This is a genomic window from Streptosporangium nanhuense, from assembly GCF_059358815.1.
The window spans coordinates 1-57,671 of the sequence record NZ_JCADBG010000040.1 but is presented as its reverse complement, the minus strand read 5'-3'; the positions used below and the strand labels follow the sequence as shown (position 1 = coordinate 57,671).

The window sequence follows — 57,671 nt, the reverse complement described above, 5'->3', positions numbered from 1 at the left end:
GCATGATCCGATCGCGAACGTCCTCGACGCGCATGATGACGTCGGCGGTCAGCGACTCCTCGTCCTGCGCCACGACCGGACGCCGCAGCAGGTGGCGCAGCTGCAAGACGGTGATGGCCGTCACGCCGAACAGGCCGATCAACGAGACGACGGCCAGCTGCCGCACGGTGGGATCGGGAACGGCCAGGGCGCTCCCGGCCAGCACCATCGCACCGGCGAACGTGCCGGCCGCGAAGACGGCGTACGGCCGGCCGAGCAGGACCTGCCAGCCGGGCTGGACGAGATGGGCGGCCCGGCGCGACAGCGTCGCGCCCGCCCGCCGGTCGACGCGTCGCACCCACCGGTCGAGCAGCGACTGTGCCAGCAGCAGCCCGACCACCAGCGCGGCCAGGATCAGCTGCGACAGCGGGCGATCCGGCGGCAGGCCGCCGAAGGCGGACCTGACGGCGAGCGCGCTCGCGATGATCAGCACGCCCGGGACGACCAGAGTGGCGAGGCGGGCGCGTCTGCGGACCGCCAGCCGGCTGGCCAGCAGAGGGGTCGGGCGGGCACCGGCCAGATCGTGCCAGGCCAGCCACTCGCCCGCCCGTCGCAGATCGGCCTCACGCACCGGCGGACCGGCGTCCGGCAACGGTTCGCGGGTCATGACACCTCCTTTGTCGCAAGCTTTGTAGCAACATAATGCGTCAAGCATTGCGACAAAGTCAACGGCACATGAGCTCTCGCCGTCTCGACAGCACGAGCCCCGGCGCGATTCCGGACCGTCTGCGACCGGTGACACGAGTCCCACCCCGGCCCCGGAGAAACGAAGCGCCCCGAGCACAGGCGCGTGCCGACCGCCGAGCACGGACAGAGGTGCGCCGCTGCTCCGGCATGAGGTGGTGCTCGCCGATGTGCGGGGACGCACGGCCCTGTTGCCGTGCTTCGCCGCCGGGCGGCTGAGCATGCGCCCCTCCCACCATCTGAGTACGGGAACGGATGGCTCACGGAGCCCCCGTCGCCCACCGTCAAGGCATGGAGACGAACGCATCGAAGGCAGCGGGCCTCACCCCGTTGCGTCCGCACCACACAGGGATGGCCGCCGTCGCGGGCGCGGTCGCCGGAGCCGTAGTCGGGCCCGAGACATCAGCGATCTTCGGCCTGGGGATCGGCGGACTGTCCACCATCGGCGCCCCCTTCGGCGCCGCCGCCGGTGTCCTGGTCGGCATCGCCGCGCGAGATCTGCTCACGCGGGGCACGCCCCGCTCCGAACACGCGGAGCGTCGGGCGTCCTGGGCGACCACCGTGGCGGCGGCCCTCCTGGTAGGCGGCGCGGTGTTGTCAGCGGTCTTCTGGGACGTGGCCCGCCGCGAAGCCCCGGGGTTGGACGGGATCCTCGTCATGCTCTCACTCCCACCGACCGCGATCCTCATCGTCAGCCTGACAGCGCTCGCCGTGGGCGTCCTGCGTCGGCGGGCCACCGCCCGCTGGGCCGCGGTCGTCGTGTCGATCTGCGCCTGCGCCGCCTTCTTCTCACAACTGCTGGCCGAACTGTCCCTCCTGGTACGAGGCCCAGGCTGGGCAGCCCGCACCCAGACCCCCGTGTGGGGGGTGTCCGTCTTTCAGGCGGTGTTCCTCGTGGCGATCCCCATCGTGGTCACGGCTCTCCTGCTGTCCTCAACGGCACGCCGCGACTTCAAGTAACCGAACGGGGACCACAACCTATGGCCCGAGTCGTCAAACCATGTCCGAACATCCGGGTCAACTCCACTCTCCGAGCACGTCGCAAGTTCGGTGCCGATGACGCTCTCTTCACCACTGGCCGGGGCAACCTGATTAACCGATCCCACTTCAACGACAAGATCTGGAAGCCGGCGCTCTTGAAGGCTGGGCTTCCCGAAGACGCGACGTTCCATAATCTACGCCACTCCTTTGCCAGCACGGCACTGGCACAGGGCGTGCCCGTCTCGGATGTGAGCAAGTGGCCGGGGCACGCGTCGATCACAGAGACCGTGGACACGTACGGGCACCTCGTGCCCGAAGCTGACACGACCGTACGAACCGCGATGGATGCGGCGTACGACGCCGTACCGGAAGAGCCTCGTGCTGACCTGGTGCTGACTTCTGGATCATGAATGACCGAAAGGACCAGATCAGAAGCGGTAAGGGCGGACGAGTCGGCCTGTAGGCCGGGTTTTGTCCTTCACTTGCGTGAAGGGGCGACCATCCATCTAGGGCCGACGTTGCCGACGGCCTCAAGCGGTCTACCCGCGCGGCTCGGGCGAGCAGCCCTCAAGCGTCGCGCGCGGGACGCTCCGGAGAGCGCCCCTTCTTGACCTTGCTCCGGGTGGGGTTTACCGAGCCGCCCACGTCACCGTGGGCGCTGGTGGTCTCTTACACCACCGTTTCACCCTTACCTCGTCTCGCGACGAGGCGGTCTGTTCTCTGTGGCACTTTCCCGCGGGTCACCCCGGGTCGGCGTTACCGACCACCCTGCTCTGTGGAGCCCGGACCTTCCTCGGCGGGTCTCAGAAGAGACCCGACGCGGCCGCCCGGCCGGCTCGTCCGCCGTGTTCCAAGCCTAACGGTTCCCAAGTGGACTCCAACCGAGCGGCAAGTCGTCCGCGCTGGAATACGGATCAAGCACGACACGACGGACGAGCACCGGGAGAACCGATGAGAGCACCGACGACCGCTCCCGCACGCCACGAGGACGCCGGCGCCGGCCACGGTGAAGGACACGGTGGCGTACGGGTGTTCCACAGCCTCGGCGGCCGAGGTCTGTCGTGGACGTGAGACCGCCGGTTCAGCGCAGGTGCGAGGTGTCGTTGAACGCCTTCACCACCGCGGGACCGTCGGCGTAGTACTCGATCAGGGACAGGGCTGACAGGTCGAGATGCATGCGGTACAGCGCGCCGAGGGGAGCGAGCAGCGCGAACCGCAGCAGCATCTTGATCGGCGTGACGTGGGAGACGGCGAGGACCGTCTTGCCCTCGTAACGCTCGACCAGCATGTCCCCGGTCGCCTGGACCCGCCGCGCCGCCTCCCCGAAACTCTCCCCACCCGGCGGCGCGGCGGACGGGTCCGCCAGCCACGCGGCGAGCTCGTCGGGCCAGCGACGCTGGATCTCCGTGAACGTGTGGCCTTCCCAGTCTCCGAAGTCGGTCTCCCGCAGCCCCTCCTCGACGAGGACCTCGAGCCCGGCCCTGGCCGCGATGATCTCCGCGGTGGCGCGGGCGCGCCTGAGCGGCGAGCTGACGATCACCTGGATGCCGTACGGTTTCGCGGCCAGTTTGGCCGCCGCGGCCTCGGCCTGGGCGATGCCGTTGGGCGTGAGCTCGGGGTCGCCGAGCCCGGAGAACCTGCGCTCGACGGACAGGGGCGTCTCACCGTGCCGGAGCAGGTAGAGCGAGGTCGCGACGGAGGTGGGCGGGCGCCAGCCGGTGCCCGGACTCGTGGGGGTGGCCGTCCGGGCCGCTCGCTCACGCGTGGTGGCTCCGCCGCCCCCGTTTCCTTCGGAGTCACCGGCCCCCAGGGCGTTGGTCCCAAGGCCGCCGCTGCCGGAGTCGTCGGCGTCAGGGACGCCGTCGCCGAGGTCGCCGGTGTCGAAGAGAAGGAGGTCCTCGGCGGGAGCCGTGCGCGTGGCGGGGGGATTGTTTTTAGAGGCGCCTCTGCCTGAGGTGCCGCTTCGGGGAGCGCCGCTGTCAGAGGCTCGGCTTCCGGAGGCGCCACCGCCGGAGGCTCGGCTGCCGGAAGCACCGCTTTCCGAGACTCGGCTGCCGGTGGCGCCGCTTTCGGGGGCTCGGGTTCCGGAGGCGCGGCCACCGAGGGGGCCGCTTCCCGGGGCGCCGCCTCCGGACGCCCGTCCGCCGCTCGCCTCCGTGGCGGAGGAGCCCGAGGCGGAGGAGCCCGAGGGGGTCCAGGCGCGCCCCTTGGCGGCGGCGTCCATGGCCTCGTTGGCCAGGCGGTCGGCGTCCTTGTTCTTCTCGCGGGGGATCCAGCGCCAGGTCACCTTCAGGCGCCTGGCGAGGGCCGCGGCCTCCAGGGCGAGCGGGCGCAGGCCCTCGTTCTTGACCTTCCAGCGCCCGGCCATCTGCTCGACGACCAGCTTGGAGTCCATCCGGACCTCGACCTTCGCGCCGTCGCCGGCGAGGTCGAGGAGGGAGGTCAGGCCCGCGATGAGCCCGCGGTACTCGGCGACGTTGTTGGTCTGGGTGCCGATCGACGCGGCGCTCTCGACCAGCACCTGGCCGTCGGCGGCGTCCTTGACCACGGCGCCGTAGCCGGCCGGACCCGGGTTGCCGCGCGAGCCGCCGTCGGCCTCGACGACATAGGAGGGCACAGGGCTCACAGACCGGACTCGGCGGTACGGACGAGGATCCGGCGGCACTCCTCGCAGCGGATGACCTCGTCGTGGGAGGCGGCCTTGATGCGGTTGATCTCGGCGATGGACAGGCTCGTACGGCAGCCGAGGCAGCGGGCTCCCTGGAGCATCGCGGCGCCCACCCCGGACTGCTCCTTGAGCTTTCCGTAGAGGGTGAGCAGGTCAGCCGGGATGTCCCCGGCGACCCCGGCGCGCTTCCCCTGGAGCTCGTCCTTCTCCTTGTCGATCTCGGCGAAGGCCGCGTCCCTGCGGTCCTCGGCGGTGCCGCGGGTGCCCGCGAGCTCGTCGCGCTCGGACACGAGCTTGGTGACCTGCGCGTCGGCCGCCTCGCGGCGCTCCATGATCTCCAGCACGACCTCCTCCAGATCGCCCTGCCTGCGCTTCAGGGAGACGATCTCGGACTGGAGGCTGGCCAGGTCCTTGGGGGAGGACACCTGTCCGGAGTCGAGGCGCTTCTGGTCGCGCTCGGCGCGGGTGCGGACCGAGTCGACGTCGGCCTCGGCCTTGGTCTGCTCGCGGGCGAGGTCGCCGGACTCGGTCTCGGCGGCGATCACCTGGGTGGCGATGCGGGCGATGCGCCCGGAGAGCTCGTCGATCTGGGCCAGCTCGGGCAGGGTGCGTCGGCGATGGGCCAGCCGGTCGATGGCGGAGTCGAGTTCGGCCAGGTCAAGCAGACGCTTCTGGGCCGCAGGGGCTGCTTTCACGTGAAATCCTCGCACTTTGCTGTTGTGTTCCAGGCGTCCGTGACCGTCTCGGATACGCGCGTCTCAACAGTAATCCCCCTGGCGGCCGACGCGGACGCGAGATGACGCGCCGCGTCGGCGAGCCAGGGCCATTCGGTGGCCCAGTGGGCCGCGTCGATCAGCGCGGGGCCGTCCGAGGCCTCCATGAACTCGCTGGCCGGGTGGTGGCGCAGGTCGGCGGTGAGGAAGACGTCCACCCCGGCGGCGCGGGCCGTTGCGAGGAGGGAGTCTCCCGATCCCCCGCTGACCGCGATCCGCTGGACGGGGCGGCCGGGGTCTCCGGCGACCCGCAGGCCGCCCGCCGTGGCGGGGAGCCCTCCGGCGGCCCGCCGGGCGAACTCGGCGAGGGAGACGGGGGCCGGCAGCGAGCCGACCCGGCCCAGGCCGCGCCGGGGGTCGTCGGCGGCGGGGCTGAGCGGGACGAGCGGGCCGGTCAGGCCGACGGCGCGGGCGAGCGCGTCGGAGACGCCGGGGTCGGCGACGTCGGCGTTGGTGTGGGCGGTGAAGAGCCCGATGTCGTTCTTGATCAGCGTGTGGACCAGGCGGCCCTTGAAGGTGGTGGCCGCGACACTCGTGGTGCCGCGCAGGTAGAGCGGGTGGTGGGTGACGACGAGGTCGGCGCCCCAGTCGAGGGCCTCCTCGGCGACGACGGCCACCGGGTCGACCGCGAACAGGATCCGGCGCACCTCGGCGGAGGGATCCCCGCAGACGAGCCCGACGGCGTCCCACGACTCCGCCCATCGCGGGTCGTAACGGGACTCCAGCTCGGTGACGATGTCGGCAAGCGTAGGCACGTGCGCAGACTATCGGCCCATCCCGGACGGCTCGTCACAGCGGCTTTCCGGGGATTTCCCCAGTGATTGTTCCCGTGGCTTCCCCGGCGCGGGCGGATCGCCTAGCGTAAGTGGACACTGACTCCCGGAGGGCGTGCCCATGAGGCCGAATGTCGCGATCATCGGTGCCGGATTCGGCGGACTGTGCATGGCCATCCGGCTGGAGAAGGCCGGCATCCGCTCGTACACGATCTTCGAGAAGGGTGCCAACGTCGGGGGAACCTGGCGCGACAACACCTATCCGGGGGCGGGCTGCGACACTCCCTCGCATCTCTACTCCTTCTCCTTCGAGCGATACTCCAGCTGGACGCGCCGCTACGCCGGGCAGCCGGAGATCCTGAGCTACCTGGAGGGGTGCGCCGACAAGTACGGCCTGCGTCCCCACATCCGGCTGAACACCGCGGTCACCTCCGCCACCTTCGACGAGTCGCTGGGCAGGTGGCGGGTCCGCACGGCGGACGAGGAGGAGTTGTTCGACGTGGTGGTGTCGGCCGTGGGACAGCTCAACCGGCCCCAGCTGCCCGACATTCCGGGAATGTCGGCGTTCAACGGCGCGTCCTTCCACTCCGCGCGCTGGGATCATTCCGTCGACCTGGCGGGCAGGCGGGTGGCCGTGATCGGCAACGGGTCGTCGGCGGCGCAGTTCATCCCGAAGGTGGCCGAGGTCGCCGGGCACCTGGACGTCTTCCAGCGGACCCCCAACTGGGTGATCCCCAAGCCGGACGCCGTCTTCGGCCCCCGCATGCGGACGGCCTTCCGCCGCGTGCCGCTCCTGCAGCGCGCCTACCGCGAGTGGATCTACCGGTACGCGGAGAACACCCTCTACCCGGCCCTGGCCGGGGGCTGGACCACGGACCTGCTGCGCAAGCACGCCCTCGGGCACCTGCGCGACCAGGTCCCCGACCCGCTGCTGCGGGCCAAGCTCACCCCCGGCTACCCGCTCGGCTGCAAGCGGGTCGTCGTCGACAGCGGCTTCTATCCCGCGCTCACCCGCCCCAACGTGGACGTCGTCACCGACCGGATCGTCCAGATCCTCCCCGAGGGCGTGGAGACCGCCACCGGTCTCCACGAGACGGATGTGATCATCTACGCGACCGGTTTCGAGACCTCGGGCTTCCTGGCCTCCATCCAGGTCACCGGGCGCGAGGGACGGCATCTGGCCGAGGAGTGGAAGGACGGCGCGGAGGCGTACCTGGGCATCGCCGTGCCGCGCTTCCCCAACCTGTTCCTGCTCTACGGCCCCAACACCAACCTCGGCCACAACTCGATCGTCTTCATGCTCGAATGCCAGGTCCGCTACATCATGGGCTGCCTCGCGCACCTGACCTCGCGCGGGCCGATGGAGGTCCGGCCGGAGGCGATGGCCACCTGGCGGCAGAGCGTCGACCGTGCCATGGAGGGCATGGTCTGGCAGGCGGGCTGCACGAGCTGGTACAAGAACGAGGCGGGCCGGGTGACCGGCAACTGGCCGGGCAGCGCGAGCGCCTACCGCCGCATCACCAGGGCCCCGCGCCCGGAGGCCTTCCACTTCGCGCGCTGACCCGCCCTCGCCGCTCGTTCCTCGCCGGGGACGCGCGCCGGCCCACGTCCTCGTACGAGGGCACGAGGGCACGAGGGCACGGAAGCGCGAGCCGGGCCGGGGTGCCGGTAGCGTCGTGGCGAACGAGAGCCGTCCGCGCAGAAGGGCCAGCCGTGTCCGCCGACCTCCACAGCGACTCCGTGGTCGCCGATACCCACAACGACCTGCTGATGGCCGTCACCGCCAGGCCCCCGCACCGGTGGGCGTCCTTCTTCCGGGACCGCTGGCTGCCCCAGCTGCGCGAGGGAGGGGTGAACCTCCAGGTCCTGCCGGTCTTCATCGACGACCAGTACCGTCCCGAGGGCGCGCTCCGGCAGACCCTGCGCATGATCGAGTGCGCGCACGTGCTGGCCGAGGGCAACGCCGACGCCGTACGCCTCTGCCTGGACGGGGCACAGGTCGACGAGGCGCTCGCCGAGGGCAAAATCGCCCTGGTCCTGGCGATGGAGAGCATGCCGGGCCTGGACTCCGCCGTCGAGCTGGTGCCGACGCTGTACCGGCTCGGGGTGCGGATCGCCTCCGTCGCGCACTGGGGCCGTACGGCGCTGGCCGACGGCAGCGGCGAGGACGCCACCGGCAGCAGGCTCACCGCGGCGGGGGTTGAGACGGTCCGGGAGATGGAACGGCTCGGCATGATCTTCGACATCTCCCACCTGGGCGCCTCCGGGGTGGAGCACGTGCTGGAGCTGGCGAACCGGCCGGTGATGGCCACCCACTCCTCGGCCCGCGCGCTGCGCGACCACCACCGCAACCTCACCGACGACCAGATCCGCGCGGTCACCGCGACCGGCGGCGTGGTGTGCGTCAACTTCCTGGCGGCCTTCCTCTCGGACGACCCGGCCGAGTACACCGTGGACCGGCTGGTGGACCACATCGCGCACATCGCGAGCGTGGGCGGCATCGACCACGTGGGGCTCGGCCCCGACTTCGTCCGCGAGGTCATGCACGACGTGACTCCCCCGTGCTGCGAGATGGACTACGGCGTCGACCCCTTCGCGGCCCTGCCGGGGCTGTCGGGCCCGAGCGGGCTGCCCCTGGTCACCGACGCCCTGCTCAAGCACGGCTTCGCCGACGAGGAGATCGTGAAGATCATCGGAGGGAACGTGCACCGGCTGTTCCGCGCCCAGCTGGGCAGGCCCGCTTGAACGAGCCCGGGGAGGGGCACCACCGGAGGGAGACCCCATGACGATCCCGGCCGGTACGGGCGGTTCGGCCACCGGACGGCGCATCCCCGAAGGAAACGGAACGACGACCGGCACACCGTGGAAAGAGACCGGACGACGGGCGGCTCGGGCATCGGGCGGGACACGTCCCGGAGAGAAACGGAACGGCGGATGACAGACGGTCGGGGCGTCGGGCGAGGCCTCACGAGGTGGGCGTCACGAGGAGCAGAGGGCGGATGACGGGTGATTCCCGCGACCGCGGGCTGCTCGTCGTGGAACTGGCCGAGATCGGCGAGTTCGAGGACGTCAAGCGGTTGTTCGACGGGATCTGGAATCCCGACCCCGCCGACCCGCCGGTCACGGTGGAGATGATGCGGGCGCTGTCGCACGCGGGCAACTACGTGGCGGGGGCGTACGAGGACGGGAGGCTGGTGGGGGCGTCGGTCGGCTTCCTGGGCGCTCCGGCCGGGCAGGTGCTGCACTCGCACGTCACCGGCGCCCTGGCCGGACGCGGGATCGGGTTCGCGCTGAAGCTGCACCAGCGGGCCTGGGCCCTGGAGCGCGGGCTGGAGCGGATCACCTGGACCTACGATCCGCTGGTGCGGCGCAACGCGCACTTCAACCTGGCCAAGCTGGGGGCCCGCCCGGAGGAGTACCTGCCGTCCTTCTACGGTGCGATGAGCGACGCGATCAACGCCGGGGACGAGTCGGACCGGGTGCTGGCCGTCTGGCACCTGGCCGAGCCGCACGTCCTGGCCGCCGTCCGGGGCGAGCCGCGCCGGCCGGCGATCCCGGCCGGCGCGGTGGCCTGGCTGGGCGAGCGGGACGGCGGGCCGGTGCGGGGACCGGCCGAAGCGGCCGGGGCCGCCAGGGCCGCCGGGGCCTCGACGGTGCTGGTCGCCGTACCCCGGGATGTCGAGGCGCTGCGGCGCGCCGACCCCCGGGCGGCCGGGGCGTGGCGGGTGGCCGTACGCGAGGTGCTGGGCGGCCTGCTGGAGGAGGGGGGCCGGGTGACCGGGTTCGACCGCGAGGCGGGCTACGTCGTGGAGCGGCGCCCCCGGGACGGGTCCCACCCCGCGAAGGCCCCCGGCCGGCACGAAACCGGCACCGGCACCGGCACCGGGCACGACGGCGGTACCGGGCAAGACGGCGAAACCCCGAACGACACCGGAACCGCAGGCGGCGACGCCCGGCAGGACACAGGAAATCCGCACGACGGCGACAGCCGATACAACAGCGAAACGCCACACAACGGCGACACCCAGCACAACAGCGAAACGCCACACGACGGCGACACCCGGCACGACGGCGAAATCCACGGCGCCCCCGGCGACCACGGCGCCCGCCGTGACGGGGCTCAGCGTGACGGGATCTCGTACGGCGAAGGAAAGAGAGACGCGTGAGGATCACCGGTATCGAGTTGCGGCGGGTGGCCATGCCGCTCGTCACCCCGTTTCGCACCTCCTTCGGCACCGAGACCGAACGCGACGTGCTGCTGGTGCGCGTGGTCACCCCCGACGCCGAGGGCTGGGGCGAGTGCGTGGCCATGTCCGACCCGCTCTACTCCCCCGAGTACGTCGACGCGGCCGCCGACGTGCTGCGCCGCTTCCTCGTCCCCGCCCTGCCCGCCCACGCCGACGTCCACGACGTGGGCCGCGTCCTGCACCCTTTCAAGGGCCACCGCATGGCCAAGGCCGCCCTGGAAACCGCCGTCCTGGACGCCCAGCTGCGCACGTCCGGCCAGTCCATGGCCACCTACCTCGGCGCCGCCACCGACCGCGTCCCCGCCGGCGTCTCGGTCGGCATCATGGACTCCATTCCCGAGCTCCTCGAAGCCGTCACCGGCTACCTGGACGAGGGCTACCGGCGCGTCAAACTCAAGATCGCTCCCGGCTGGGACCTGGCCCCCACCCGCGCCGTGCGCGAGCACTTCGGCCCCGACCTGCTCCTGCAGGTCGACGCCAACGCCGCCTACACCCTCACCGACGCCCCCCACCTGGCCAAACTCGACCCCCTGGACCTGCTGCTCATCGAACAGCCCCTCGCCCACGACGACCTCCTGCAGCACGCCCTGCTCGCCAAGAAGATCACCACCCCCATCTGCCTGGACGAATCCATCGAGTCCGCCCAGGACGCCGCCGCCGCCATCACCCTGGGCGCCTGCTCCATCGTCAACATCAAGCCCGGCCGCGTGGGCGGCTATCTGGAGGCCCGGCGCATCCACGACCTCGCCCGCGCCCACGGGCTGGCCGTCTGGTGCGGCGGCATGCTGGAGACCGGCATCGGCCGGGCCGCCAACGTCGCCCTGGCCGCCCTGCCCGGCTTCACCCTGCCCGGCGACACCTCCGCCTCCCGCCGCTACTACACCACCGACCTCACCCCGCCCTTCGAACTCCACGACGGCCACCTGAACGTCCCCGCCACCCCCGGCATCGGCGTCGACCCCATCCCCGCCGTCCTCGACGAGGTCACCACCTCCACCGAATGGATCCCCTTCTAGATCCGGACGGCGGTGACGGCGGTGACGGCGCGGCGGGCGCCACGACCGGCTTCGGCTTCCAGGTCAGCCGCCCCGGCGGCGACACCGCCGTCCCGGGCGCCCACACCTGCTCCGCCTCCTGAGCACGGCTCCCCCGGCGGGCCCGGACCCGGACGATCCGGCCCGCCGCGGGAGTACGTCTCGCGCGGCCCGGCCAGGCGAGGCGCACGGCAGGACCCGCGTGCCGGCAGGCCGTACGGGAGCCGGGTGGCCGTACGGGAGCCGGGTGGCCGTACGGGAGCCGGGTGGCCGGCGAGCGGCCCGCCACCGGGCCGTCACGGCGTCACCGGGCCCTGGGGGCGGCCGCCGACCTCCGCCCCCTGCCCCTGACCGAAGACCGTGCCCGCTAGTGTTCCCTTGTGGCAAGGGGATTTGGGCGATTACGTCGTGAAGATCTGCTCCGGACCGCCTGTGATGTCATCGCGACCCAGGGGTTCGGTCACACGCGGACCGCGGACATCGCCCAGGCGGCCGGTGTCAGCCAGGCGCTGCTCTTCTACCATTTCGAGACCAAGGAGAAGCTGTTCGCGCAGGCCTTCTCCTACGCCGCCCAGCTCGACCTGGACGCGCTCGTCAAGGTAGAGGAGTCGGGCGGCTCTCCCCTCGACCGGCTGCGGGCCCTGCTCAAGTTCTATCCGCCCAGCGGGAGGTCCAAGTCGTGGGCCCTGTGGATCGACGCCTGGGCGGAGTCGATGCGCAACGCCGAGCTCGAGGAGATGTCCCGCAGGATCGACATGCGCTGGAAGGACACGCTCCGCGCGATCATCGACGACGGCGTGGCGTCGGGGATCTTCACCTGCGCCGACCCCGAGGGGGCGACCTGGCGGGTCATGTCCCTCATCGACGGCCTGTCCACGCAGGTGACGGTCCACCGGCGGGTCCTCTCGCGAGCGCGGATGATCGAGTTCATCCGGACGGCCGCGGCGGCGGAACTGGGGCTCTCCCCCGCCGAACTGAGCTGAACAGTCCTTTGGGCAGCACGACCAGGAGCATGGCCAGCGCGATCAGCCCCCCGCCGAGATACACGCCCGCGGTGAGCGGCTCCCCGTACATCCCCACGGCGAGGGCGGTCACCCAGAGCGGCTGGGCCGACAGGATCACCGCGGCGGGCACCGGCGGGACGTGGACCTGGCCCCAGGAGCGGGCCAGGAAACCCAGGGCGCAGGCCACGATCGACAGGTGGCCGAGGATCACCCAGTCACCCGGCGCGGAGGGCAGGGTCAGGCCGTCCGGCGCGGCGAGGACCCCCGTCATGACGGCGATGGTGCCGAGCTGGATCACCGTGACCGCGTAGGCGTTCTGCCGCGCCTCGGAGGAGTTGCCGAGCACCAGCGTGTGGGCCGCGTACAGGACCGCCGACAACAGGGTGGCGCCCAGCGCGGGCAGGGCGATGTCCCCTTCCGAACCTCTCATCAGGGTGAACGCGGTCATCGCGGCCATGGCCAGCGCCACGGCCGCCCAGACGCGGGCCGGGGTCCTGGCCCCGAGCAGGAACAGCCCGAGGACCGGGGTGATCACCACGTACGAGCCGACCGTGAACCCCGAGACCGACGAGGGCAGATCGTGCAGCGAGACCGCCTGGGCCGTCTGGCCCACGCCGAACAGCAGGCCGAGCAGGATGCCGGTGAGCCAGGTGCTCTCCGACAGCCCCCGCAGGCTTCCCGGGCGCAGGGCGAGCAGCACGAGGGTGGCGATGCCGTACCGCTCGGTGAGAAGGTCCGCCACGGGCATGCGGACGATGAGGTCCTTCATCAGCGGGAAAGCCGATCCCCACGCGGCGCTGACGAAGATCAGAAGCACGATTCCCAGGGCGGGCCGGGGAGCTACCACTGCCATACCCGAAGCGTTCCATCACCCGTAGCGACCGGAGCGTCACCGATCGGATCGGGAGTGGCATGGATACAACCCTGAGTGAAGGACGCCACACCGGTACGAGGGACCTCATACCTTCATCGGCCTTTCCGCCGGACGAACGCCGTTGTGAGCACCGGAAACTTGAAATTTTGCAGATTCAGGGAACCGAGCGGATCTTCCAGACGAGGGCGGCGCCCAGGACGACGAGGACGGCCGAGGTCATGTAGAGGACGGGGTAGCCGCCGAGCCCCGCCACGATGGGACCGGCGATGGCGGGGCCGAGCACCTGGGGGCCGGAGTTGGCGATGTTGATGACGCCGAGGTCCTTGGCGCGCCCCTCGGCGGCGGGCAGGACCTGGGTGACGAGGGCGTTGTCGACCGAGAGGTAGATGCCGAAGCCGACCCCCATGATCGCGGCCCCGGCCGTCGCCACCGGCCACTGGGGCCAGAACGCGAGCATCACCGCGGGGATCACGCTGACCAGGCCGGAGACCGTGACGAGCGCCTTGCGGCGGCCGAGCCTGTCGGAGACGACACCCGCGACGACGGTGGTGAGCACGACGGTCGCGGTGTAGATCAGGATCAGCGTGAGCAGGCCGTCCTCGGCCTTCTGCCCGGGGAAGAGCCGCTCGTAGCCGACCGCGTCGGTGAGGAAGTAGAGCAGGTAGAGCGTGGCGACGGCGTTGCCCAGCTGCATCAGGAAGCGCGTCAGCCAGGCCCAGAAGAAGTCGGGGTGGCTGCGGGGGCTGATCCAGAACCCCCTCAGGAAGGCCCGGAGCTCGAAGGGCGGCCTGGCCGTCAGGCGGGGGTCGTGGGTGGTGAGGACGAAGGGGAGCACGCCGAGCGGGACCAGCGCCGCTATCAGGAAATATCCGGATTCGGTGGTAGTGGCGACCATGGTGACCAGCACCACGGCGAACACCACCCCCAGCGACTGGGGGATCCCGATCCAGCCCGAGACCTCACCCCGCTGGCCGACCGGGACGTGGTCGGGCACCCCCGCGCCGAGCGCGGCCTGCATCGCGTTGAGCCCGACCTGCGCGAGACACCATCCGGCCGTCACGCCGAGGATCGAGCCCTGCCCGGCCAGCAGGACCAATGCCCCGGCACCGAGCAGCGCCCCGCCCAGCGACCACGGGTGCCTGCGCCCGAACCGTCCGGCCGTACGGTCGGACAGCGCTCCGGCGACGGGGTTGAACAGCATCGCGACGGCGGCCCCCACCCCGGTCACCAGCGCCAGCGACTCCTCCTTGCCCGCCGGGTCGATCGACGCCACCTGCGAGGGCAACAGCACCTGCAGCGGCCCGAAATAGGCCATCCAGAGCACCAGGTTGGCCAGCGAGATGCCGATCACCCACCGGGGCCCCACCCTGCGGGTCGGCTCGGCGAGCGCCGCCCGCGGATCGGGAACGGGCTGGACGACGCTCATGGGACCTCACATCTCCACGGTTCCGCATCTTCACGACTCGACATCTCCGCGGCCCGGCGTCCTCGCGACCCGGCATCTCCGCGGTCCGGCGTCCGCACGACCCGGTGTCCTTACGACCCGGTGCCCTCACGACCCGGCGGCTCCACGACCCGGCGGCTCCTCGGCCCGCGATCGCGGGCGGGCGCCCGGCCGCGTGAGGTGTGCCCGGATGCTACGCCGTTCCCCGTCCCGCCAACAGCCCAGGCCCGTCGGAGGAGTCGTCCCGGGTGGCGGGGCGCTCGACCGGGACGACGCCGCACAGTGCGGCGACCCCGTCGAGCGGGACGTCCCCGGCCACGGAGGCGACCAGCAGGGTCTCCAGCCCGCGCAGCAGCGCGTAGGCCGTGGGGCGCGGCAGGTAGGCGGTGTCGGCCATCAGGTACAGCTCGCAGGTGTCGGTGGCCGTGCCGGTGGCGAACAGGGCCGTGGCGTCCACCTCGGGCCAGGATCCGACGTGGAAGGTCCTGGTCCGCTCGGTGAGGGCGGCGATCGCCGCGGGGTCGCCCGGCGGCTCCACCGCGGGCAGGTGGGGCCAGTGGCCGACGGCCCGCGTGTCGTTGAAGTAGGCCGACAGGTCGACGGGCCGCCCGCGCTCGCGGCCGACCTCCTCGCGCAACGCCATCATCCGGTACGGGTCGTAGTGCGCGTTCCGGTAGGCGGTCAGCGCCTGCCGGTGCCCGGCGCGCGCGGCGTCGGCGAACGTCCCCTCCGGCAGGGCGAGGACGAAGATCCCGTCCTGCACGGCGCTGCCCGCCATGGCGGCGACCCGGGGGTCGTGCCGGTTGGCCACGATGAGCTGCATGACCACCTCGCGGTGCCCGGTGAGCGCGCCGAGCAGCACCGCGCTCGCCGCGGTCAGCACGCTTGCCGTGCTGACCGACCAGCGCGCCGCCAGCACCTCGGCCGCCGCCGCGGTGGCGGCCGACTCCATGCCGACCTTGACGAACCTCGGCTCCTCCGGCTCCGTACGGGGGAAGTCGAACATGGTCAGGGGCACCCGCTCCAGGAGCGCGCGCCAGTGGCGCAGCGTCCGCTCGCCGCGTGCGGCGCCCGGTCCCTCGCGCTCGGCGGCGGCCTGGTCCATCGGCTGCCAGGCGGGGGCGGCCATCTCGCCACCGGCGAGCAGGTCCCGCCAGTCGCGCGCCAGCACCTCCAGGGCCCCGCCGTCCACGGCCAGGTGGGACAGGGTGAGGGCGACCGTCCTGGGACGGCCGTCGACGGTCACGACGGCGCAGCGAAACGGCAGGTCGGCCGCGTAGTCGAACGCGGTGGCGGCCAGCCTCACGGAGAGCTCCCTGGCGGCGGCGAGCGGCCTGGCCTCCCCCGCGTCGTACACCTCGACGGTGAACCGGCCCCGGCGCGCCACGCGCTGGACCAGACCGCCGGGCGTCTCCTCGTACGTCGTCCGCAGTGTCTCGTGCCGCTCGACGAGCAGGCGCAGCGCCCCGAGGACGGTGTCGAGGTCGCGTTTGCCGTAGACGGGCAGCACCCAGGGCATGTTGAAGTACGGGTCGTCGTCGTCCAGCCAGCGGGTGAGCCGCCAGATGGCCAGCTGGCCCCAGCTGAGCGGCGACTCGCCGCCCCGCGCGCCGGCGAACTCCACGGACGTCGCGCTCAGCGGCGCGGAACCGGCCGTCATCGGGTCCGGCCGATCTCTTCGCCGCTCTTTTCGGCGACGCCCTCGCGGGACGCCCCTTCCCATCCGTGTACCAGTCCGTGTACCAGCGACATCGACATCTCAGGCGCCTTCCGTCCGGCCTGTCGCGGCGGCCCCGAACGGGCCCCGCGGCTCCCTTTTGCTGATCATTACCTCGGCCGGTGAGAGGTCGATTCGCGTCACGACGCCTCCGTACTGACGGGACCGACGGGACCGACGGGCCTCGCACACACGTCCGCCGTCACGCCGCGCGGAGGCACGGCGGTCTCCCCGCCGCGCGTGGGCACACGAATTCGGTAACGCCGCTGGAAGCGAGGCTAAGGATCACGCGCCGAATTCGTCAAGGTTTCACCGTTGTTTTCCAGCCCGATAAAAACAAACAAACTATCCCTTGAGGCCTTTTACCAGATAAATCGTTATATTCTTCATTTTTTGAATGTTTGTCATCTTCATAGTCATCGGCTCCACCCCGCCGGGACGAGGCCCGAGCGGAGGCGCGGGCGGCCCGGGGCCCGGATGATCAGCCGATCCGCGCGAGCGCGATTCCCGGGCGGGAGGCCGGGGTGGGAGCATGTCATCCGTCATGACGATCCCAAAGGAAGGCCACGACCGGTGAGGCGGCTACTCACGGTCCTGCTGCTCGCGTCCGCCTCGCTGCTCGGCGCGGTCGCCCCGGCGCAGGCCCACAACGTGCTGATCAGCAGCGACCCCAAGGACGGTACGGAGCTGGCCACCGGCCCCGAGAAGATCACACTCACCTTCGACCAGCCCGTCCGGCAGGGCTTCGCGCGGATCAGCGTGATCGGCCCGGACGGCACGCGATGGGAGGACGGGAAGACCGTCGTCGACAGGGCGAAGGTCAGCGTCGCGGTGAAGCCCCTCGGCCCCGCCGGGGTGTACGCGGTGGGCTACCGGATCCTCTCCTCCGACGGCCACCCGGTCTCCAGCAAGATCACCTTTACCCTGACCGCCCCCGGCCAGGGCGCCTCCGCCCAAGCGCCCGCCACCTCCGCCGCCCCCGCCCCCGTGGTCTCCGCCGCCGCTCCCCAGGAGCCCGATCTGGGCGCCCAGGCCGCCGAGGCCGCGCAGAACGGCGGGGCCGGGATGGCCGTGCTGTGGATCGCGGGCTCCATCGTCCTGCTGGGCGGGGCCACGGTCGTGGCGATGCGCCGTACGAGAGAGCAGGAGGGCACGGGATGACCGTGACCGCCGAGCGGGCCGCCGAGGCCGGCACCGCCAGGAGGCTGGTGATCGGCGGGCTCGTGTCCGCGGCCGTGCTGGCCGTGCTGGTCGCGACGGCGCTCGCCCCCCAGGAGGAGGTGCCGGGGATCGCCATCCCCGGGCCGCTGGTCGAGTACGGGCTGCCGGTGCTGCGGGTGCTGCTGGACCTGGCGGCGGTGGCGGTGGTCGGGCTCAGCCTGCTGCCGAAGCTGCTCGGGTTCGACGACCCCGACCGCACCGAGCCGGTGATGCGCCGGGCGCGGCCCGCGGCCGTGACCTTCGCCTGGGCGTGGGCGCTGCTGGCGCTGGTCGTCATCGTGTTCCAGACGGCCGAGCTGAATCCCGGGCTGATCCCCACCCCGGGCATGATCGCCGAGTACGTCGACAGCGTCGGCGCCGGGCAGGGCATGCTCTTCAGCGCCGCCTGCGCGCTGTCCTACGCCGGGATCGGGCTGCTGGCCGTGCGGTACGGCGAGAAGGTCCCGGCCGAGCTGCGGATCGTGATCGCCCTCTTCGGGCTGCTGCCGATCCCGGTCACCGGCCACGCGGTCGACTCGGTCTGGCACGACCCCATCATGATCTCGATGGAGCTGCACGTGATGGGCGCGGCGGCGTGGACCGGCGGCCTGCTCACGATCGTCCTGCTGGTCGCCGGGGACCGGGAGCTGCTGGCCCGGGTGCTTCCGGCGTTCTCCAGGCTGGCGACCCTGGCACTGATCGTGGTCGGCCTCTCCGGCCTGGTGAACGGCCTGGCCACGATGGCCCTCACCCCGGGCGTGGAACTGCCCGGGGCCCTGCTGACGAACGAGTACGGGCTGCTGGTCGTGGCCAAGGCCGCGTGCGTGGCGCTGCTGATCCCGTTCGCCGCCCACATCCGCTACCGCCTGATGCCGCACATCGCCGAGCGGCGGGCGACGGCGGTCGTCGCGTGGGCGGCGGCCGAGATCACCGTGATGGGGCTGGCCTACGGGGTGGCGGTCGCGCTGACCAGCGCCTCCCTTTCCTGAGCCCGCAGTGTGTGACGGCTGAACGACCATTCGGCGGCCAGCCACAGGACCGCGAGCCCGGCCCCCCCGATCAGCATGGTCGTGGGGGGCACCAGCGGCGGCGCCATGAACGCCGAGTGCTGGAAGCGCAGCGCCTGGTCGACGACGAGCGTGGCGCCGGCGGAGCCGGCCAGTGCCCTGACCACGGGCATCCTGATCAGGAACGCCAGGTCGACGGCGAGTGCCCCGGCGAGCAGGAAGACCGGGATCGCCGAGCGCGGGAAGTCGGCCACGGCCAGGAGCGGCCAGATCAGGGTGCGGAAGACGATGTAGGCGCCGATCACGGCGGTGGCGGAGAACATCCGGCCGATCATCGCGCGGGCGTAGACGGCCACCATGACGGCGGCCATCGCCGCGTAGAGGGGATAGAGCTGGTCGGGCACGGGCAGCGCGAAGTGGAGCGCCACGGCCCTGTCGCTCACCGGCAGGCCGATCTGCTCGGCGGCGAACTGGATCAGGATCGGCTCGGCCTCCGGCTGCCCCCGGTCCCAGGCGGCGATGGCGTACACGCCGTACTCCTGGTGCTGGGCGGGGAACCAGACGTTCTCGAAGAGGAACACGAACAGCCCGCCGAGGACCAGCGTGCGCGTCCGCCCCGGGACCGCCCGGACGAACCAGCCCCGGATGACGCCGCAGACCATGAAGAGCGTGCCGACGTAGAGCATCAGGTGGGACGGGCTCCACGAGGTGATGTCGAGCCCGTTGACGCGGTGGTTGATCAGGTCCAGCGGGACAGCGACCAGGAAGATGCCCGTGCCCCAGCTGATGAGGCGCTGCGCGAGCCTGTCGACGCCGTAACCGGTGTAGACGTGGATGATCGTGAGGGCGAGGGCGATGGCCGTGCCGACGCTGTTGAGCAGGTGCGGAGGCGCCAGGTCGTCACGGAGCCACTTGAAGTGCCAGGAGACGTCCCAGGACGCCCCGAGCACCTTGAACGAGAAAGCCACCAGCCACCCGAGGTAGAGGAGCCTGAACAGATCCTCCGGGGTCTCCCTGCCGGCCTTCCCGCGCGTCCAATACGGCAGAGCCCACTCGATCACGGGAGTGGCTCTTCTTCGGAGGCTTTCTACTGGCTTCACGCCTCGAAATGATGCCGCTCCTTTACCTCGCTCCGCAATCGGGGACAACCCTGAGCATCGGCGCCACTTCCTCCCTCCCGCCCCGCCGGTGATCACCCGCGTTCGCCCCCGCCCTCCGCCGCGGCGGCCGACCTGCGCTTGAACGGCGGCCGACCGGCGGCTGACCAGCGGTTTGCCGGCGGGGACGCTCCTGAGAACGGTCTCAGGAGGCTCTCAGCTCCAATCAGTAGGCTCTCGTCATGCAACGTGGGGGAAAACGGGCCGTCTGGATCGCCGCGGTCGCCGTGCTGGTCGTCGGTGTCGCGGTCTGGCTGGTGTGGCCGTCCGGGCCGGACGTACAGGCGCGGAACCAGATGATCACGGTGGTCGACGGGCCGGGTGACGACCAGCGGGTCACGCTGGACACGAGCTTCTTCCCCCCGGCCGGAGGCGGCAGGGCGCCCGCGGTGCTGCTCGCGCACGGCTTCGGCGGCAGCAAGCAGAGCGTCAGGGAGGCCGCCGTACGGCTGGCGCAGGACGGTTACGCCGTGCTGACCTGGTCGGCGCGGGGCTTCGGCCGCTCCTCGGGGCAGATCGCGCTGAACTCCCCCGACTACGAGGTCAAGGACGTGCGCCAGCTGGTCGACTGGGTCGCCAAGCGGCCCGAGGTCCGCCTCGACGCGGCGGGCGACCCCCGGGTGGGCGTCGCGGGCGGCTCCTACGGCGGGGCCATCGCGCTGATGGCCGCCGCCCACGACCCCAGGATCGACGCGATCGCCCCGCAGATCACCTGGTACGACCTGGCCGACGCGCTGTTCCCGAACGCCACCGGGCAGGGCCCGGAGAGCGGGGTGTTCAAGCGCATGTGGGCCGGGCTGTTCTTCAGCCGGGGCGGTCCCACGCCGGGCGCGGCCGGTCTGGCCGCCCTCGGGAGAGGCGCCGAAGACACGGAGGGCACAGAGGGCGCTGAAGGCACTGAGGGCACTGAGGGCGCAGAGGGCGCTGAGGGCGCTGAAGGCACAGGCGGGCCGCCCCCCGCCCGGCCTCGGCCGCTCACCGCGGAGGAGGTCCGGTGCGGCCGGTTCCTGCCGGAGATCTGTGACATGTACCAGAAGGTGGCGGAGAGCGGCCGGGCGACGGCGGACGCGGTGGAGACGCTGCGCAGGTCCAGCCCGATCTCGGTGCCCGGCAGGATCAAGGTCCCGACGCTGCTGCTCCAGGGACAGCGCGACTCGCTGTTCACCCTGGGCCAGGCGGACGCCAACGCCAGGGCGATCGCCGCCACCGGCGCCCCGGTGGAGGTCGCCTGGTTCGACGGCGGCCACGACGGCGGCAACGGCGAGGTCGACTGGCTGCACGACAAGACGCTCGGCTGGTTCGACCGCCACCTGAGGGGGGACGGGGAGGCCGGGCCGGCGGGCGCCTTCACCGTCACCCGAGACGGCGGGCGCGACCCCGGCACCCGGCGCCCGGTCCAGCTGCACGCCGTCGCGGGCGGCTACCCGGGGCTGTCCGGCACCGGCCAGACCTCCGTACCGCTCAGCGGGCCCGAGCAGCAGGTGGCCAACCCGCCCGGCGGGTCCCCCTCCTCGATCTCCGCCGTCCCCGGCTTCGGCGGCCTGGGCGGGGGTGCCACCGCGAACCTGTCGATCGACATGGCGGGCCAGAGCGCCACCTTCGACTCCGCCCCGCTGGCGGCCCCGCTCCAGGTCACCGGCAGTTCGACCGTACGGGTGCGGGTGACGCCCGAACCGTCCGGGTCCTCCGCGGCGGGTGACGCCGCGGACACCGGCCCAAACACCGGCCCAAACACCGGCCCGGACACCGGCCCGGACAGCGGTGGGACGGCACCGGCGGCGGGCGAGGTGACGCTGTTCGCCAAGCTCTACGACGTCGCGGGCGCGACGCAGGCGCCGATCCTGCCCGAGGGGCTCGTCGCCCCGGTCAGGATCGCGATCCCCGAGGGCGGCTCCGGCGAGGCCACCGTGACCCTGCCGGCCATCGACCACAGGTTCGAGGTCGGGCACCGGCTGCGCGTCGCGTTCACCACCACCGACCTGGGCTACAGCACCCCCGCCGCCCCGGCCGTCTACAAGGTCGCCCTGGCCTCACCGGCCGTGGCCGTCCCCACCTACGCCACCCTGCGCACCCCCTCGACCGGCCCCGCCTGGTGGATCTGGGCGCTGCCGCTGGTCTCCCTCGCCGTCGCGGCGGCCCTGCTGCTCGCCGGACGCCGCCGTGCCGCCGACGAGCACGACCCCGGGCTGGACTCCGTGCCGCTGCGGATCCACGGCCTGACCAAGGCGTACCGCAACGGCGAGCTCGCGGTGAACGACCTGTCGTTCACCGTCGAGCACGGCCAGGTGCTCGGCCTGCTCGGCCCCAACGGGGCGGGCAAGACCACCACCCTGCGCATGCTGATGGGCCTGATCAAACCCGACGGCGGCGAGGTGCGGATCTTCGGGCACCGGGTGGTGCCCGGCGCGCCGGTCCTGTCCAGGCTCGGCTCGTTCGTGGAGGGGCCGGGGTTCCTGCCGCACCTCAACGGCCGCGACAACCTGGAGCTGTACTGGAAGGCGACCGGCCGGCCCGCCGAGGACGCCAGGTTCGCCGAGGCCCTGGAGATCGCCGGTCTCGGCAAGGCCCTGGACCGCGCCGTCCGCACCTACTCGCAGGGCATGCGCCAGCGCCTTGCCATCGCGCAGGCCATGCTCGGCCTGCCCGACCTGCTCGTCCTGGACGAGCCCACCAACGGTCTCGACCCGCCCCAGATCCGCGAGATGCGCGAGGTCCTGATCCGCTACGCCAGAGGGGGCCGCACGGTCATCGTCTCCAGCCACCTGCTCGCCGAGGTGGAACAGACCTGCAGTCACGTGGTGGTCATGCACCGCGGGCGCCTCGTCACGGCCGGGACCGTGGCCGAGCTGCTGAGCAGCCGCACCCCGGTCAACGGCTCCGGTACCCGCCTGGAAGACGTCTTCCTGGACCTGATCGGAGAGAAGGCGTGAGCGACACCGGCAGCGACATCAACGGTGCCCGTGGCACCATGACCGGCGCGACGGGCGAGGGCCCCGCGCGAAGCGGAATCGTCCCGGAGGGCGGGATCCCCGAGAGCGGGGTCGCGGAGAACGGTTCGGCGCGCGGGTACGCGCCGGGGCGCACGCTGCCGCTCGCCGTGGAGATCGTCCGGCAGTTCAAGCGGCGCCGCACGCTGGTGATGTTCGGCCTGCTGCTCGCGCTGCCGTGGATCCTGGTGATCGCCTTCAAGGTCGGCGCCGGATCCGGGCAGCCCACCACCACGCTGCGCATCTCCGACCTGGCCACCGAGGGCGGGCTGAACTTCGCGGCGTTCGCCCTGTCGGTGTCGGCGAGCTTCCTGCTGGTCGTCGCGGTGGCGCTGTTCTGCGGCGACACCGTGGCCAGCGAGGCCAGCTGGTCGTCGCTGCGCTACCTGCTGGCCGCCCCGATCCCGCGCGACCGCCTGCTGCGGCAGAAGCTGATCGTCGCGATGGGCTACTCGGCGGCGGCGGTGATCTGCCTGCCGGTGATGGCCCTGCTGGCCGGGACCCTCGCCTTCGGGTGGAACGACGTCCGGGTGCCGGGGACCGGTGAGACGATCGCCGCCCTGGACGTGCTGCCCCGGTTCGGGGTGGTGATCGGCTACGCCCTGGTCAGCCAGTTCGTGGTCGCGGCCCTGGCCTTCCTGCTCTCCGTCAGCACCGACTCCCCGCTGGGGGCGGTCGGCGGGGCGGTCGGCCTGGTGATCGTCAGCAACATCCTGCAGGCGGTCGAGGCGCTCGGCGGGCTCAGGGAGTTCCTGCCGACGTTCTGGAACACCGCGTGGCTGGACGCCCTGGCCCCGCAACCGGAGTATGACGGCATGCTCAAGGGGGTGGCCGTCTCGGTCACCTACTCGGCGATCCTGATCGCGTTCGCCTTCCGCCGCTTCCGCGTCAAGGACGTGGTCTCCTAGCGGGCGTCCACCCGGCGGGGTCCCCGATCGGGGACCCCGCCGGGTGGACGCGGTTCCCGGCCGGGTGTCACCCCCAGTGGGGAGGACGGTCCTCGATCAGGCGGGCGTCGTCGTCGGCCTCGCGCCACTCGCTCCAGCCGAGGTCGGTGTCGTCGGCGGTCTGGTCGGGCAGGATCGGCAGCCCGTCGTCGGCGAGATCGACGGGACGCAGGTCATCGGGTTCGCGCACTGTCACGCGCCCCATGCTAGCCATCGTCGCGACCCGCGCCTGCCCGTCCCGGACAAAGGCCGCCCCCGTGCCCCGCGACGCCGGGGACAGGCGGGAGCCCGCCGCGAGACTCCCGGAGGGCCCGGTGAGAGGCACGGTTTCCCCTTGGAAAGCGGGCCTCGTGCCCCGCGACCTCGGGGACAGGCGGGAGCCCAGACGGTACGATGCGGTGGCAGGTTTCAGCTACCCCCCGTGAGGCGCCATGACAACGCCAGCAGGATGGCGGCGAGACGGCAATCTACCCAACGAGCTGACCAGCTTCGTGGGGCGCACCAGGTTGCTCACCACACTCCGGCAGCGGCTGGGCGAGCACCGCCTGGTCACGGTGACCGGCATCGGGGGCGTCGGCAAGTCCCGCACCGCCCTGCGGATCGCGCACCAGATGCGGGCCGACTTCAAGGACGGTGTCTGGTTCGCCGACCTGGCCCGCCTCCAGGACTCGGGGATGGTCCGTCACACGATCACCTCGGCCCTCGGGATCGCCGACCAGTCCGCCCGCTCGGCGGACGAGACGCTGGTCGAGTGGCTGGGCGACCGCGAGATCCTCCTGATCATCGACACGTGCGAGCACCTGGTCGACGCGTGCGGCGCCCTCTTCGAGGACCTGCTCGGCAACGCCGGGGGGCTGACCATCCTGGCGACGAGCCGCCAGTCGCTGAACGCCAGGGGCGAGCACACGGTCACCATCCCGCCGCTGGCCGTTCCCGGCGACTCCCCGGGCGAGGACGTCTTCAGCAACGAGGCGGTGCAGCTCTTCGTCGCGCGGGCGAGCGCGGTGGTGCCCAACTTCATGCTGGACGAGAACAACATCGGCCCGGTGGCCGAGCTGTGCCGCCGCCTCGACGGCATCCCGCTCGCCATCGAGCTGGCCGCGGTCCGGATGCGCGCCCTGTCGGTGGAGCAGATCCTCGGCCTGCTGGCCGACCGGTTCAGCCTGCTCGCGGGTGCCAGCCGCACGGCGCTGCCCAGGCACCAGACGCTGCGGGCCGCGATCGGCTGGAGCCACGAGCTGTGCGAGCCCGCCGAACGGCTGCTGTGGGCGCGGCTGTCGGTCTTCGCCGGAGACTTCGAGCTCGACGCCGCCCGCTACGTCTGCTCGGGCGACAGCCTCCCGTCCGAGGACATCATGGAGCTCATCTCCAGCCTGGTGGAGAAGTCGATCCTGCTGAGCGACGGCACGCCCTCCGGGCACCGCTACCGGCTGATCGACACCCTGCGGCAGTACGGCGAGGAGTGGCTGGACAAGCTCGGCGAGACCGCCGTGATCAGGGAGAAGCACCGCGACTACTACCTGCAGCTGGCCAAGCGGAGCGAGGACGCCTGGTCCGGCGCCCGCCAGGTCTACTGGTACGTCAGGATGCGCCACGAGCACGACAACATCCGCGTCGCGCTCGACCACTGCCTGCGCACCCCCGGCGAGGTGCAGGCGGGGCTGAAGCTCCTGTCCTCCCTGTGGTTCATGTGGGTGGCCTGCGGGCTGGCCCGCGAGGGCAGGCTCTACCTGGAGAAGACCCTGGAGCTGGCGCGCCAGCCGAGCGCCGACCGGTGCAAGGCGCTGTGGGTGCTGTCCTACATCAACAGCGCGCAGGGAAACATCACCGGCGCCATCGAGGCCGCGGAGCAGTGCAGCTCCGACGCCGTCAGGGTCGGCGACTCGGGCGCGGTCATCCTGGCCACCAAGATGCTCGGCACGGCCGCGTTCCTGCAGAACGACCTGCAGAAGGCGAGCGCGCTGCTGGGCGTGGCGATCGAGTTCCACAAGAGCGGGCGCGAGCTCAACCCGGGCCTGCTGCCCTCGATCGTCGAGCTGTCCATGGTGCTGCTCATCCAGAACGAGCCGGCCGAGGCCGAGGTGCTGCTGCGCGACTGCATCGCGGTCTGCACCCAGCGCGGCGAGCTGTGGCTGCGCTCGTACGCCATCTACGCGCTCGCCAGCGTGTACCAGGCGATGGGCCGCTCCCCCGAGGCGATGTCGAACGCGCGCGAGGCCCTCCGGCTCAAGCGCTACTTCCACGACGTGCTCGGGATCGGCCTGGCGATCGAGGTGGTGGCCAAGCAGGCGCTGGAGGACGGGCAGGCGGCGCTCGCGGCCCGCCTGATGGGCGGCGGCCAGGCCAACTGGCGGACCTTCGGGATGCCCCAGCTGGGCTCCCCGTTCTTCAACTCCGAGCACGACCGCTGCGTCAAGGAGTGCAGGCGCGTCCTCGGCGAGGAGGCGCACGAGAAGGCCTTCGCCCAGGGCAGGAAGCTGAACCTGGAGGAGCTGATCGTCCTCGCGCTCGGAGACCACGAGGACGGTCAGGTCATCCAGGGGTGAGTCATTCCGCGGGGGGCTTTTGCGTCTCCTGCTGCCAGGCACCCGTGTAGCGGGAGCTGGTCAGCGAGTAGTCGACGCTGCCGCTGATCCAGAACTCCAGGCCGCGCACGTAGGCGAGCACCGCCTCGGAGCCGAGCGCCTCCAGCGAGGGGCGCAGCGCCACCATGTCGGCGATGGCCCGGTTGCGCATGGCGCCGATCGCCTCCATGGCCTGCTGCCGTGAGTAGCCCCGGTGCCTGGCGAGTACGCTCACCAGGTTGTTGCGTGAGTTGGCGCTGTCACTCTCCTTGGCGTATGAGATGAGGTCGTTGTCCCAGACGACGACGTCGTTGGCGCTCTCGGTGATCGCCTTGACGTCGGGGTGTCGCCACTCCTCGGGCGTGAGGCTGTGCCCGCTGGCGACGTCGATGAGGGCGAAGACGGTGAGCATGGCGCCGGTGCGCCGCCGCATGAAGATGTAGTCGTCCACCTTCGGCACGACGTCGGCCTCGCGGTTGGCGGCCTCCCACACCTGGGCGAAGAGGTAGTCCTTGGTGACGGTGCGCCAGCGGTCGAGCTGGTCCTCGTCGCCGTACGTGGAGATCCTGGTCTTGATCTCCAGGAGCGCTCCGGCGAAGACGTCGTCGACCTCCTGCCCGGCCTCCAGGTCGTCGAGGACGGTGAACAGCCGGGGCAGGGCGCGGGTTATCTCACCGGCGCCGCGGCCCGATTCGCAGAAGGCGTCGTCGAAGGCGAACAGCCACACGCACCAGTCGGTCGCCAGGCGGAGCGTGTGGTGTTCGGCATAGGGATACGTGCGGGCCCCCAGCCAGCCGTACTTGGCCTGGCGGTAACGCTCGACGGTCTCGGCGTCCTTCAGGATGCCCCGGTCGACGAGCCAATCGAGGGTCTCGGTGTTGACCCTCTCGACATGGGGGTTGACCTCGCTGGGGAAGGGACAGGGTAACGGGGGGATGCGGAGAGACAGGCCTGACCTACGCTTAGTAGTAGTTCCCACTCCCCAAGGATGGCCGAAGGACGCCCGTTTTCCTATACGTCAGGAAACACCTGGATATCGGGGTTTCTGACTTACTGCCGAAACCATTCCAGGTATTCGTGCTGACCGAACATGCGGGCGGCGTCCGCCGCCGAGGGGGTTCCGGCGTGCGGATCGGCCCCGGCCTCCAGAAGTGCCCTGATCACCTCGGGTTCCTTCTTGAAGACGGCGCCCGCCAGCGGCGTCTGCCCCCGGTCGTTGGCCCGGCCGGGGTCGGCACCTAATTCGGTCAGCGCCCGGACCGTATCCGCGTGGCCGTGGTAGGCGGCGAGCATCAGCAGGCTGTCGCCCCTGTCGTTGGTGAGGTCGACCGGGACCCCGGCTCCGACGTAGGCTCGGAGCCGCTCCGTCTCGCCTGTCCTCGCCAGGTCGAACAGACGGGTCGCGAACTCCTCAAGCTCAGGGTCAGACTGCATGTGACCCATTGTGCCCCGGTAGGGTGCCGTGTGATCGCCGAGGGTAGGCGGAATTCAGCGGCCCCCCCGAGGGTTGAGCTGAAGAGACGACCGACGAAAGGCTGGAAAACGGTGTTCGACCCGACGGATCTCTACCGGCTCAGCGGAGACGTCCCTGAGCTGACCGATCCGGTGCTGCTCTACCACTTCGACGGGTTCGTGGACGCGGGCGGCGCCGGACGGCTCGCCATCGCCCACCTGCTCGACGAGCTGGAGCACCGGGTCGTGGCGACCTTTGACGTCGACCGTCTGCTGGACTACCGCTCCCGGCGGCCCACCATGACCTTCGACACCGACCACTGGGTGGATCTGGAGAGCCCCGAGCTCTCGCTGCACCTCGTCCACGACACCACAGGCACCCCGTTCCTGCTGCTCAGCGGCCCCGAGCCCGACCGGGAGTGGGAGCTGTTCACCGCCGCCGTCGGCACGCTGGTCACCCGGCTGAACGTCGGCAGGCTGGTGACCACCCACGGCATCCCGATGGCCGTCCCGCACACCCGCCCGCTGGGCGTCACCGGCCACGCCAGCCGCCCCGAGCTGGTCACCGGCCAGACCAGCGCCTTCGGCAAGGTCCAGGTGCCGGGCAGCGTGGCCTCGCTGATCGAGTTCAGGCTCGGCGCCAAGGGGCACGACGCCCTCGGCTACGCCGTGCACGTCCCGCACTACCTGGCCCAGGCCGAATACCCCTCGGCCGCAGTGACCGCGCTGGAGGCGGTCACCAGGAGCACCGGGCTGGTGTTCCCGCTGGAGGGCCTGCGCGAGGCCGCCGAGAAGACCGACGCCGAGATCGCCGAGCAGATCCAGGCATCCCAGGAGCTCTCCACCGCGATCACCGGCCTGGAGCAGCAGTACGACGCGTTCGCGGCGGGCTCCGAGCGCGAGAGCCTGATGGCCGAGCCGTCGGAGATGCCGACCGGCGACGAGCTCGCCGCCCAGTTCGAGGCGTTCCTGGCCGAGCGTGACGAGCAGCGCGGTGACTGATCTTCGGACCGGGCGCCCGTACGACACCCTGGCCGCGCGATGAGCGGCCTGCGCGTGGGCCTCGTCGGGTACGGCGTGGCGGGGGCGTTCTTCCACGCCCCGCTGATCGCCACGACGCCCGGCCTGAGCCTGTCCGCGGTGGTCACCGGTGATCCGGAGCGGGCCGCCGAGGTGTCGGGGAAGTACGGCGCGCGGGTGGTCCGCGACCCCGCCGAGCTGTGGGACTCCGTCGACCTGGTCGTGATCGCCTCCCCCAACCGCACGCACGTCCCGCTGGCGCAGGCCGCGCTGAAGGCGGGCCTGCCGGTGGTGGTGGACAAGCCGCTGGCCGCGACGGCCGCCGAGGCGCGCGGCCTGGCGGAGCTGGCGCGCGATCTGGGCCTGATGCTGACCGTGTTCCAGAACCGGCGCTGGGACGGCGACTTCCTGACGCTCGGGCGCCTGATCGCGGCGGGCGAGCTGGGCGAGGTCACCCGGTTCGAGTCGCGCTTCGAGCGCTGGCGGCCGGTGCCGAAGGGCGGCTGGCGCGAGACCGGCGGGACCGAGGAGGTCGCCGGGCTGCTGTACGACCTCGGCAGCCACCTGGTCGACCAGGCCCTGCGGCTGCTCGGCCCTGCCGTCGACGTCTACGCCGAGTCGGACGTGCGCCGCCCCGGGGTGAACGCCGACGACGACACCTTCATCGCCCTCTCCCACGCGAGCGGGGCCCGCTCGCACCTGTGGGTCAGCGCGGTCACCCCCCGGCTGGGGCCGCGCCTGCGGGTGCTGGGCTCGCGGGCGGGTTACCTGAAGTACGGCCTGGACGTGCAGGAGGAGCAGCTGCGCGCCGGGCTGACCCCCGCCTCCCCCGGCTTCGGCGAGGAGCCGCCCGAGCGCTGGGGCACCCTCGGCGCGGAGGACGGTTCCGGCGACACCCGCACCGTCCCCACGGAGCCCGGCGCCTACGCCGGCTTCTACCGGGCCGTGGTGACGTCCCTGCGCGAGGGCGCCCCGCCGCCGGTCGCCCCGGAGGAGGTCGTCGAGGCCCTCACCGTGCTGGAGGCCGCCCGCCGCTCGGCCGCCGAACGCCGGGTCGTCACGCTGGAGAACCGCTAGTCGCGCGGGCGGGCCCGCCCCGGAGAACGGCCGGGCTCGCCTTGAAGAACAGCCAGGCCCGCCTCGCAGAACGGGCGGGGCTTCGCCCCGAGGTCCTGAGGAACGCGGGCGGGCCCGCCCCGGGAATCCCTAGTCGCGCAGGCGGGCGCGGAGGGTCCGGGAGTCGGCCTCGCCCCAGCCGTGCGAGGCGAGCCATTCCAGCGGGCCGCCGAAACGGTCGTCGAGGACGCCCAGGAACTGCTCGATGTACTCGGCCCTCGGGCGGTGGTCGTCGGGCGGGCGGGTGTCGAGGTCGTCGCGGTAGGTGGCGCTGGAGCGCAGCCGCGCCAGGATGCCGTCGATGCGGTCGGCCGTGGCGACGTAGTCGGCGACGATCGCCTCGCGGGTGACGCCGGCGACCTCCAGCGCGAGGGCGCAGACGACACCGGTGCGGTCCTTGCCCGCCGCGCAGTGCACGATGGCGGCCCCGTCGTCGAGGGCCACGGCGCGCAGGGCGGCCAGGACCGAGTCGGGGCGGTCGCGAAGGTAGCCGTAGTAGAAACCGGTCACCCGGAGCTCGGCGAGATCCTCCTCGACCCGCTCCGTCCAGGGCAGCACCTTGTCACCCTCGATGGTGTCCGCCTCGACGTCGGTGAGGACGCCGCCCTCGGCGAACAGGGTGTGGTGGTGGATGCTCACCTCCGGCACCTCGGTGAGCGGCCCCGGACCCTCCAGGCGCACCTCGGCGCCCGAGCGCAGGTCGACGACGTTGCGGAGTTTCAGGTCGGTGACGAGTTGCCGGACGTCGCGCCCGGTCAGCCCCTGCAGATTGTCGGACCGGTAGATCCGGCCGAAGCGTGTGGTCGCGCCGTCCACCGTGGCGAGCCCGCCGAGGTCTCGGACGTTGGCGGCACCTTCAAGATCGATCCAACGCGTGAAGTCGTTCATCGCCTCCGAGTTTATACGCCGCTTTACGCGCGGGCAGTTAACACCGGGTGCCGGTTTCCGTAATGCCCAATGTCCTCATATGTCATCCGTAAATGCGCCATACCCGCATCCATGGGAGACAGTGGAAGGGCCCCGCCTGTACCCCGTCACGAGGAGGTCGCGTGGATCCGAGGAGACGCCCGCCGCACCTGCTGATCGACCCGGCCCTGCCCGAACCGGTCTCCTCGGTCTTACGCGCCAGCCCGCCGGCGCTGCGCGCGGCCCGGCGGGGACAGGTCCCCCGCCGCGAGGGGCCCGACCCCGTCAAGCTGATCGCGATCACCGGGCTCCTGCTGCTCATGGCGAGCCTGAGCGCCACGGGAGGCTTCATCGCCGCCCTCGTCCTGATCTCCTTCTCGGTGATGCGCAGCCTGAGCGACGACCCCGAGGGCCGCCGCGAGCGGCGGCGCGTCCGGCTGGCCATGGAGCACAAGGACCGGTTCATCCTGCCGGAGGACCTCGACGGCGACTGCGGTGACCTGCTGCGCCGCACGCAGGACGCCACGGAGACGGTCCTCGCCTCCGAGATCAACCGGGCGCGGCTGCTCGACACGATCGACAACGCGGTGACCCTGCCCGACCAGACCTGGCGGATCGCCGGGAAGCTGGTGCGGCTGTCGGAGATGAAGGCCGAGCACCACCGGCTCGTACCGGGCGCGCCCCCGCCCGAGGTGGCCGAGGCCTTCGCCCCCTACGTCAAGGCCCTGGAGACCGCGGAGATCTCGCTGACCAGGCGGATCCGCGCGCTGGAGGAGTACGCCAGGCAGGTGCGCAAGGCCGACGGCGTCTACCGCGCCTACCAGCAGCTCCAGGTGCTCGCCGAGCGGACCCCGCGGTACGAGGCGCTGGTCGCCGAGACCGCGGAGGACGCGCTCGCCCTCCCCGGGCTGGAGCACCTGACCGAACAGGCCCAGCAGGTCGAGAAGCTCTTCCACGAGAGCATCGACGAGGCGCGCGACGCCGCCCGGCACCTGCTGACGTCCGCCGAGTCCTGACACCGTCCGGAGACCACCGAGTCCTGGAACACCCCCCGGCGCCCGAGCATTGGAACGCCCTCCGGCAGCCCCCCTCCGGCACCCGCCCACCCGCCGGCGACCCCGCGCCCCGAAAGGACCCGGGCTCGCGGCGTACGCACGCCCTCAGCCTTCCGCGCGGCGCAGGAGTTCCAGGGTGCGGCCCATCCCCGCCTGGTTGCCGAGGCTGCGGTAGATGTCCTGGGCCTGCCTCAGCGCGGCGATCGAGGCCGGCCGGTCGCCCGCCTCCAGGTGGGACTCCCCCAGGTAGCGCAGGCTCCTGGCCATCCACCAGCGGTCGCCCAGCTCCCCGAAGTCGTGCACCGCCCGCAGGAGCGCCTCCTGCGCCTCGCGCGTGCGGCCGAGCCGGCCGTGGGCGCGTCCCGCCGACAGCTCGGACCTGGCGACGCCCCACGAGTCGCCGAGCGCGGTGAGCATCTCGGTGGCCCGGCGCACGTAGGTGAGCTCGCGCAGCGCGTTGGCCGGGTTGCCGACCTCCCCGGCCGCGCGCAGGCACCTGGCCTCCTCCCACAGCTCCCCGCGCAGCCGGAACATCTCGGCGGCCCGGTCCAGGCTGAACCCGGCCCTCGCGAAGTCCTCGCCCGCGGCGCGGGCGTCGCCGGCGGCGTGCAGTCCCCTCGCCGTCGCGCCGAGCACCTCCCCGTACGCGCGCAGCGTCTGCGCCTCGGAGTAGCGGTTGCGGTCGCGCTCGAACACCGCCAGGGCGTCCTCCAGCAGCTCCCGCGCCTCCTCCGGCCTGCGCTGGGCGAGCCGGAGCTCGGCGAGGTTGCGCTGGGTCCGCGCCACCCACCAGCGGTCGTCCTCGCCCTTGAAGGCGGTGATGGCGCCGATCAGGTGGCCCTGCCCGCGGTCGAGGTGGCCGTCGTTGAACAGGGCCATGCCGACCGCGCGCATCGCCCGCGCCGCCCACCAGGTCTCGCCGAGGTCGGTGAAGATCTCCAGTGCCCGCTCCGCGTCCTTCATGGCGCTGCGGTGACCGCCCTGCCCGCCCGCCACCGCCGACCGGTCCAGCAGCGCGATGCCCACCGCCCGCGGGTCGCCCATGTGGTCCGCGGCCTCGCACAGGATCTCGGCGACCGCCCGCCAGTCGGACCAGTAGGCCCGCAGGGAGTGGCACAGCGAGCAGAAGGCCCGGCCGAGGCCCCAGGCCAGCTCCCACATCTCCAGGCTCCTGGCCTGGCCGATCGCGGCGACCAGGGTGAGCCGCTCGGCGTTGAGCCAGTCGGCCGCCGAGGTCTGCTCCCGCGTCGTCGCCGGGGCGGGCTCCGCGCCGGTGGGCCTGGCCCTGCGCCCCCAGTCCTGGGGCCAGCGGGCCACGGCCGCGGCCTCCGCGCGGCGGCGGTAGCCGGACAGGACCCGCTCGACGGCCGCCCTGCGGTGGGCCTCGTCGTCGTCGGAGAGCGCCAGCTCGCGGGCGAAGATCTTGACGAGGTCGTGCAGCCGGTAGCGCATCACCCCGGACAGGTCGATGCCCGAGCACTCGGCGAGCTGGGCGTCGATGAGCGCCTCCAGCTGGTCGGCGCCCTCGGGCTCGGAGGTGGCGAGCAGCTCCCCGGCCACCCAGCCGGGCACGTCGGGGGCGCTCACCATGCTGAGCAATCGCAGCAGGCGGCGCTGCAGGCCGGTGCAGTCGTCGTAGCTCAGCTGCAGGGAGGCGCGCACGCTCTTGTCGAGCCTGCGGCCGATCTCCAGCTGGTCCAGGCGGCGGCGCTCGTCCCTCAGCCGGTCGGCGAGGCGGCGCAGGCTCCAGTTCTCCCGGGTGGCCAGGCGCCCGCCGCAGATGCTGATGGCCAGCGGCAGGTGGTCGCACATCCGGACGATCTCCTGGGCCGACTCCAGGTCGGCGGCGACCCTGTCGTCCCCGGCCAGCCGGGCGAGCAGCTCGACGCCCTGCGCCTCGCTGAACACCGACAGCCGCTTGTCGTAGGTGTTGAGCAGGAACAGCGGCTGCCTCGACGTGACCATCACCGCGCACCCGGCCTCGGCCGGGATCAGGTCCTTGACCTGGTCGCCGTCGTGGGCGTTGTCCAGGCAGATCAGGATGCGCCTGCCCTTGGTCCAGGTCAGCCAGAGCGTGCGCAGCTCGGCCAGGCCGCCCGGGTCGGTGGTGAGCCGCACGCCGAGCGCGCGCAGGAAGCCGATCAGCACCTCCTCTGGATCGACCGGCGCCTCCACCTCGCCGCGCAGGTCGGCGTAGAGGCGCCCGTCGGGGAAGCTGCCGGCGATCTCGTGCCCGAACCTAGCGATGAGCATGGACTTGCCGACCCCGCCCCTGCCGTACACCGAGACGACCAGCGGCGAGGCGCTCCCGGCCTGGTCGCGGGCGCGGCGGCGCTCGGCGAAGACCTCGCGCAGCTCGGCCAGCGACTCGGTGCGGCCGGTGAAGTGCGCCGAGACCGGCGGCCACTGGTCGGGCGGGCGCCACGGCGTCCCGGCGGCACCGGTGTCGCGCTCCCCGGAGCGCGAGCCGGCCGTCGCCCAGGTGAGCAGGCCGACCAGGAGACCGGCGAGCGCGGTGACGCCGACCTTGGCCTCGGTGGGCAGGTCCCACACGTCCAGCGAGGTCGCCAGGACGCTGGCCACGGCCGCGGTGAGGCCCGCCGCGGCGGGGGCCGCCAGCGGGATCCTGCGCCTTCGCGGTCTCGGTGGTTCCGAACCGTGCTGGTCAGGTACGTTCGACGGCCCGGCCATCCACACCCCTCGGCGAAGACCACGGCACGCCGCGGTCCCCGTACCGGACGGCGCGTTCTCTCATGATTGATTCAACCAGACGCAATGCCGGTGGCCGCGTGCCTTTCCGGCCACCGGCGGGTGAATCCTTTTCTGCCGTTCTGCCGTTCTGCCGTTCTGTCGAACGCCCTTCGCGTCACCCGGGTTCCCGTACGGTGCCCGGGTGACGCGTCCGGCCCTGCGCCGTCCTACCGTCCCAGCGCGAGGCAGGTCGCCCTGGCGGTCTTGGACGGGTCGCTCTCCGAGGTGGCGGTCAGGGTCACCTTGGCGAGGTGGCCGCCTCCCGCCCCGCGCCGGGCGTTGACGGTGACCACGGTGTTCTTGCCGGAGTCGGCGGTCGCGAGCTCGTTGGGCAGCGAGGCCGTCCAGCCGCGGCCGTCGACGGTCGCCGACAGCCGGTAGACGTCACCCTTGAGGTAGGCGCTCACGTCCTCGGGGTGCTGCCCCTGGGCCTGGGCGGTCTTGCCGGTGTTGAACAGCGGGAAGCGGCAGGACGTCAGGTCCTTGCCCGACGGGACGCCGACGGACGGGAGCAGCTTCACCCCGCGCCTGTTCGGCCCGGCGCCGTCCAGGGAGCGGATCGCCACCGTGTACGACAGGATGCCCTTGCGGTCGCGCTTGAGGTCGAGGACGTAGAAGTGGAGCCGGTTGGCCTGGTCCACGTACTCGAACTCCGAGCCCGAACCGGTGCCCGCGTGGAACAGCGCGTCCGACAGCTGGCGGTAGTCGCCGACCGTGATGGGCACGGCGGTGCCGTCCGGCAGCACGTAGTCGGTCATGCCGATGTCCTGCGGGTTGGCGTCGACGACCCACTCGAACGGCGCCCGGTCCTCGTTCTTGGTCTTGGCCAGCAGCACGCCGGAGTCGGGGGTGAAGGAGTCGGCGCCCATCCTGTCCACGACCTCGACGGTGTAGTTGTCGTAGCCGCCGCCGTCGCAGAACGGGTCGGTGTTCGCGTCACAGGCCGGGCTGCGGTCTCCGTCCCCGAAGGCGATGTTCACCCCCGAAAGACCGGTGGGCCCCGGCTGGGCCACCCGGGCCGTCACCTTGGCCACGACGAGCCCCGACCCGGCCAGCGCCTCCCTGGACAGGCGCAGCACGTTGGCCTCGTCCACCATCTCCAGTTTGATCTTGTTGCGGAGCATGTGCTGGGCGCCCATCGAGCCGCCCGAGGTGGGCGGGATCAGCCAGCGGCTGTGCGGGCCGCCGGGGCCGTTGAAGCTGCCCCGGCTGAGCATCTCCCAGATGCCGGTGTAGGCCCGGCGCGGTGGCACCCCGAACGGGTTGTTGTAGTTGTCGCCGATGCCGAGGATGTGGCTGAGCTCGTGGGCGTAGACGCCCTGCCCGGAGCTCTCGGCCTGGGTGGAGGAGCCGCCCCCGGCGTTGGGCCAGATGGACGAGGCCGAGGCCCAGGACGTCCACTCCACGTAGCGGGTCCTGGCCCAGTTGGGCAGGGCCGGGTCGGGCGGGCCGAACTCGTCGGTCACCGCCTCCTTGGTCGGGAACTTGATCGGGCCGAACTCCTGCCAGGTGGCCGACTCGTCCTGCCCCGCGCTCAGGTAGAAGACGAAGTCGAAGCCCGCGGGGACCTCCTGGCCGACGGAGCCGACCCACGCGGCCCGCGCGTCGGTCCTGATGTTCCGGTTGCAGGTGTCGCCGGCCGGGCAGGCGGTGCCGCCCTGGAACTCCATGGCGTACTCGTGCGACTTGCCCGGCATCTGGTACGGGCCGAACGAGGTCAGCTCCACGCCGTAGCGGCCTCCCGAGTCCTCCATCCAGTACTCGTGGATGGTGTGCCCCCGGTTGAGCTCGTTGGGGGTGTTGAGGAAGTCCCGGTAGAAGGTGGCCACCTGGTCGCGGGGGATGTCGTGGGCCTCGGCGCTGGGGTTCCTGAAGACGGTCGAGCCCTTGGGCTGGGTGACCACGAACGGCTGGTTGGGATAGTCGGCCAGCACGAGCGCGCCGCGGAAGGTCCGCTTGGACCCCTTGGCCGCGGGGTCGGCCCAGTTGGTGCCGGGGGGCTTGCGGTAGTCGGCCCACGTCATGTGGTCCGGGTTCTTCCAGTTCTGCGGGTCGATCGCCGCCGGGCTCGCGGGGTCGGCGCGGCGCGCGGTCCCGGCCTCGGGGGCGTCCTGCTGCCAGGGCTGGGTCCGGGGCCAGTGGTCCAGGCGCCAGGGGTGTTCGGGCTCGGGAACGGGGTCGGCGGAGGCGGGAACGGCGGTGAGGCCGACGGGGATCAGCACGATCGCGGCGAGCAGCACTTTCAGCAACCTGGGGGGTCGTATCACGCTAAAAGACGGTATAGACCGTTTTCAGATAGATCAACAATCTTCTGTCAGGAAGGTGGGGGAGACGTTTACCGGAGATGCATTTGAGATCTACCGTCACTCCCCTTAACCTCTCCAAAGGGGACGAACTACAGGAGTGCCTATGTCGACGCGTGCCGGGCGGATCATCGGCACGCGCGCCCGGGGGACCGTCTCCATCCACTGCGCCCCGCTGATCCTGCCCGTCACGGGCCCTCCCGTCAGGGACGGGGCGATCGTCGTCCGGGGTGACCGGATCGTGCGGGTCGGACCGCGCGCCGAGATCGAGGCCGCCCACCCCCTCCTGTCCGCGATCCGCTGGCCGGGCATGATCGTGCCGGGGCTGATCGACGCGCACCTCCGGCTCGACAGGACGTCCGCCGCGCCGTCCGTCCACGGCGTCACCGCGGTCGGGGGCATCGCCGCGGACCTCGACGCCGCCTCCACCCTCGGCGTGACCGGGCTGGGCGGCGTGACCTACCTGGAGACCCGCTGCGAGAGCGAGGAGCGCTGGGAGGACGACGGGCGCGACCAGCTGATCACCGCGATCCGCGAGGTCGACCATCCGGGCGTCATCGGCATCGCCGCCCACTCCCCCGACCCCCTCGTCATGGAGGACCTGGCCGTCCTGTCACGGACGTTCGGGCTCCGGCTGCACGCCGAGCCGGGCCGCCATCCGGTCGGGTTCCTCGACGAGGTGGGGGTGCTCGGCGCGGGCTGTCACATCGCGATCTCCGGCCCGCTGGACGAGGCCGACCGCAAGCTCCTCGCGGTCCGCGGGACGGTGATCGCCATCTCCTCGCCGTTCGCCGCCGAGGGTCTTCTCGACGGCGGGAGCGCGATCGCCGTCGGCACCCGTACGGGCGGCGACCCGCTGTCGGTCGCCCGCGCGTTCTCCCACGCGCCGGACCACGACCGGCTCCTGGTCGAGGCGGTGACGCTGGGCGGCGCGCGGGCGCTGGGCATGGCCGAGGGCCCCGGGCGCCTGGGCTCCCTGGAACGGGGTGGCCGCGCCGACTTCGCGGTCTTCGCGGTGGAGGCCGGCGAGCGGGACGCCTACACCGCCCTGCTGCACGAGGGGCCGGGCCGGTGCGTGGCCACGTTCGCGGGCGGCCGGGCGCGCTGGCGCCTCGACGAGACGATGAACTCCGGTGACGCGGTGAACACGGTGGGCGCGGTGGGCACGGTGAACGCGGTGGGCGCGGCGAACACCGTGAACGCGGTGGACGTCCTGAACGCCGGGGACGCGACGAGCAGGCGCCTGGCCTGACCGCCGCGCCCACGGCGTTCACGGCGTTCACCGCGCCCGCCGGCCGGCGAATCGGCCGTGGCCCTTCTTCGAATCCCCGCGAAGATGAAACAATGGGTCATGGCGGAAAACACATCTCATGCGGTAACCATCAAGGAAACGCCCATCGTGATGAAGTTCATGATGCGTCTCTTCAACCCTCTCATGCGCAAGCAGGTGCGCAAGGGAAAGGCACGCTCCGTGGCCGGCGTGATACTTCTCCACTTCACCGGAAGAAAGACCGGTAAAAGGTACGAGATTCCCGTCATGAAGCAGACCGAGAACGGCCGGATGTGCGTCTACACCGAGGCCCGGTGGAAGGCGAACATGCGCGGCGGCGCCGACGTCGAGGTGACGGACATGGGGGTGCGCACCCCCATGCGCGCCGAGCTGATGGACGATCCCGACGCCATGGCCGCCGAGATGGGGGACCTGATCGGGAGGATCGGGCTCACCGAGGCGCGCAAGCGGCTGGGCGTCGTCGTCCACGTCGGCCGCCCGCCGACCCGCGAGGAGCTGGCGGAGGCGATCCGGCGGCGCAACCTCGGGATCATCTACCTGACGCCCCTGTAGGGGTACGGCGGAGGGCCCCCGCCCGGCCGGGCGGGGGCCCTCGCGCTCAGCCGAGCGAGCGCAGGTTGTTCGCGTGCCTCGGAGACACCCTCGGGGGGTATTTCTTGGGCTCTGTACCGGTCCTGCGGGCGGTCCCGGGACGGGCCTGCGGCGGCAGGGCGTCCGAGGCCCCCGGCAGCCGGACCGACAGCGCGTGGTTGAACACGTTCCGGGGGTCCCACTTGGCCTTGACCTGCTGCAGCCTCGGATAGTTGTCCTTGTAGTACAGCTTGTGCCAGGGCACTCCCGAGGTGTTCAGCGCGGGGTCGGCGAGGTCGTTGTCGGGATAGTTGATGTACGCGCCGTCGTAGGCGTCGCCGGGGACGGGCACGCCGCCCGTGTCCGCGTGCATCTCCCGGTAGGCCTCGCGGATCGACGCCAGCCACCGCTCGTCCTCGGCCGGGTCCCACCAGCCGACGTCGAAGAAGCCGATCAGCGGCGCGGTCCTGTGCGGGTTGGCCGTGGCCGCGGGGTCCACGGCGTTGATCTTCCCGCCGAGCGACATCAGGTAGACCGAGGCCCCGGTGTCCGCCTCGCCCTCCGTCAGGAACCTGTAGACGACCTTGAGCTGCGCCGGCGTCCAGGGCTTCTTCAGGTAGCCGGCCTTCGACTTGAACCTGAGCGCGTAGGCCCCGGCCCCGGAGTCGTAGGAGAGGGTGACCCGCATCCACGGCGCCACGCTGAAGTAGTCGAAGGTGGGCTCGATGCCGACGCCCTCGCCGACGGTCTGCACCAGGGTCCACAGGATGCCGTCCGCGCCGGGCACGTCGCCGTCCATCGCCAGGAACAGCTCGATCCTCCCGCTGGAGCGGTGGTACATGGTCAGCGAGCTGTCGACGCTCTCGAAGGCGGGATCGGCGTGGTTCTGCTGCTGCCAGCGGGCGTAGTTGTCGGCCAGCCGGGAGAGCGCCTCCTCGGTCATGTTCTCCCAGCCCCAGCTCGCCGAGACCACGAGCTGCTGGGCCGGCGGCCTGGGCAGCAGGGTCGCGGGGTCGTTGCCGCGGGCGTTCGGGGAGCGCATCAGGTAGCGGGTGACGATCCCGAAGTTCCCGCCTCCGCCGCCCGCGTGCGCCCACCACAGGTCCCGGTTGGGGTCGCGGGCCTCACGGGTGGCGACGACGATCCGCGCCCGGCCCGAGCGGTCGACGACGACGACCTCCACGCCGTAGAGGTGGTCGATCACGAGCCCGTGCCTGCGCGACTGGGGACCGTACCCGCCGCCGGCGATGTGGCCCCCCGCTCCCACGCTCGGGCAGCCGCCGGCCGGGACCGTGACGCCCCAGCCGAGGTAGAGCGAGCGGTAGGCCTGGCCGAGCGTGGCACCGGCCTCGATCGCGAACGCCTTGTGGGCGGTGTCGAAGTAGACGTCGTTCATCTCCGAGACGTCGACGATCACCGACGTGGCGGGGTCGTCCACGAAGTTCTCGAAGCAGTGGCCGCCGCTGCGCACGACGATCTTCTTACCGGCCCGTACGGCCTCGTTGACCACCTGCACGACCTGCTCGGCGGAATGGACGAGACGGACCGACTCCGGCTGCGCGAGAAAACGGGAGTTGTAACCCCTGGTGATGAGTTCCGCGTATCTCGGGTCGTCCGGCTTGATCGTCGCCGCGTTCGGCGGCGGGGCGCACTCGGAACGCGCGCGGCCGGCGGTCGTCGCGGCCGCCGCCGATTCACCGGTGGCCAGCCCCGCGGCCGCCCCTCCCGCGACGGCCATCGCTCCCAGAAATCCACGGCGTGTTGCCTTGGCCACCGTCGTTACCAGACCTTTCGCATTTCACATTTCACGTTCTCGTGAGCGTTCCCCCGGGGGAGGAACGCCTTTCCGCCGCCGGGGGCGTGGCCCCGGCGTTCCGTTTCCCGGGAAATTCCGTCTCCCGGGAGAATTCCGGTCCTCGTGAAGTCCAGGCCCCCGGAAATCTCGGCCCCTGTGAATCTCGCCCCTCGTGAGATCGCGGTCCTCACGGAGTCGCGGCTCTTCCGAGTTCGCGGCCCTCGTGAATTCACGGCTCTCGTGAGGTCGCGGCTCTCGTGAGGTCGCGGTCCTCGTGGGATCGCGGTCCCCGCGAGGACCCGGTCCTCGCGGAGCCCCGGCCCCTTGCGGGAAGCTCACTCCTCCCGGGAGAGCAGTCCCTCCGCGGTCTCCTGCAGCAGGCGGCTCGCGGCGCGCACCTCGGCCGCGAGCGGCCGGTCCGCCTGGAGCGGCGGGGAGATCCTGGCCAGGTCGGCCCACAGGCCGGTGGCCGTGTCGTTCCGGCCGGCGAGCGCCCCGCGCTGGGCCACGCCGACCGCGAGGGAGCCGACGACCAGCCACGCCAGCTCCACGGCCTCGGCCACGGAGTTGGCCCCGTTGAGCGCCATCGGCACGTGGTCCTGGTTGCCGCCGTTCGTCGGCAGCGCGGTGAGGGAGGCGGGGTAGGCGAGCTGCCTGATCCTGGAGACGAAGGAGGTGGCGCTCAGCTGCACCCCGGCCAGCCCGCTGCCCGCCCCGGGCCGGGGAGTGAGCATCGGCGGCACCCCGCCGTTGTAGGCCGGGTCGCACAGCAGGGCGAGCTGCCGCTCGGCGAGGAAGGCCACCTGCTGGAGGCAGAGGCCGATCTGGTCGGAGCACAGGCCGACCGGCATGGCGTGGAAGTTGCCGCCGTGCAGCAGCTCGCCCTCGTAGAAGATCGGGTTGTCCGTGCAGCCCATGGCCTCGCGGACGAGGATCTCCTCGGCCCCGTACAGCTGGTCGAGCACCGCGCCGAGGACCTGGGGGGCGCAGCGGAGGCTGTAGGGCTCCTGCAGCGGCCGGAGCGGATTGCGCTTCATTCCGGGGGGAAGGTCCTCGCGGATCCACCGGGCCACGGTCAGCTGTCCCGTCTGGCCCCTGGCCCGGCCGATGCCGGCGTGGTAGGCCTCCGGGTTGGAGCCCAGGATGTCGGCGATCCTCGCCGTCAGCACCCCGACGGCCCTGACCAGCCTCAGCACCGACTGGTGGTTGAGGATGGACACCGCCAGGCTGACGCTGGTCCCGTTGACGAAGGCCAGCGCCTCGCGGGCGGACCACTCGACCGGTTTGGCGTCGATGTCGGCGAGCGCCCGCGCGGCGGGCACGACCGACCAGCCTCCGCCGTCGCGCACCCACGCCTCCCCGGTGCCCGCGTGGGCCATCGCCGCGTGGGCGAGCGGCTGCAGGTCCCCGCTGGCGCTCACCGTGCCGTCGCGCGGGATCGACGGGGTGAAGCCCTCGTTCCACAGGTCGGCCAGGGTCTGCCAGAAGTCGGGCGACACGGCCGAGTGGCCCTTGCGCATGCTGCTGAGGCGGAGCCAGACGATCAGGCGGCACACCTCGGGGTCCAGCGGCCTGCCCTGGGCCGAGCTGAGGTGGGCGATCAGGCCCGCGCCCTGCTCCATGGGCGAGTCGGCCGCGGAGAACGCCACCAGGGGGCCGAACCCGTGGGTGACCCCGTACACGGAGTCGGGGCCGGAGAGCCGCTCGGCCAGCAGGTCCACGCTGGCCCGCATGCGGACGGCGTCCTCGTGCTCGCACGGCTCCACCCGGGCGCCCCAGTGCGCGCTCCGGACGATCGAGGCCAGGCTGTCGGTGGAACGTCCGTCGATCAGTGCTGTCACGTGTCTGCTCCCGCGTCGGAAAGGGAAGGTCGCTGTAGTCGCCGGAGCTTGCCCGTGTCGGAGCGGTCGATCCGATCGACCAGGCGCACCTGCCGCGGCCGGGCGTCGAACCGCCCCGCCGCCGCGCGCACCTCCGCGACGGACAGCGCCGCCCCGGCCGCGCCGGCCGCCCCGCCCTCCGGCACCACGAGCAGGTCGAAGTTCTCGCCGGTGAGGGCGTCCGCCACGGGCAGGAAGGCCAGATCGGCGCAGGGCAGCACCGATCTCACCGACTCCTCCAGCCTGTCGAGGTCGACCCTGCGGCCGTTGATCTTCACGAGCCGGTCACGCCGGCCGTCGAAGCGGAACCTGCGCCCGTCGAGCCGCCGCACGTAGTCGTCGGTGCGCCAGACGTCCGCGGGCGCCTCCCCCGGCCGGAAGGCCAGCCGGGGGCTCCGGACCACCAGCGGCGTCTCCTCCTCGGAAAGGTCGCCGGGCCGCTCCCCGGACGAGGCGTCGCCGGCCGCGCCGCCGGGCCGCTCCCCGGACGAGGCGTCGGCGGCGGCACCGGACGGGTCGCCGGGGGCGGCGAACTCCACGTCGTCGAAGAGCTCCCACGGCGGCCCGCCGGGACTCCAGGTGCGCGAGGCGATGCCGCCGGCCTCCGTCGAGCCGAAGACCTCCACGACGCGTATCCGCCTCGTCCCCGCCTCCCTGACGACGGACTCCGCCATCGCCGGGAGCGTCGCCGTGCTGTGCAGCACGGTCAGGTGCTCGGTCCCGCGCACCCAGGCCACGTGCCTGCGGAGGATGGAGAAGGTCCAGGGGACGGCCACCACGGCCCAGCGCAGGGACCCCGGGGGCGGCATGGCGCCGAAGTACTGCGGGCGGTACCAGGCGGGCAGGCGCAGCCTGGCCGGTACGAGCACGCTCGCGAGCGCGCCGTACACGTGCCTGGGCGGCGCGAAGGAGAGGATGGCGCTCGGGCGGTCGCGCTCGATCAGGCCGGCCAGCAGTCCCGCCTCCGACCACATCTGCTCGCGCGTCCGCCGCCAGCACCGGCTCGGGCCGGTGCTGCCGGAGGTCTCCAGGTCCACGGTCTCCGCCAGGGCGTCCAGGACGAACCTGTCGGTCTCCGGGCCGTCGCCGAGCAGGTCCCAGCGGACCAGCCAGGGACTCTCGTTGATCCGCGGCGCCGCGAAGCCCGAGCCGAGCAGCTCCGCGGGGGTCACCTCGTCGTAGGTCACGGCGTCGGCGGGCGCTGTGCCACCGCGTTCCGGAACCCGCTGGGCGGTCAATTCCGCTCCGCGGAGAGCTCGACGAAGTCGAGGAAGTCCTGGACCGTTCTTATGCGCGCCAGATCCTCTTCCGGAATTTCCACCCCGGCGTGTTCCTGCATGGAGAAGGCGATCTCCACGACGGCCAGGGAATCGAGCGCGAGGTCGTCGGTGAACGATTTGTCCGGCAACACCCTCTCCGCGGGCACGCCTGCCACCCTCTCCACGATCTCAGCCAAACTCGAAAGCATTTCCTGTTGCTTTGCAGACATTCTCTGGAATCCCTTCACGGTCACGCTGGACGGCTTTTCCGACTTTCCGCGCCGGTCAGAGTGATCAGTCCCGCCAGCGGCGCAGGACCAGAACCGCGTTGTGGCCGCCGAATCCGAAGGAGTTGCTGACGGCCACGTCGGCCGCGTGCTCCTGGGCCCGGTGCGCGACGAAGTTCATCTCCGGGTCCTCCGGGTCGTCGCAGTTGACGGTGGGCGGGACGACGCCGGTGCGGAGGGCCTCCATCGCGACCATCGCCTCGACGGCGCCGGCCGCGCCCAGCATGTGGCCCGTCATGCTCTTCGTCGAGCTCACCGGCACGGACGTGGCCCGCTCGGCGAACACCCGGCGGATCACCTTGAGCTCGGCGGTGTCGTTCATCCGGGTCCCGGTGCCGTGCGCGTTGACGTAGCCGACCTCGGCGGGGGTGACGCCCGCGTCCTGCAGGGCGAGGCGCACCGCCCTCTCGACGGCCGCCCCCTCCGGGTGCGGGCTGGTCAGGTTGTAGGCGTCCGTGGTGGCCGCGTACCCCGCCACCTCGCCGTACACGCGGGCCTGGCGGGCGAGGGCGTGCTCCTCGCTCTCCAGCACCAGGATCCCGGCGCCCGCGCTCATCACGAACCCGTCGCGGCCGTTGTCGAACGGCCTGCTGGCGGCACGCGGGTCCCCCCGGCGGCGCGACAGCGCCCTGGCCCTGGCCGCGGCGGCGATGTCGAAGGGGGTGATGGTGTCGTCGGCGCCGCCGGCCAGCACGACGTCCGCCTTGCCCAGCTGGATCAGCCGCATGGCCTCGCCGACGCAGGTCGCCCCGGTCGCGCAGGCGGTCGCCGTGCAGGCCGCGGGCCCCTGCGCGCCGACGTGCAGGGCCACCTCGGAGGCGACCGTGACGACGCCCGTGGAGGTGAAGGTGTACGGGCTCAGCGCCATGAACCCGCGCTCGGCGAACGCGGTGCCGGCGTCGACGAGGGCGGCGCTCGCGCCGCAGGCCGTGCCCACCGTCACCCCGAGCCTGGGCGCGAGCTCGGCGTCGACGTCGAGCTTGGCGTCCAGCAGCGCGAGCGTGGCGGCCACCAGGGCGAGGTGCGCCGGCCTGGTGGTGCGGCGCACCAGCGGGGCCGGCAGCCACACGCCGGGGTCGAAGTCCACGACCTGGCCGCCGATGCCCACGGGAAGCCCCGAGGTGTCAATTCCGGAAAGCTCGCGAATACCGCTCGCGCCCTGGATCAGATTCGACCACGCGGTTTCCCAGCCCACCCCGAACGGGGAAATGACTCCGTAACCGGTGACGACCACCCTCTTGAGCGGAGCACCTCGCGGAGAATGAATGTCGTCGATGACCACCAGCGCCTCACCGGGAAGTTCGGGAATCCGATGCCGGGCTCGACGGTAACCGAGAGCCAGTGGATTCGTCACCGCCTCGGATACGCTTTTTCACGTACGAGCCGGGAACGAATCTTCTATTACACGGGGCCGTGTTCCCACAAGGGCGGGGCGCTTTTTCCCGGCCCGCGGGACGAGGGCCCCACCCGATTTCCCGTGCGTTCCCGCGCCCGTCGCCCGGCGTCCCTCACCCGGCTCCGGGGACGCGCCTCACCGGGATCTCCCGCCCCGGACGGGCGGCGAGCGCGCCGGCGCCCGGAACCCCGGCGCGGCGCGGTGTCCCGCCAGCGAGACACCCGTTTACATGAGTGACGGCAGATTCTGGAGTGACTTCTGGGGCGCAGGTAACAATAAAGTCACCCCAGGAACCTCCCTTGCCGATGCTTCGTTCCCCCAGATATGGCTATATGCGTAGGTCCGAGCGTTTGGCCCTGAGTGTGCGCTCAGGTCCTTCCATCGCATCTCCGGGGCTGAGATTGGGGAAGCGTCGTTGAACGACCTGGTACAGGTGCATCTACTCGGGCCGGTGCGCGCGACACGGGGCGACCACGAACTCGATCTCGGGTCACCGACGCAGCGGACGCTGTTCGCCGCGCTGGCCACCCGCCCCGGGACCACGCTCAGCCGACAGGAATTGATCAACGCCGTATGGGGGCCAAATCCACCCACAACGGTCGAAAGCAGCATTTATACCTACATAGCGCGGCTGCGGCGTAGTTTCGAGCCGAAACGGCCGCGCCGGGCGCCCTCCGAGCTCCTGGTGGCCGACGGCAACGGCTACCTGCTCCAGCTCGACTCCCGCAAGATCGACGCCCAGGTCTTCGAGAGGCACCTGGAGAGCGTACGAGAGCTGCAGCGCTCGGGCACCTGGCCCGAGGCGGTGCGGAAGCTGGACACGGCGCTGGCCCTGTGGCGCGGCCCGGCGTTCGGCGGCGCGGTCGGCCCCCTGGCCGACGCCGAGCGGATCCGCCTGGACGAGCTGCGCTTCACCGCCATCGAGGACCGCGCGCAGCTCCTGCTGGAGGCCGACCGCGCCAACGAGATCATCGGCGATCTCTCCAGCCTCGTCAGGACCCACCCCCTGCGGGAACGGCTCCACTACCTGCTCATGGTGGCCCACTACCGCTGCGGGCGCCGGGCCGACGCGCTGAAGCAGTTCCACAGCGTGCGGCGCCTGCTCATCAAGGAGCTGGGCATCGAGCCGGGCGAGGACCTGCGCAGGTGCCACGACCAGATCCTGAACGGCACCCTCCGCTCGCCCATGCCGGTCTCCGACTCCCCGCTGACGCTGGCCTCCCCGGGCCCGGCTCCCCCGGCGCCGGTCGCGCCGCCCCCCGCCCAGCTGCCCCGCGACATCCCGGGGTTCACCGGGCGCCGGCGGGAGCTGAACCGGCTGGAGGGGTTCGTCTCGGCGGCCGACATCCTGGACGAGTCCGGGGTCATCCTGATCAGCGGCGCCCCCGGGGTGGGCAAGTCGGCGCTGGCCCTGCGCTTCGCCCGCGGGCTCGCCGAGCGCTTCGACGGGGGCCAGCTCCACCTGGACCTGCGGGGGTTCACCAACACGGGCCAGCCGATGAAGCCGGCCGAGGCGCTCGACCACCTGCTGGCCGGGCTCGGCGCCGCCCCCGGGTCGTCGGAGGACCTCCAGGTCCGCTCCAGCCGCTACCGGAGCCTGGTGGCGGGCAAGCGGATCCTCATCGTGCTGGACAACGCCAGATCGGCCGAGCAGGTGCGCCCGCTGCTTCCCGGCGACCCGTCGTGCCTGGTGCTGGTCACGAGCAGGAACAGGCTGTCGGGGCTGACCACCCGCGACGGCGCCCTGCGGATGACGCTGGACCTCATGCCGAAGGACGACGCGGCGACCCTGGTGAGGCACGTCATCAGGCAGGCGAACGGGTACGCCGACCAGCCCCTCGTCGACGGGCTCTGCCAGGTCGGCGACTACCTGCCGATCGCGCTGCGGATCGCGGCGGAGCGGATGACCAGCCGTTTCCACGTGGGGCTCAGCACCGCGGGCCGGATGCCTCCGGGGCGGGACGACCTGCTGGAGAGCCCCGACACCGAGTGCGACGAGCAGTCATCCATGCGCTCGGTCTTCTCCTCCTCCTACCGGGCGCTGCCCAACGACGCCGCCGAGATGTTCCGCCTCATGAGCCTGCACGAGGGCGCGTCCTTCGACCTGACGGCGGCCGCGAACACGGCGGACGTCGGTTGCGAGCGGGCGAGACAGATCGTCGACTATCTGCTGAGCGGGCATCTGCTGCGGATCGCGCCGGGCAACCGGCTCCGCTTCCACGACGCCATGCTGCGCGCGTACGCCAAGGACCGCGCGGTGGCCGAGATGCCCTACCAGACGAGGCGGGCCGCCGTCTCGCGGCTCCTCGGCCACTACGTGCGGACCGCGGACACCGCGCTGCGCCTCCTGTATCCGGGGCGCTGCCCCATCATCCCGCCGCTCCCCGCGCCCGAGGGGGTGCCGGTCATCCGCTTCGAGTGCCCCGAGCAGGCGAGGAACTGGTTCGAGACGGAGCTGCCCAACCTGACCGTCGCCGTCCGGCAGGCGCAGGTCTACGGCGTGCCCCAGGTCAGGGAGCGGCTTCCCCCCATCATCCAGAACTTCCTGTACGCCCGGCCCGAGCGTCATCCGAGCGTCCCGGCGAACAGCCCGCGTCCCGAGGGGCCGCCCTCCAGATAGTCCACCCGCAGTTTCGCCTCCGTGAAGGCGTCCTCGTACTGCTCCCGGGTGAACAGGGTGTTCACGTGGGTGACGGTGAAGTGCCGGGCGGGGGAGGCCGCGTCGGCCACCACGTAGTGGACCTCCATGACGCTCGCGTCGCCCTCGCGCACCGTGCGCGAGACCCTGGCGAGGGTACGGCCCTCCACGGTGACGACGTCCCCGGCCACGTACCCCGGCAGGAAGCTCTCCGGGAACCACCACGGCTCGATCACGAGGACCCCTCCGGGGACCAGGTGGGCCGCCATCCGCCCGATCGCCGCCGCCAGCTCCCGCTCGTCGCGCATGTAGGCGATGGAGCTGAACATGCAGGTGACCGCGTCGAAGGTACGGCCGAGCGCGAAGTCGCGCATGTCGCCCTCGTGCGTGGGGACGCCGGGCATCCGCGTCCTCGCCACGGCCAGCATGTCCGCCGACAGCTCCAGCCCCTCGACGTGGTCGAAGAGCCCGGCGAAGAACCTCAGGTGCGACCCGGTCCCGCACGCCACGTCCAGCAGGGACGCGGCCCGGGGGAGCCGCTCGCGGACCAGCCCCGCGACGGTCGCCGCCTCGGCCCCGTAGTCCTTGCCACGCCCCCGGTAGATCGCGTCGTAGACGTCCGCCAGCTCGGCCTCGTACATGGTCTCGCCTCTCTCAGCGGCCGGCGGCCGGGACGGCGGCGGCGTCAACGCGGTAGGTGTCGACGAGGTCCCCCATGCGGGCCGCCACCTCGGCGGGGGTCGGCATGGCGTTCATCTCGTCGCGGATCCTGCGTGACTCCTCGGCGAAGGACGGCTCCTCCAGCAGCCGCAGGAGCGCCTGCCTGACCCCGGCGCCGGTGGCCTCGCTGCTGTGCATCGTCAGGCCCGCCCCCTGCTCGGCGAGGTAGCGGGCCCGCAGCGGCTCGTCGAACAGGTTGGGCAGCACGAGCTGGGGCGCGCCGCTCGCCAGCGTGGTGAAGAACGTGCCGCTCCCGCCGTGGTCGATCACCGCCGAGCAGGTCGGCAGCAGCGCGTGCAGGGGGACGAAGCTGACCAGCCTCACGTTGTCCGGCACCCGTTCCAGCTCCGCCTGGTGGTTCTCCGGCAGCGTGGCGACGATCTCCACGTCGAGGTCGGCGAGCCCGTCGAGGATGTCCTGGACCGGCACCAGGTAGCCGTCGAGGTTCTCCGCCGAGGTGGTCCCCAGCGTCAGGCAGACGCGCGGCTTCTCGGGGGCGGCGCGCAGCCAGGGCGGGATCACCGCGCGGTCGTTGTACGGGATGAACCGCAGCGGGACGCGGTGCGGTTCCGGGCCCGCGGCCGGATCGGGCGGCAGCTCCAGGGAGGGCGGCGTGTAGTCGATGGTGAACTGGCCGGTGGTCATCTCCTCGGAGAACTCCACGCCGAACCTGCGGGCGTGCGCGGTGATCCACGCCTGCAGCATGTCCTCGCGCTCCTCCGGCGGCCGCTCCGCCTTCACCCGCAGGTAGTGGCCCCGCATCCGGCCGAACAGGTCCAGGCTCCACATGAACCGCGCGTGGACCGCGCCGCACGCCTTGGCCGCGATCGCCCCGGCGTAGGTGACCGGCTCCCAGATGACCAGGTCGGGCTCCCACTTCTGGCAGAACTCGGTCAGCCCGTCGATCATGGGCTCGTTCACCATGCGGCACCACCAGGGGACGAACTGGACGTACCCCTGCTTGAGGTGGTCCCAGGTGAGCCGGTCGGGGTCGTCGCCCACCACGTCGAAGAAGGGCACGGTCTGCTTGCGCGGGTCGAAGAAGCCGAAGGCCCTGTTGGCCCGCCACAGTCCGTGGTCCCTGCCCACCGGCACCGCGGTGAGCCCCGACCGGGTGATCACGTCGGTCAGGTTGGGCTGGCTGGCGACCCGCACCTCGTGCCCCTCGGCCTGCAGCGCCCACGCCAGCGGAACCATCACCAGGAAATGTGACTTCTCCGCATAGGTAGCGAACAGAATACGCATTGTCGTCCTTCCAGGCGCGCGAACGCGAAGTGGCGAAGACCGCGCCCCGGTCACGAGCGGGACGCGTCACAAGCCCTATCACATTTGCTCCGCGAAAAGGCAATACCATTTCACGGGACGCCGGGGGTTGATTTCCCGATGAGCCTGAACAGTAGTCTCAGGCACCGCCGCAGACGAAAACGCAGGAGCTCCGATGAAAGGCATCGTCCTTGCCGGAGGAAACGGGACGCGTTTGCATCCGCTGACCCTCGCCACCTCCAAGCAGTTGCTTCCCATCTACGACAAGCCGATGATTTACTACCCCATCGCGGTGCTGATGCTGGCCGGCATACGCGACATCCTCATAATTTCCACGCCGGACGCCCTTCCGTCGCTGCGCGCGCTTCTGGGCGACGGCTCCCAGGTGGGCGTGAACTTCAGCTACGTGCCGCAGCCGGAACCGCGCGGGATCGCCGAGGCGTTCCTGCTGGGCGACTCGCACATCGACGGGGACCCCTGCGCGCTGGTGCTGGGCGACAACCTCTTCCACGGCGCCGGCTTCCCCGACCTGCTCCGCAGGGCGCAGGACGAGCTGGACGGCTGCGTCATGTTCGGCTACCCGGTGAGCGACCCCGAGCGGTACGGCATCGGGGAGCTGGACGCCGAGGGCCGGCTCGTCTCCATCGAGGAGAAGCCGAGTCGCCCCCGCTCCGACCAGGCCATCACCGGCCTGTACTTCTACGACAAGCAGGTCGTGGACATCGCCAGGGAGCAGCGGCCCTCCGGCCGCGGCGAGCTGGAGATCACCGACGTCAACCGGGTCTACCTGGAGCAGGGCAAGGCGAGCCTGGTACAGCTGGGACGTGGTTTCACCTGGCTGGACGCCGGAACACACCTGTCCCTGCTGGAGGCGAGCCAGTACGTGCAGATCCTCGAACGCCGCCAGGGGGTGCGGGTCGCCTGCCTGGAGGAGATCGCCCTGCGCATGGGGTTCATCGACATCGAGGCCTGCTACCGCCGGGGCACCGAGATGAGCCAGTCGGCATACGGCCGGTACGTCATGGACATCGCCCGATCACTCGCGTAACCGACAGCAAAGGTGCATCCACATGCGGATCCTGGTCACCGGCGGTGCCGGGTTCATCGGCTCGAACTTCGTGCGGCACGCGCTCTCCGGCGCCTACGAGGGGTTCGAGGACGCCCGGGTCGTCGTCGTGGACAAGCTGACGTACGCCGGGACCATGGAGAGCCTGGCCTCGGTCGCCGACGACCCGCGGCTGGAGTTCGTCCGGGGCGACATCTGCGACGCCTCGCTGATGTCGCGGCTGACCAGGGGCGTCTCCATGGTCGTGCACTTCGCGGCCGAGACCCACGTCGACCGGTCGATCGACAGCGGGGCCGACTTCGTCGCGACCAACGTGGTGGGCACCCAGACCCTGCTGGAGGCCTCGCTGCGCGGCGGCGTCGGGAAGTTCGTGCTGGTCTCCACGGACGAGGTCTACGGGTCCATCGAGACGGGCTCGTGGGTGGAGAGCCACCCGCTCGAACCCAACTCCCCGTACTCGGCCTCCAAGGCCGCGGCCGACCTGCTGGCGCGGGCGTTCTCGCGCACCTACCGCTTCCCCGTCTCGATCACCCGCTGTCCCAACAACTACGGGCCCTACCAGTTCCCCGAGAAGGTCATCCCGCTGTTCGTCACCAACCTGCTGGACGGGGAGCCGGTGCCGCTGTACGGCGACGGCCTGCACGTGCGCGAGTGGACGCACGTCGACGACCACTGCCGGGGCATCGCCCTGGTCGCCTGGCGGGGCCGGCCCGGCGAGATCTACAACATCGGGGGCAACGCCGAGCTGACGAACCGGGAGCTGACCGGGGCGCTGCTGGACATCGCCGGGGCCGACTGGTCGATGGTCGTCCCGGTGGAGGACCGGCCCGGGCACGACCGCCGCTACTCCGTCGACAGCTCCAAGATCACGGCTGAGCTGGGCTACCGGCCGCTCATCCCCTTCGCCGAGGGCCTGGCGGCGACGGCCCGGTGGTACGCCGAGAACCGCAGCTGGTGGGAGCCGCTGAAGAAGGGCCAGGCCCCCTCCCCCGGGCTCCACGGGAGCGCCGCGGGAACCCCGGCGGTCCCGTGACCGGACGCCCCCGGGACGTTCCCCGGAGACGGGCCGCGTGGCACGGGCGCGGGAATTGCGGCCGTCTCCCTCATCCCCCGGAGAAAAGGCCGGAGAACGCACACCTGTCTCGCTGGCGGGACAAACCGACTTCCGGCCGCGGGCGGCGGGTGCTTTCTTATTCCGGGCTCCGCTATATGGTGACGGGCGGAACCGATACGTTAACCTCCAGAGCTGGAAAGCGGTGCTGGGAATGGAGATCATCGGAAATGGCTTTCTCGCGAGGCACCTGCGGTCGATCGGCGACACGCATCCCGAGGTGACGATTCTCGCCGCCGGTGTGTCCCTGTGGAAGAATTCCGATTCCGACTACGAACGGGAAACCGCTCTGGTGGACGAGACGATCGAAAAGAGTCTCCGCCAGGACCGGACCCTCGTTTTCCTCTCGACCGCGTCGATGAGCATGTACGGCGGCGCCGGATGCCGGGGCCGCGAGGACGAACCCGTGGAACCCGTCACCCCCTACGGCTGGCACAAGCTCGCGCTGGAGGGACGGATCCGGGACTCCGGGGTGCGGCACCTCATCCTGCGGCTCGGCTACGTCGTCGGCCCGCACGTGCCCGCGAACCGGTTGATTCCCTCGCTCATCGAGCAGATCCGCTCCGACAATCTCACGATGTACCGCAGCGCGCGCAGGGACATCATCGACATCGCCGACTGGGTGAAGGTCATCGACCTGCTGCTGGCCACCGGAATCACCCAGGAGGTGGTCAACGTGGCCACCGGCGAGTCCGTGCCGGTCGAATTGATCGTCGACCACCTGGAGACGCGGCTGGGCGTCACGGCCCGCAGGCAGGTCATCGACGAGGGGACGTCCCACCACATCTCCGTGGAGAAACTGCGGCGGCTGGTGCCCGCCGTCACCGAGATGGGCTTCGGCCCCGGCTACCACCGGACCGTGATCGACCGCTACCTGGAGGCGACCTCCCAGCTGCGGGACGGCACACCGGAGCCGCAGGAGTCTCAGGAGTCGCAGCACTCCGGTCCCCCGTCCCGCCGGGCCTGAGCGGGTCACAGGCGAGCAGAGAGGCAGGGCAGTGCGCACACCAGAGGTCTTCGTCCGGGGGATCGGCACGTTCGTCCCGCCGACGGTAAGCGTGGAGTCGGCCGTCGCCCAGGGACTGTGCACGGCCGAGCACGCCAAGGTCCACGACATGCTCGGAGCGGCGGTGGCGGGTGACATCCCCGCCCCCGAGATGGCGCTGCGGGCCGCGCGCGAGGCGCTCGCGCGCGGCGGGGGCGGCACCTCCGCCCTGGGGCTGATGCTGTACGCCGACGTCTGGCACCAGGGCCCCGACGGCTGGTCGCCGCAGTACTACCTGCAGCACCACCTCGTCGGCGGCGACCTGCTGGCCCTGGAGATGCGCCAGGGCTGCAACGGCGTGCTGAGCGCCCTGGAGCTCGCCGGCGGGTTCATGGCGGGCGATCCGCGCCGCCGCGACGCGCTGATCGTCACGGCCGACAACTTCGGCACCGCCCGGATGGACCGCTGGTGCTCGGGGCCCGACTTCGTGCTCGGCGACGCGGGAAGCGCCGTGGTGCTCAGCCGCGAGCCCGGCTTCGCCCGGCTGCTCTCGGTGAGCTCGATCTCCGTACCCGAGGCCGAGGAGCTGCACCGCGCGGGCTCCCCGCTGTTCCCGCCGAGCGCCACCACCGGCGAGGCCGTCGACTTCGCCGCGCGGGCCGAGGAGTTCGGCCGGATGTGCTCCGCCGACAGCGACCTCGCGCTCGCCTGGGTCATCGTGCAGCAGCGGATGATGCAGGTCCTCAGCCGGACCCTGGCCGAGGCCGGCATCAAGGTGGGGGACCTCAGCCGCACCGTCTTCACCAGCCTCTCCCCCCAGGCGGTCGAGCACCGGTGGATGTCGGTGCTGCGCATGCCCATGTCGAAGTCCAGCTGGGACTACGCCAGGACCGTCGGCCACCTCGGCGCCAGCGACCACCTGGTCTCCCTGGACCATCTGCTGTCCACCGGGGAGCTCGGTCCCGGCGACCACGTGCTCCTGGGCGGCATCGGTCCCGGCATCACCATCTCGTGCGCGGTCCTGAAGATCCTCGACACCCCCTCGTGGGTCTAGGCACGATTTCGAAAGGGGCAGGGGCCCATGGATTTCGGTCTCGGCGGTGCGCGGGGCGAGCGGCGCGACGCGGTGTTCGACGGCGCGCGCAAGCGCCTCCACGAGGAGTCAGGGCCGCCGCGGGAGCCGTTCACCCGCGAGCGCTGGCGGGCCGCCGCCGACCTGGGCGTCACCGGGCTGTGCCTGCCCGAGGAGTACGGCGGCGGCGGCCTCGGCGCCCTGGACACGGCGCTGTGCCTGGAGGCGTTCTCCCGGGGGTGCGGCGACACCGGCCTGGCGTTCGCGGTCTCGGCGCACCTGCTGGCGTGCTGCGTCGCCGTCCGCGACAACGCCGGCGACGGCGCGCGGGGGGAGCTGCTTTTCGGCCTGGCCTCCGGCGCGCTGGTCGCGGCCAACGCGATGACCGAGGACGAGGCGGGCTCCGACGTGAGCCGGCTCGCCACCACCGCCCGGCTCGACGGCGACTGCTACGTGCTCGACGGCGTCAAGTCGTTCGCCAGCAACGCGCCCGCGGCCGACCTCGTGGTCACCTACGCCACCACCGACCCGGGCCTGGGCTTCCTCGGCGTCACCGCCTTCGCGGTGCCCCGCGACCTGCCGGGCGTCGCCGTGAGCGAGCCGATGGCGAAGATGGGCCTCGACGGCTGCCCGGCCGGCCGGGTGGAGTTCTCCGGATGCCGGGTCCCCGCCCGGTTCAGGCTCGGCGCCGAGGGCCGGGGCAGCGCCGTCTTCCAGGGCTCGATGGCCTGGGAGCGGGCCTGCCTGCCCGCCGTCTACCTCGGGATGATGGAGGAGCAGCTGGCACGCGCGGTGGAGCACGCGCGGCGGCGCCGCCAGTTCGGCCGCGCCCTGGGCGACTTCCAGGCGGTCTCGCACCGGCTGGTCACGATGAAGCAGCGCCTGGAGGGCGCGCGGCTGCTGCTCTACCGGGCGTGCTGGTCACTGGACGAGGGACGCGACGACGCCGCCACCGACGCCGCGCTGTCGAAGATCGCCGTCTCGGAGGCGGCCGTGGCCAACAGCCTGGACGCGATCCAGGTCTTCGGCGCGACCGGCTACCTCGGCGCCGCGGGCGTCGAGCGGCAGCTGCGCGACGCGGTGCCGGGCACGATCTTCTCGGGCACCACGGAGATCCAGCGGGAGCTCGTCGCGAGGGGGCTGGGACTGTGAGCCCGCACCGGCCCTCACCCTCGGACCTCGTCGCGAGGAGAGACGGAACCGTGAGCCCGCATCGGCTTCTCGTCGCGAAGGGGACGAAACAGTGAGCCCGCGCCCGGCACGCCTCCGTGGCGTACTCCCGCACCCGGCCCCCGTCGCGAGGGGGGCGGAACGGTGAGCCTGCACCGGCTCCTCATCGACGCCGCCGCCCGCTTCCCGGAGAACCTCGCCCTCGCCGGGCCGACCGGCGAGATGACCTACCGCGAGCTCGACCGGCGCGCCGACGCCCTGGCGCGCGCGCTGGCCGGCGAGGGCGTGCGCCCCGGCGACCGCGTGGTGATCTGGGCGGGCAAGTCGCCGCTCACCGTCGTGGCGATGCAGGCCGTGCTGCGCCTGGGCGCCGCCTACGTGCCGGCCGGCGAGACCGCGCCCGCGGCCCGGGTGGCCGCCCTGATCCGCGACTGCCGCCCCCGCGCCGTGTGCGCCGGCGGCGACCGGCTGGAGCCGATCGCCGCGACCCTGGGGCCGGACGTGCGCGCCGTGGACCTCGACGCGCACCGGGACGCCCCGGCCGGGCGGCCAGAACCGGTCGACCACCCGGCCGCGGACGGCGACCTGGCGTACGTGCTCTACACCTCGGGCTCGACCGGCGCCCCCAAGGGGGTGAGCGTCACCCACCGCGCCGCCCGCGCCTTCGTGGACTGGGCCGCGGCCGAGCTGGACGCCCGGCCGGACGACCGGTTCGCCAACCACGCCCCGTTCACCTTCGACCTGTCGGTGCTCGACCTGTACGCGGCGTTCTCCGCGGGGGCGACCGTCTGCCCCGTCCCCGCCGAGCTGGCCTACGCGCCCGCCCGGATGACGGACTTCCTGCGTCGCGAGCGCGTCAGCGTCTGGTACTCCGTGCCGTCGGCGCTCACCCTGATGATGCGCGACGGCGGCCTGCTCGACACGCCCGCGCCCGCCTCGCTGCGGGCGGTGCTCTTCGCGGGCGAGCCCTTCCCGATCGCGGGGGTCCGCGACCTGGCGGCCTGGACCGGCGCGCGCCTGCTCAACCTCTACGGCCCGACCGAGACCAACGTCTGCACCTTCCACGAGGTCGTCCCCGCCGACCTGGCGCGCGACCGCTCCGTGCCGATCGGCCGCGCGGCCTGCGGCGACACGGTACGGGTGATCCGGCCGGACGGCCGGGAGGCGGGCGTCGGCGAGGAGGGCGAGCTGGTGGTGGAGGGGCCCACCGTGATGCTCGGCTACTGGGGGCGCGAGCCCCAGGAGGGCCCGTACCGCACCGGGGACGTCGTGCGGGTGCTCCCCGGCGGGTCGCTCGACTACCTGGGCCGCCGCGACCACATGGTGAAGGTGCGCGGCTACCGGGTGGAGCTCGGCGAGGTCGAGGCCGTCCTCGGCAGCCACCCCCAGGTGGCCGCCGTCGCCGTGGTCGTCAGCGGCGAGGGCGCCGACGCGCGGCTGCGCGCGTTCGTGCTGCCCGCGCCGGGCGCCGCGCCGGGCGTGCTGGGACTCAAGCGGCACAGCGCGGAACGGCTGCCGCCCTACATGATCGCCGACGAGATCCGCTTCGTGAGCGAGCTGCCCAGAACCCGCAACGGGAAGATCGACCGGGCCGCGCTGGGCTCCGGGACCACGCCGTACGGCCAGCTGTGAAGGAGACGACCATCGTGACCACCGACCTGTCCGAGCGGGAGATATCGGACCGGCTGCTCGCCTTCGTCCGGGAGCGGTTCCTGTCGGGCGACCCCGGCGGGGAGCTCGACGAGGACTCGCCGCTGCTGGAGTGGGGGATCCTCAACTCGCTCAACACCGCGCTCCTGGTCAGCCACATCCGCGACGAGATGGGGATCGACGTGGCGTTCGAGACGATCGACCCCCGGGCCTTCAAGAGCGTCCGCGGGCTCACCTCGGCGCTCCACCCGCACGTGGCCCGGACCTGATTCCCGGCTCGTTCCCGGCTCAGGGGTCCCCGGCTCACGGCCGGGGACCCCTGAGCCGGATTGCCGGTGCGTCCCCGGCGGGCGTCCGGGTGCTGCCCCTGACGCCGGGAATCCCCGAGCCGGACCTCTGAGCGGACCGCTGAGCGGGCCTCGCCGGTCAGCTCGCGGTGGTGCCGCGGTGTTCGGCGGTGAGCCTTTCCAGCTGGGGGACGAGCTCGTTGGGGGTGGGCATGGCCTCGATCTCGTCGCGCAGCCTTCCGGCCGCCTGGGCGAAGGAGGGCTCGCCCAGCAGGCGCAGCAGGTGCTCGCGCACCCGCGGGCCGCTGGCGTCGCGGCCGTGCATGACCAGCCCGGCCCCCTGGCCGGCCAGCCGCTCGGCCCGGAGCTCGTCGTCGAACATGAACGGCTCGATCAGCTGCGGCACCCCCTGCCCCGCCATGGTGAGGAAGGTGCCGCTCCCCCCGTGGCTGATCACGGCGGAGCAGGTGGGGGCGAGGGCGTGCAGGGGGACGAAGGAGACCAGGCGGGTGTTGGCCGGGACGTGGT

At 71.9% G+C, this 57,671-nt stretch carries 48 protein-coding genes and 1 other RNA gene (1 of these 49 running past the window's edge); 26 read left to right on the top strand and 23 right to left on the bottom strand.

Translation table 11 applies throughout. The features are described from left to right. Positions 1-646 carry the 5' portion of a hypothetical protein gene (locus AC5L38_RS41950; protein ID WP_495248399.1) on the bottom strand. It extends 167 nt beyond the left edge of the window, so 646 of the gene's 813 nt are visible here — the first part of the coding sequence; it begins with the start codon at positions 644-646; its stop codon lies off the left edge, out of view. 368 nt (positions 647-1,014) lie between these two features. Between AC5L38_RS41950 and AC5L38_RS41945 the strand changes: the two genes are divergently transcribed. Together AC5L38_RS41945 and AC5L38_RS41940 are read left to right on the top strand one after the other, a co-directional pair. After that, a complete protein-coding gene (locus AC5L38_RS41945; protein ID WP_495248398.1) occupies positions 1,015-1,683 on the top strand; it encodes a hypothetical protein in 669 nt (222 codons plus the stop codon). A 20-nt stretch (positions 1,684-1,703) separates the two neighbouring features. After that, entirely contained in the window at positions 1,704-2,114 is a 411-nt protein-coding gene (locus tag AC5L38_RS41940) for a tyrosine-type recombinase/integrase (protein WP_495248397.1), read from the top strand. A 34-nt stretch (positions 2,115-2,148) separates the two neighbouring features. Here AC5L38_RS41940 and rnpB read toward each other — a convergent pair. The 4 genes from rnpB to AC5L38_RS41920 form a co-directional block, all read right to left on the bottom strand. Then, positions 2,149-2,543: RNase P RNA component class A (rnpB, locus tag AC5L38_RS41935), an RNA gene on the bottom strand. A 242-nt stretch (positions 2,544-2,785) separates the two neighbouring features. Then, positions 2,786-4,330: a histidine phosphatase family protein gene (locus tag AC5L38_RS41930; RefSeq protein WP_495248396.1), complete on the bottom strand. Its 1,545-nt coding sequence runs from the start codon at positions 4,328-4,330 to the stop codon at positions 2,786-2,788. Then, positions 4,327-5,067 (bottom strand): zinc ribbon domain-containing protein, encoded by a 741-nt coding sequence (locus tag AC5L38_RS41925; protein ID WP_495248395.1) that lies wholly within the window; start codon positions 5,065-5,067, stop codon positions 4,327-4,329. The genes AC5L38_RS41930 and AC5L38_RS41925 overlap by 4 nt, the downstream gene beginning before the upstream one ends. Then, a complete protein-coding gene (locus AC5L38_RS41920; protein ID WP_495248394.1) occupies positions 5,064-5,900 on the bottom strand; it encodes a Nif3-like dinuclear metal center hexameric protein in 837 nt (278 codons plus the stop codon). The genes AC5L38_RS41925 and AC5L38_RS41920 overlap by 4 nt, the downstream gene beginning before the upstream one ends. 139 nt (positions 5,901-6,039) lie before the next feature. On the opposite strand from AC5L38_RS41920, the gene AC5L38_RS41915 reads away from it, so the two are divergent. The 6 genes from AC5L38_RS41915 (at position 6,040) to AC5L38_RS41890 (ending at position 12,182) form a co-directional block, all read left to right on the top strand. Beyond that, positions 6,040-7,479 (top strand): flavin-containing monooxygenase, encoded by a 1,440-nt coding sequence (locus AC5L38_RS41915; RefSeq protein ID WP_495248393.1) that lies wholly within the window; start codon positions 6,040-6,042, stop codon positions 7,477-7,479. Positions 7,480-7,631: 152 nt separating this feature from the next. After that, on the top strand, positions 7,632-8,663 hold the full coding sequence (locus tag AC5L38_RS41910; RefSeq protein WP_495248392.1) for a dipeptidase: 1,032 nt from the start codon (positions 7,632-7,634) through the stop codon (positions 8,661-8,663). Positions 8,664-8,917: 254 nt separating this feature from the next. Next, positions 8,918-10,084 carry a GNAT family N-acetyltransferase gene (locus AC5L38_RS41905; protein ID WP_495248391.1) on the top strand — a complete coding sequence of 389 codons (1,167 nt, stop codon included), beginning with the start codon at positions 8,918-8,920 and terminating at the stop codon, positions 10,082-10,084. Then, positions 10,081-11,181, top strand: coding sequence for an o-succinylbenzoate synthase (gene menC, locus AC5L38_RS41900; protein ID WP_495248390.1), 1,101 nt, complete (start codon positions 10,081-10,083; stop codon positions 11,179-11,181). Before AC5L38_RS41905 ends, menC begins: the two co-directional genes overlap by 4 nt. After that, the gene (locus AC5L38_RS41895) at positions 11,166-11,303 is read left to right on the top strand and encodes a hypothetical protein (protein ID WP_495248389.1); all 138 of its coding nucleotides are present in this window, start codon (positions 11,166-11,168) and stop codon (positions 11,301-11,303) included. Before menC ends, AC5L38_RS41895 begins: the two co-directional genes overlap by 16 nt. Positions 11,304-11,579: 276 nt before the next feature. Further along, complete coding sequence (locus AC5L38_RS41890; RefSeq protein WP_495248388.1) at positions 11,580-12,182, top strand: TetR/AcrR family transcriptional regulator; 603 nt, start codon at positions 11,580-11,582, stop codon at positions 12,180-12,182. On the opposite strand, the gene AC5L38_RS41885 is transcribed toward AC5L38_RS41890, so the two are convergent. The 3 genes from AC5L38_RS41885 to AC5L38_RS41875 form a co-directional block, all read right to left on the bottom strand. After that, entirely contained in the window at positions 12,127-13,056 is a 930-nt protein-coding gene (locus AC5L38_RS41885; protein WP_495248387.1) for a DMT family transporter, read from the bottom strand. The genes AC5L38_RS41890 and AC5L38_RS41885 overlap by 56 nt on opposite strands. Positions 13,057-13,231: 175 nt before the next feature. Then, the gene (locus AC5L38_RS41880; RefSeq protein ID WP_495248386.1) at positions 13,232-14,503 is read right to left on the bottom strand and encodes an MFS transporter; all 1,272 of its coding nucleotides are present in this window, start codon (positions 14,501-14,503) and stop codon (positions 13,232-13,234) included. A gap of 211 nt (positions 14,504-14,714) precedes the next feature. Beyond that, the gene (locus AC5L38_RS41875) at positions 14,715-16,181 is read right to left on the bottom strand and encodes a condensation domain-containing protein (RefSeq protein WP_495248385.1); all 1,467 of its coding nucleotides are present in this window, start codon (positions 16,179-16,181) and stop codon (positions 14,715-14,717) included. Between the two features lie 630 nt (positions 16,182-16,811). Between AC5L38_RS41875 and AC5L38_RS41870 the strand changes: the two genes are divergently transcribed. Beyond that, positions 16,812-17,399 carry a copper resistance CopC family protein gene (locus tag AC5L38_RS41870; RefSeq protein WP_495248384.1) on the top strand — a complete coding sequence of 196 codons (588 nt, stop codon included), beginning with the start codon at positions 16,812-16,814 and terminating at the stop codon, positions 17,397-17,399. Beyond that, entirely contained in the window at positions 17,396-18,427 is a 1,032-nt protein-coding gene (locus AC5L38_RS41865; RefSeq protein ID WP_495248383.1) for a copper resistance D family protein, read from the top strand. The genes AC5L38_RS41870 and AC5L38_RS41865 overlap by 4 nt, the downstream gene beginning before the upstream one ends. Here the strand turns inward: AC5L38_RS41865 and AC5L38_RS41860 are convergent. After that, on the bottom strand, positions 18,385-19,506 hold the full coding sequence (locus tag AC5L38_RS41860) for a hypothetical protein (protein WP_495248382.1): 1,122 nt from the start codon (positions 19,504-19,506) through the stop codon (positions 18,385-18,387). The two genes, AC5L38_RS41865 and AC5L38_RS41860, sit on opposite strands and share 43 nt — an antisense overlap. Before the next feature lie 278 nt (positions 19,507-19,784). Here AC5L38_RS41860 and AC5L38_RS41855 point away from each other — a divergent pair, with 278 nt between their 5' ends. Continuing rightward, on the top strand, positions 19,785-22,532 hold the full coding sequence (locus AC5L38_RS41855) for an alpha/beta fold hydrolase (protein WP_495248381.1): 2,748 nt from the start codon (positions 19,785-19,787) through the stop codon (positions 22,530-22,532). Beyond that, positions 22,529-23,497 (top strand): ABC transporter permease, encoded by a 969-nt coding sequence (locus AC5L38_RS41850; RefSeq protein ID WP_495248380.1) that lies wholly within the window; start codon positions 22,529-22,531, stop codon positions 23,495-23,497. The genes AC5L38_RS41855 and AC5L38_RS41850 overlap by 4 nt, the downstream gene beginning before the upstream one ends. Before the next feature lie 67 nt (positions 23,498-23,564). Here AC5L38_RS41850 and AC5L38_RS41845 read toward each other — a convergent pair whose 3' ends face one another. Next, entirely contained in the window at positions 23,565-23,732 is a 168-nt protein-coding gene (locus AC5L38_RS41845) for a hypothetical protein (protein ID WP_362682527.1), read from the bottom strand. 235 nt (positions 23,733-23,967) lie between these two features. Between AC5L38_RS41845 and AC5L38_RS41840 the strand changes: the two genes are divergently transcribed. Next, positions 23,968-26,082 carry an ATP-binding protein gene (locus AC5L38_RS41840; protein ID WP_495248379.1) on the top strand — a complete coding sequence of 705 codons (2,115 nt, stop codon included), beginning with the start codon at positions 23,968-23,970 and terminating at the stop codon, positions 26,080-26,082. A gap of 1 nt (position 26,083) precedes the next feature. Here AC5L38_RS41840 and AC5L38_RS41835 read toward each other — a convergent pair whose 3' ends face one another. Continuing rightward, a complete protein-coding gene (locus AC5L38_RS41835) occupies positions 26,084-27,079 on the bottom strand; it encodes a 4-epi-cubebol synthase (protein ID WP_495248378.1) in 996 nt (331 codons plus the stop codon). Between the two features lie 71 nt (positions 27,080-27,150). Beyond that, on the bottom strand, positions 27,151-27,543 hold the full coding sequence (locus tag AC5L38_RS41830; protein ID WP_495248377.1) for an ankyrin repeat domain-containing protein: 393 nt from the start codon (positions 27,541-27,543) through the stop codon (positions 27,151-27,153). Between the two features lie 102 nt (positions 27,544-27,645). On the opposite strand from AC5L38_RS41830, the gene AC5L38_RS41825 reads away from it, so the two are divergent. Further along, on the top strand, positions 27,646-28,554 hold the full coding sequence (locus AC5L38_RS41825) for a proteasome assembly chaperone family protein (protein WP_495248376.1): 909 nt from the start codon (positions 27,646-27,648) through the stop codon (positions 28,552-28,554). Positions 28,555-28,593: 39 nt separating this feature from the next. After that, entirely contained in the window at positions 28,594-29,649 is a 1,056-nt protein-coding gene (locus AC5L38_RS41820) for a Gfo/Idh/MocA family oxidoreductase (protein WP_495248375.1), read from the top strand. 129 nt (positions 29,650-29,778) lie between these two features. Here the strand turns inward: AC5L38_RS41820 and AC5L38_RS41815 are convergent, their stop codons facing one another. Continuing rightward, positions 29,779-30,576: a tyrosine-protein phosphatase gene (locus tag AC5L38_RS41815; RefSeq protein ID WP_495248374.1), complete on the bottom strand. Its 798-nt coding sequence runs from the start codon at positions 30,574-30,576 to the stop codon at positions 29,779-29,781. A 161-nt stretch (positions 30,577-30,737) separates the two neighbouring features. Between AC5L38_RS41815 and AC5L38_RS41810 the strand changes: the two genes are divergently transcribed. After that, on the top strand, positions 30,738-31,610 hold the full coding sequence (locus tag AC5L38_RS41810) for a hypothetical protein (RefSeq protein WP_495248373.1): 873 nt from the start codon (positions 30,738-30,740) through the stop codon (positions 31,608-31,610). 144 nt (positions 31,611-31,754) lie between these two features. Here the strand turns inward: AC5L38_RS41810 and AC5L38_RS41805 are convergent, their stop codons facing one another. Together AC5L38_RS41805 and AC5L38_RS41800 are read right to left on the bottom strand one after the other, a co-directional pair. Continuing rightward, on the bottom strand, positions 31,755-34,340 hold the full coding sequence (locus AC5L38_RS41805; protein WP_495248372.1) for a hypothetical protein: 2,586 nt from the start codon (positions 34,338-34,340) through the stop codon (positions 31,755-31,757). Positions 34,341-34,567: 227 nt separating this feature from the next. After that, a complete protein-coding gene (locus AC5L38_RS41800; protein WP_495248371.1) occupies positions 34,568-36,667 on the bottom strand; it encodes a M6 family metalloprotease domain-containing protein in 2,100 nt (699 codons plus the stop codon). A gap of 142 nt (positions 36,668-36,809) precedes the next feature. Here AC5L38_RS41800 and AC5L38_RS41795 point away from each other — a divergent pair, with 142 nt between their 5' ends. Together AC5L38_RS41795 and AC5L38_RS41790 are read left to right on the top strand one after the other, a co-directional pair. After that, the gene (locus tag AC5L38_RS41795) at positions 36,810-37,955 is read left to right on the top strand and encodes an amidohydrolase family protein (RefSeq protein WP_495248370.1); all 1,146 of its coding nucleotides are present in this window, start codon (positions 36,810-36,812) and stop codon (positions 37,953-37,955) included. Between the two features lie 84 nt (positions 37,956-38,039). Further along, positions 38,040-38,546, top strand: a complete 507-nt coding sequence (locus AC5L38_RS41790) for a nitroreductase/quinone reductase family protein (protein WP_495248369.1) — start codon at positions 38,040-38,042, stop codon at positions 38,544-38,546. Between the two features lie 46 nt (positions 38,547-38,592). Here AC5L38_RS41790 and AC5L38_RS41785 read toward each other — a convergent pair whose 3' ends face one another. The 5 genes from AC5L38_RS41785 to AC5L38_RS41765 all read right to left on the bottom strand — a co-directional run bounded on the left by AC5L38_RS41785 (position 38,593) and on the right by AC5L38_RS41765 (position 45,019). Further along, positions 38,593-40,302: an FAD-binding oxidoreductase gene (locus AC5L38_RS41785; protein ID WP_495248368.1), complete on the bottom strand. Its 1,710-nt coding sequence runs from the start codon at positions 40,300-40,302 to the stop codon at positions 38,593-38,595. 392 nt (positions 40,303-40,694) lie between these two features. Beyond that, positions 40,695-42,200, bottom strand: coding sequence for an aromatic amino acid lyase (locus tag AC5L38_RS41780; protein WP_495248367.1), 1,506 nt, complete (start codon positions 42,198-42,200; stop codon positions 40,695-40,697). Beyond that, the gene (locus tag AC5L38_RS41775; RefSeq protein ID WP_495248366.1) at positions 42,197-43,477 is read right to left on the bottom strand and encodes a class I adenylate-forming enzyme family protein; all 1,281 of its coding nucleotides are present in this window, start codon (positions 43,475-43,477) and stop codon (positions 42,197-42,199) included. Before AC5L38_RS41775 ends, AC5L38_RS41780 begins: the two co-directional genes overlap by 4 nt. Further along, positions 43,474-43,728 carry an acyl carrier protein gene (locus AC5L38_RS41770; protein WP_495248400.1) on the bottom strand — a complete coding sequence of 85 codons (255 nt, stop codon included), beginning with the start codon at positions 43,726-43,728 and terminating at the stop codon, positions 43,474-43,476. Before AC5L38_RS41770 ends, AC5L38_RS41775 begins: the two co-directional genes overlap by 4 nt. Positions 43,729-43,792: 64 nt before the next feature. Continuing rightward, positions 43,793-45,019: a beta-ketoacyl-[acyl-carrier-protein] synthase family protein gene (locus AC5L38_RS41765; protein WP_495248365.1), complete on the bottom strand. Its 1,227-nt coding sequence runs from the start codon at positions 45,017-45,019 to the stop codon at positions 43,793-43,795. Positions 45,020-45,632: 613 nt separating this feature from the next. Between AC5L38_RS41765 and AC5L38_RS41760 the strand changes: the two genes are divergently transcribed. Then, entirely contained in the window at positions 45,633-47,801 is a 2,169-nt protein-coding gene (locus AC5L38_RS41760; RefSeq protein WP_495248364.1) for an AfsR/SARP family transcriptional regulator, read from the top strand. Here AC5L38_RS41760 and AC5L38_RS41755 read toward each other — a convergent pair. Together AC5L38_RS41755 and AC5L38_RS41750 are read right to left on the bottom strand one after the other, a co-directional pair. Then, a complete protein-coding gene (locus AC5L38_RS41755) occupies positions 47,747-48,460 on the bottom strand; it encodes a class I SAM-dependent methyltransferase (RefSeq protein WP_495248363.1) in 714 nt (237 codons plus the stop codon). The genes AC5L38_RS41760 and AC5L38_RS41755 overlap by 55 nt on opposite strands. A gap of 13 nt (positions 48,461-48,473) precedes the next feature. Then, positions 48,474-49,784 carry an activator-dependent family glycosyltransferase gene (locus AC5L38_RS41750; protein WP_495248362.1) on the bottom strand — a complete coding sequence of 437 codons (1,311 nt, stop codon included), beginning with the start codon at positions 49,782-49,784 and terminating at the stop codon, positions 48,474-48,476. A gap of 193 nt (positions 49,785-49,977) precedes the next feature. Between AC5L38_RS41750 and rfbA the strand changes: the two genes are divergently transcribed. The 7 genes from rfbA to AC5L38_RS41715 all read left to right on the top strand — a co-directional run bounded on the left by rfbA (position 49,978) and on the right by AC5L38_RS41715 (position 57,125). Then, positions 49,978-50,850 carry a glucose-1-phosphate thymidylyltransferase RfbA gene (gene rfbA, locus AC5L38_RS41745; RefSeq protein WP_495248361.1) on the top strand — a complete coding sequence of 291 codons (873 nt, stop codon included), beginning with the start codon at positions 49,978-49,980 and terminating at the stop codon, positions 50,848-50,850. 22 nt (positions 50,851-50,872) lie between these two features. Next, positions 50,873-51,901, top strand: coding sequence for a dTDP-glucose 4,6-dehydratase (gene rfbB, locus AC5L38_RS41740; RefSeq protein ID WP_495248360.1), 1,029 nt, complete (start codon positions 50,873-50,875; stop codon positions 51,899-51,901). A 232-nt stretch (positions 51,902-52,133) separates the two neighbouring features. After that, positions 52,134-52,946 carry an NAD-dependent epimerase/dehydratase family protein gene (locus AC5L38_RS41735; protein ID WP_495248359.1) on the top strand — a complete coding sequence of 271 codons (813 nt, stop codon included), beginning with the start codon at positions 52,134-52,136 and terminating at the stop codon, positions 52,944-52,946. Between the two features lie 31 nt (positions 52,947-52,977). After that, positions 52,978-54,018, top strand: a complete 1,041-nt coding sequence (locus AC5L38_RS41730; RefSeq protein ID WP_495248358.1) for a ketoacyl-ACP synthase III family protein — start codon at positions 52,978-52,980, stop codon at positions 54,016-54,018. A gap of 27 nt (positions 54,019-54,045) precedes the next feature. Next, positions 54,046-55,188 carry an acyl-CoA dehydrogenase family protein gene (locus tag AC5L38_RS41725; protein ID WP_495248357.1) on the top strand — a complete coding sequence of 381 codons (1,143 nt, stop codon included), beginning with the start codon at positions 54,046-54,048 and terminating at the stop codon, positions 55,186-55,188. 162 nt (positions 55,189-55,350) lie between these two features. Then, positions 55,351-56,838, top strand: coding sequence for an amino acid adenylation domain-containing protein (locus AC5L38_RS41720; protein ID WP_495248356.1), 1,488 nt, complete (start codon positions 55,351-55,353; stop codon positions 56,836-56,838). 14 nt (positions 56,839-56,852) lie between these two features. Further along, on the top strand, positions 56,853-57,125 hold the full coding sequence (locus AC5L38_RS41715; RefSeq protein ID WP_495248355.1) for a phosphopantetheine-binding protein: 273 nt from the start codon (positions 56,853-56,855) through the stop codon (positions 57,123-57,125). 157 nt (positions 57,126-57,282) lie between these two features. Here the strand turns inward: AC5L38_RS41715 and AC5L38_RS41710 are convergent. Continuing rightward, positions 57,283-57,671 (bottom strand): nucleotide disphospho-sugar-binding domain-containing protein (locus tag AC5L38_RS41710; protein WP_495248354.1); only part of this gene is annotated, 389 nt, incomplete at its 5' end.

What these genes read in the sequence shown, in the direction of transcription:
- AC5L38_RS41815 (WP_495248374.1), bottom strand. Translation starts at nt 30,576, where the DNA reads ATGAACGACTTCACGCGTTGGATCGATCTTGAAGGTGCCGCCAACGTC.
- AC5L38_RS41830 (WP_495248377.1), bottom strand. Translation starts at nt 27,543, where the DNA reads ATGGGTCACATGCAGTCTGACCCTGAGCTTGAGGAGTTCGCGACCCGT.
- AC5L38_RS41915 (WP_495248393.1), top strand. Translation starts at nt 6,040, where the DNA reads ATGAGGCCGAATGTCGCGATCATCGGTGCCGGATTCGGCGGACTGTGC.
- AC5L38_RS41865 (WP_495248383.1), top strand. Translation starts at nt 17,396, where the DNA reads ATGACCGTGACCGCCGAGCGGGCCGCCGAGGCCGGCACCGCCAGGAGG.
- AC5L38_RS41875 (WP_495248385.1), bottom strand. Translation starts at nt 16,181, where the DNA reads ATGACGGCCGGTTCCGCGCCGCTGAGCGCGACGTCCGTGGAGTTCGCC.
- AC5L38_RS41725 (WP_495248357.1), top strand. Translation starts at nt 54,046, where the DNA reads ATGGATTTCGGTCTCGGCGGTGCGCGGGGCGAGCGGCGCGACGCGGTG.
- AC5L38_RS41905 (WP_495248391.1), top strand. Translation starts at nt 8,918, where the DNA reads ATGACGGGTGATTCCCGCGACCGCGGGCTGCTCGTCGTGGAACTGGCC.
- AC5L38_RS41855 (WP_495248381.1), top strand. Translation starts at nt 19,785, where the DNA reads ATGCAACGTGGGGGAAAACGGGCCGTCTGGATCGCCGCGGTCGCCGTG.
- AC5L38_RS41945 (WP_495248398.1), top strand. Translation starts at nt 1,015, where the DNA reads ATGGAGACGAACGCATCGAAGGCAGCGGGCCTCACCCCGTTGCGTCCG.
- rfbB (WP_495248360.1), top strand. Translation starts at nt 50,873, where the DNA reads ATGCGGATCCTGGTCACCGGCGGTGCCGGGTTCATCGGCTCGAACTTC.
- AC5L38_RS41885 (WP_495248387.1), bottom strand. Translation starts at nt 13,056, where the DNA reads ATGGCAGTGGTAGCTCCCCGGCCCGCCCTGGGAATCGTGCTTCTGATC.
- AC5L38_RS41770 (WP_495248400.1), bottom strand. Translation starts at nt 43,728, where the DNA reads ATGTCTGCAAAGCAACAGGAAATGCTTTCGAGTTTGGCTGAGATCGTG.
- rfbA (WP_495248361.1), top strand. Translation starts at nt 49,978, where the DNA reads ATGAAAGGCATCGTCCTTGCCGGAGGAAACGGGACGCGTTTGCATCCG.
- AC5L38_RS41735 (WP_495248359.1), top strand. Translation starts at nt 52,134, where the DNA reads ATGGAGATCATCGGAAATGGCTTTCTCGCGAGGCACCTGCGGTCGATC.
- AC5L38_RS41940 (WP_495248397.1), top strand. Translation starts at nt 1,704, where the DNA reads ATGGCCCGAGTCGTCAAACCATGTCCGAACATCCGGGTCAACTCCACT.
- AC5L38_RS41755 (WP_495248363.1), bottom strand. Translation starts at nt 48,460, where the DNA reads ATGTACGAGGCCGAGCTGGCGGACGTCTACGACGCGATCTACCGGGGG.
- AC5L38_RS41785 (WP_495248368.1), bottom strand. Translation starts at nt 40,302, where the DNA reads ATGGCCGTCGCGGGAGGGGCGGCCGCGGGGCTGGCCACCGGTGAATCG.
- AC5L38_RS41805 (WP_495248372.1), bottom strand. Translation starts at nt 34,340, where the DNA reads ATGGCCGGGCCGTCGAACGTACCTGACCAGCACGGTTCGGAACCACCG.
- AC5L38_RS41820 (WP_495248375.1), top strand. Translation starts at nt 28,594, where the DNA reads ATGAGCGGCCTGCGCGTGGGCCTCGTCGGGTACGGCGTGGCGGGGGCG.
- AC5L38_RS41790 (WP_495248369.1), top strand. Translation starts at nt 38,040, where the DNA reads ATGAAACAATGGGTCATGGCGGAAAACACATCTCATGCGGTAACCATC.
- AC5L38_RS41840 (WP_495248379.1), top strand. Translation starts at nt 23,968, where the DNA reads ATGACAACGCCAGCAGGATGGCGGCGAGACGGCAATCTACCCAACGAG.
- AC5L38_RS41750 (WP_495248362.1), bottom strand. Translation starts at nt 49,784, where the DNA reads ATGCGTATTCTGTTCGCTACCTATGCGGAGAAGTCACATTTCCTGGTG.
- AC5L38_RS41795 (WP_495248370.1), top strand. Translation starts at nt 36,810, where the DNA reads ATGTCGACGCGTGCCGGGCGGATCATCGGCACGCGCGCCCGGGGGACC.
- AC5L38_RS41880 (WP_495248386.1), bottom strand. Translation starts at nt 14,503, where the DNA reads ATGAGCGTCGTCCAGCCCGTTCCCGATCCGCGGGCGGCGCTCGCCGAG.
- AC5L38_RS41895 (WP_495248389.1), top strand. Translation starts at nt 11,166, where the DNA reads ATGGATCCCCTTCTAGATCCGGACGGCGGTGACGGCGGTGACGGCGCG.